The following is a 57,671-nucleotide window of genomic DNA, read 5'->3' on the forward strand; positions in this document are numbered from 1 at the left end:
ACTTCTTCTACACACATTCTATTGGTTACACCACTGATCTTTTTGATGTCTAAAGAATATGAATTGAGGAAATACGGAAAACTGGAGGTGCACGATGTACAACATTAAGAGAATAACAGTTTTGTTGCTGTTGCTGCCTTTTTATGTAGGCGCACAGGAAACACCAGTATTGTCGCTGGATACTGTTTTGCAAAGAATAGACAAAAATAATCTATTGCTACAATCCTATGGTTTAAAAGCAGAGAGTTATAAGCATACGGCGAAAGCTGCTACAGCATGGATGGCACCCATGATAGGTGTAGGGACGTTTATGACACCTTATCCCGGACAGATGATTATGGATGAGGGGGACAAAGGTGCAGTGATGGTACAGTTGGAGCAGGATTTTCCTAATCCCACTAAGTTGAATGCCAATAAGCGTTACATCGAATCAAAGGGGAAAGTAGAGCATGAAACCCGTGGTGTTACGCTAAATGAATATAAAGCACAGGCTAAGCGCCTGTATTTCGGTTGGCTGGTTGCACAACAGAAGATTAATGTGCTACAAAAGAACGAGAAGATTATGGAAACCATGAAGAAGATTGAAGAGATCAGGTATCCATATAATCAGTCGAAATTAGGTAGTGTATATAAAACTGCGGCTAAGTTGGAAGAGAACAAAAATATGATCAGGATGCAGGAAGGCGATATCGCCCGTGGTCGTGCCTGGTTAAACAGTTTGATGAACATGAAAGGAAACACGAGCTTTTCCATAGACACTACGTATCAACCTGTTTTTGTCCCTGCTGCTGCCATTGATACTGCAAGTCTTGCTTTGGCAAGAAATGATATTAAGAAAATGGATTATAGCATTCAATCTATGCAGTTAAACATTGAGGCGATGAAGAAACAAAGCAGGCCTGATTTTAAATTGAGGTTTGATCACATGTCGCCGCTAACCAAAATGATGCCTAAGGCTTATAGTATTATGGGGATGGTGAGTATTCCAATTGCTCCATGGTCTTCAAAGATGTACAAGTCGGAAGTAAAAGGGATGGAGTATGAAGTACAAGCTATGGGTAAAGAGAAAGCAGCCATGCTGCAGGAAACCCAGGGCATGTTGTACGGCATGCAATTCGAAATTCAATCCATGCAAAAGAGGATTGAAGCTATGGAAAATAAGATCATTCCAAGTCTGCAAAAGACACTGGATGTGAATTTTCTAAGTTATCGTGAGAACAAGATGGAATTACCAGAGGTAATTGATTCCTGGGAAGCACTGACGATGATGCAGACCAATGTATTGGATGAAAAATTAAAACTTTATTTAATGATTGCCGATTATGAAAAAGAATTATATCGTTAATAGTGTTAAGCTACGCGCTTATGGCCTTGTAGCGATATTGATGATCGGCGTACTGGTCATCAGTTCCTGTAATGGTAAAAAAGGCAATAATAATGCCGGACATGATGACCCTGGCGCGTTAAATATAGACAGCAATCTTGCGCACTTACTTAAACCATCCAATGAACAGGTCGTATCAAAATTGCCCTTAATTAAGGCGGAATATGGCACTAAAATATTGATGGAGGAAGCTCAGGGGATTATTAGTTATGATACGCGTAACCAGGTTAGTATAGCCAGCAGGGTTAGTGGCCGGGTAGAGCGACTCTTGATCAAGTATAACTATCAGCCTGTTCGTAAAGGGCAGCTGATTATGGAGATTTATTCGCCTGATCTCGCTGCAGCACAACAGGAATTGTTGTTTTTGAAAAGTTCGGAAACAGATCAGATGTTATTGCAAAAAGCAAAACAACGTTTAATGTTGTTAGGCATGACAGCAGATGCGGTTAATCGTGTACTTAAAACAGGCAAGGTAAACTATCGTATTCCTGTATATAGCAATGCTGATGGGTACATTCTTGAGCAATCCGTAGCAAGTTCAGCGACTGCAGCGCCAACTGCGGCTGCACCGGCAGCATCGGGTGGCGATGGAATGAGTGGTATGGGTGGGGCATCTGCTTCACCTTCTGCTGCTGCGCCAGCTGCCGCTCCGGTAAGTTCACCGGTTATGTTACGTGAAGGACAATATGTGAGTGCAGGGCAGTCGCTTTTTACCATTTATAATGCGGACAGGTTAATTGCTGAGTTTTCTTTTAAACCAGCGCTGGCTATGCAAATAAAAAAGGGAGATAAGTTTGTGTTCTATAAAACAGCTGATAAAAGTACGATGCAGAGTGCAACAATTGGAATGATACAGCCTGTGTTTAAAGACGGCGTAAATTTTACCATTGCCAGGGTGTATTTGAGCAAACCAAACTTTAGAGTCGGTGAATTATTAACCGCCAGAATTCCTGTTTTGCTATCGGCTTCATGGTGGTTACCTGAATCTGCCTTGGTTTCATTGGGTAACCAGACTGTTCTTTTTAAAAAAGAAGGTAATGTGGTGATCCCAAAATCAGTAAAGACCGGGGTTATTCTTGGTGGAATGGTTCAGGTTAAAGAAGATATTAGTAACTGGGAAGTGAGTGGGAATGCAGCTTACCTGGTAGACAGTGAGAGTTTTATCAGAGAACGTTTTAAAAACTAAGACTATGGAACGGAAATTATTTATAAAAGGAATAGCTCTTATGGCGCTTGCTCCATCTGTGTTTGTAGCTGCATGTAGTAGCGACAAAAAAACGGAAGTCGGAGCGGCAAAGACAAAACAGCAGACTTTTACTTGTCCGATGCACCCACAGGTAATCAAGAACGAGATGGGTACATGTCCGATTTGTGGGATGGATCTTGTACCATTTGAAAAAAACAGTAATGATATGGCGCTGAAAGTAGACGAAAAACGTCAGGCTTTGGCTAACATTACTACAGTGATCATTGGTGGAAATACTTTGTCTGGCACGAAACAATTAAATGGAAGGCTCACCGTTAATCCAGAGCAGAGTAGCTATATTTCCAGTCGGATTGCAGGCCGGATAGAACAGTTGTATATACGGGAAACTGGAGTAAAGGTAAACAAAGGTCAGCCTTTGTATAAGCTGTATTCTGAGCAGCTTGCTACTTTACAGCAAGAGTATCTAATGGCTGTTGCACAGGAGAAACAGTTTCAGGGCGATAAAATAGAGCGACAGATTGTAGCTGCTGCCAGGCAAAAGCTATTGTTATATGGACAATCGGAAAGTCAGGTGCAGCAGTTGTTGAAAAGCCAGAAGAAAGATCCTTTCATCATGTTTTACGCACCTGAGAATGGCGTAGTGGCTGAGTTATCAGTAACGCAGGGACAATATGTAACTGAAGGAAGCCCGATATTACGATTAGAAGGTTATGGACAGTTATGGGTAGAAGCTGATGTTTATCCGAATGAAGCTTCTAAAATCAAAATGGGGCAAAAGGTGAAGGTTGTTGTTACTGGTTGGGAAGATCAGCCACAGGAAATGGTAATCAGCTTCATTACTCCCTCACTGCAGTCGGGTACGCAGCTTACACAGGTTCGTGGCAGTATTCCTAATCCCGGCAACCAATGGCAACCAGGCTTACAAGTCAATGTTTTTCTTCCTTCAGTAAATAAAGGTGATGTACTAACGCTGCCGGTCGATGCTGTAATCAGAGATGGAAAAGGTATGCATGTTTGGGTAAAAACGGCGAAGGATAGCTTTGAACCAAGACTTGTAAAGACCGGAACAGAGAACGATAGTCAGGTAGAAATTTCCGAAGGTTTAAAAAATGGGGATCAGGTTGTGGTATCCGGAGCCTATCTTTTGTATAGTGAGTACATCCTTAAAAAGGGGAAAAATCCTGCAGAAGGACTTGAAATCAAATCATAATTATTAATTATAAAAAAAGAAAAAATGAAAACAATAACTGGTTTAGTACTTACTTTAGGAGTAGTCACTTTATTTGCCGCATGTGGAAACACACAGAAATCAGCCGGGACGGACCCTCATGAAGGTCATAATCATGCGGCAACCGAAGGGCATAATCCGGCAGTAGAAACAACAGTAGCAGGAGTAAGTATAAAAGATGATAAATTAAATGCAGTTTATCAACATTATATTCATTTAAAAACAGCACTTGTTGGTAGCGATCTGGCTGAAGCAAAAGTAGCTGCAACGGCAATAGAACTGGGGACAAAAGAACTGACGAATGGTGCTGGGTTGACTGCTTTGGCAGCAAAAATTGGAGCAGCTACAGATATCGAAGTACAAAGAACTTTGTTCTCTGATCTGAGTAATGATTTTATCGCAAGAGTAAAACAATCAGGCTTAACCTCCGGAGAAATATATGTTGAATATTGTCCTATGGCTTTAAACGATAAAGGGGCGTCATGGTTAAGTAATCAAAAAGACATAAAAAATCCTTATTTCGGGGATAGTATGTTAACCTGCGGGGAGGTAAAAGAAACGATTAAATAGTTTTTGTAGATTATATGCTTCATTTAGTATCTTTAGATAAATACTAAATATATCTATGAAACATTTAACTTTTATGTTGCTGTTTACAGCAATTTCTTTTGCGGGCTTTGCCCAGAATAAAGATGCTATTGTAGGTAAATGGCTTAATGCATCTGGAGAAGCACATGTTGAAATTACTAAGAGAGGTGATAAATACTTCGGTAAAATCGTTTGGCTAAAAGATCCGAAGGATGAAAAAGGAACTGTCAAAACCGATATAAAGAATCCTGACGAAAGTTTAAGATCTAAACCAATTTTAGGCCTTGAAATTTTGAAGAACTTCGTTTTTGATGATGGCAAATGGACAGATGGCAAGATCTATGATCCGAAATCGGGTAAAACTTATAGCTGTAACATGACCCTGAAGGGAAATGATATCCTGAATATGAGAGGTTATGTTGGTATCTCATTGATTGGTAGATCGGAAACCTGGAAAAGAGTTAAATAGATGAAGCATTTACTTTGTTGGCTGTTTTTATGGCCTGTTATCGGTTTTACACAAACTTACAATCTCGTTCCTTTGTCAAAAGGACCAAATACCAGTATCAGGGGGATGTCTGTCGTTTCCAATGAGCTGGCATGGGTAAGTGGAAGTAACGGATATATTGGTAAAACAACTGATGGAGGTAAGACCTGGAAATGGGTACAGCCCGCAGGGTATGAAAAATTAGATTTTAGAGATATTGAAGCCTTTGATGCCCAAAAAGCCATTATTGTAAATGCAGGTTCGCCTGCCTATGTTTTGTTGACGACTAACGGAGGAGAAACATGGACGGAGCATTATAAAAACCTGGATTCAGCTATCTTTTTAGATGGAATGGATTTTTGGGACACAAAAAATGGGATCATCTTTGGTGATCCCATTTTACATAAAATGCAAGTACTCCGGACAAAAGATGGGGGAATGACCTGGATTGACATTTCTGCAAATCTAAAGTTAGACATGACTGTAGGGGAAGCCGGGTTTGCTGCTAGTGGTACCACAATAAGAACTTTACCCGGAGGTAAAACCTGGATAGCCACGGGCGGTGCTGTAGCGAATGTTTATTTTTCACCTGATTATGGCGAGAGCTGGAAACGTTTTAACTGTCCGATTATACAAGGAGAATCGAGCACAGGTACTTTTTCAATGGCTTTTAATGATAAAAAGAAAGGGATAGTAGTAGGCGGCAATTATTTAAAGGATAAAGACAACTCGAATAATGTTTTATTAACATCTGATGGTGGGAAAAGCTGGACAAAACCAGTTAAACCCGTTGCTGGTTATCGTTCGGGGGTAACTTATATCAATGCCAATGTTTTAGTGGCTACCGGAAGTTCCGGTACAGATATTTCAGAGGATGGAGGTCGTACCTGGAATAATATTTCTACTGAGGGCTTTAATGTTATTCAGAGAGCTAAAAAAGGAAAATTGGTATTACTCGCAGGTAGTAGAGGGGCAATTTATCAATTGATTTTTTAATATAACAGACAAAAATAATAATAGCCCCGGATCATCCCCGGGGTTATTAAGTTATTCCATAGAAAAAAGGCCAAACGGATTACCTTCAGTATCTACACATATGGAGATAAATCCGAACTCGCCAATAGAGAATTTTGACCTGCTAACCTGTCCTCCGGCACTAGCTATGCGACTTTCCTCGATACTGCAATCCTGACACGGAAAATAAACCATAGTATTTACACATCCGCTGTCACCTTCTTTGGTTCCGGCCATTTCAACCAGCGCTCCTGAAACACCCTGGTTTTCCGGATCAGAGAAGAAAGCCATTTTCATATCCCCGGATTCCTCAGTTGGATCAGCAATGTTCCTGAATTCTGTTCCCAATACGGCATTGTAAAATTTTTTAGCCCGTTCCATGTTCTTAACATAGATCTCAAACCAACAGATAATATTCTGATTCATAATTTATGATTTTTAAGTTGTTTGTTTTCAAACTTAGATAAAAAACATAAAATACACGCGTGTGTTTACGCCAAATTTGAGGTGCGTTTGCGACAAGAAAAATGTGGGTTGTTTATAGGAAGTTGTACTTTTGTAGTATGATAAACAAGGTTCACCATATTGCCATTATTTGTAGTGATTATGAGATCTCTAAAACTTTTTATACCGAAGTGTTGGGATTTACCATTCTTAGAGAAGTTTATAGAACCGAAAGACAATCATATAAACTGGATCTGGCGGTAAATGGAATCTACGCTATTGAATTGTTTTCTTTTCCTGAGCAGGTAAAAAGACCATCCAGGCCAGAAGCTACAGGTTTAAGACATCTGGCGTTTGAAGTAGATCAGCTGGATGAAGTTGTTGATACGCTTTTAAACAAAGGAGTAGAGGCAGAGCCCATCAGGATAGATGAGTTTACAGGAAAACGCTTTACTTTTATAGCCGATCCAGATCAGCTTCCAATAGAGTTTTACGAAAAATAAAAAGCCAGGTCATCCAACCTGGCTTTCAAACAAAACTTAGATCTAACCAAACATCTAAATGCAGTCAATATAGAAATTGTACTGGACGTCAAGGGCGGATTCGAACCGCCGTCGAAGGTTTTGCAGACCCTTACCTAACCACTCGGCCACATGACTTTATGTTCATCGTTTAAACGATTACTAATGCAAATATATATAAAGTCTATAAAATTAATAGATTTTATTGAAAATAAAAACAGAATTCATGTTAATTGATTGTTTTACAGTATGTTTATTTTGTTTTTTTTATCAATTTGTTCCTTTTAAGACTCCCTATAGTGAAATTTGAACATCTTAATATGCCGTAATTGCCCCCTTTAATTGTCGCGTTGCAGCTATCTTTTTTATAGTCAGAATACTTAACTTTAATACTATGCAGGTGCGTGAGGTTTGTGTCTTATGCCTGGCTATTATTTATGTTAAATTTTAAACTAAAAAACTATGGAAACCAAAGCGACGAGAGCTGAAGGGCTACTTACTTTATTTGATATGCAGACTACATTCTTTGAACGGGCAATTGAGGGGATAAGTGTAGCGGATATGCATAACCGTTTAAATACTAAAGCGAATCATATGGCCTGGCTTACCGGTTCGTTAGTGCAGCAGCGTTATTGGATGACAACAGAGATTCATCCAGGGCTTAAGCAAACGGGAGAAGAGTTATTTAAAGATTATAAAGGTATTCAGGATGATGCGGTTTATCCAACTAATGCGGAGTATATAAATGATTGGAAGAAATTTACGCCCATTGCAAGGGAAGCTTTAGTGACGATCTCGGACACCAAATTGGATAGCGAACTAGATATGGAAGGAATGAAGATGACTTACTATGAAATGATCTCTTTCACTATTTATCGGGAAGCAAGCATTATCGGGCAACTGGCCTTGTGGCGTAGGTTGTTAGGTTATCCGGCATTGAAATATGATGACTAGGTGCTATCCAATTGATAAATAAAAAATTATCTTTGTGGCGACTCCACGGATTAAATATTTTATCAGTTTGAAGAAGGTTTTAAAAATTACAGGAATAAGTCTCGGCACATTATTCCTTTTGTTGTTTATTGGTCCATATTTGTTTCCGGACACCATTAATAAAGAAGTACAGAAGGCGATTAATAAAAATATAAAAGGAGAGGTTAAATTTGAAAGTACAAGCCTCTCTTTTTTTAAACATTTTCCTTCTTTAACGTTAAGTTTAAACGAATTCATGCTCAAGGGAGCTGCTCCTTTTGAAAAGGATACGCTTTTGTATTGTAAAGAGTTGTCTTTTGGTGTAAACCTGAGTACTATATTTTCTTCGCAGATCAGGATAGATGAAATATTTCTGGATGAATCTGTCATCAATATTAAAGTTGATGAAAAAGGAAATGCGAATTATAATGTTTATCAAAGCGAGGCTAAACCTACTGAAAAGACTGATGCAACTTCAACAGCGATAAAGATTGAAGGTATATTTATCAATAAAAGTAACCTGAGTTATGAGGATCAGTCTGTACCTATGCTGATCAGTGCCAAAGGATTAAAATATTCCGGGAAAGGTGATTTAAGTCAGGCTATTTTTGATCTGACAAGTAAAGCGGAGATCGAGGCTTTGGACGTTTATTATGATAAAGAACCTTATTTAGTGAACAAGAAAATTAATGCCAGGCTCGTTACTAAGATTAATACAAATTCATTGGATTTAATGTTTGATGAAAATGACTTAAAAATCAATTCACTTCCTATACATTTTGTTGGCAGGTTTTCTTTTATTGAGGATGGCTATGATATTAATTTTAGAACGAAGATGAAGGAAACCGATTTACATAATATTTTTACGGCCATGCCACCGGCAATTGCGGAGCGTATGGAACGTACAAATATGAAGGGGTATGCCGAGATTAAGGCTTCTTTAATTGGAAAATACCTTGCCGGTAAAAAGATAATGCCAACATTGTCGTTCAATCTAAAAATTCGCGAGGGTGAAATCTCTAATCCAAAGGCTCCTGAACGGCTCAGCAAATTGTATTTGAACTTACAAACTAAATTGCCATCGTTGGATATGGATAGTTTGTACATCAACATGGATAGTTTGTATTTTAATATTGGCAAAGACTATGTAGGTGCAATGGTGAATTTAAGAGGACTAAAAACACCTGAAGTTTATATCCAGAGTCGTGCAAACATAGATCTGGAGAAATGGGGGAAGATTTTTGAAGTAGATCAATTGAAAGGAAGATTTCTGATGAATTTTAATGCGCAGGGTACCTATACAAAAAAGGTTGTGCGTAGTGGGGTAAGAAAGGTAGATACGGTGATTGCAACCATTCCGACATTTAAACTGACGACTTCGCTAAACGGGGGCTACTTTAAACACCATGCGGTACCTTCAGCCATTGATAAGATCAGTTTTAACATCAACGGAAAGAATACTGATGGAGAATATAAGCACACGGAATTTGAGGTTACGAATTTGAATATCCAGGCACTTTCTAACTATATCAGAGGATTTGCTAAGTTTAAAACAGGAGGAAACAGCCCAATAGATGTACAATTGAACGGCTTGTTAAATTTAGCAGAGATTAAGGATTTTTATCCGCTAAAGGACCTTGAACTAACTGGTAAGTTGAACCTGAATGTGAAAAGTAAAGGGGGATATAACAAAGCAAAAAAACAATTTCCTGTAACTGAACTTGCCATTTTGTTGAATGATGGAAGAATAAAAACGGCACATTTTGATCAGGCACTGGAGCGTATCTCTGTTGATGGTATGCTGACCAATAGAGATGGGACTTTAAAGAATACTGTGATGAACATTAAGCCTATATCTTTTGAAATGGGCGGGCAGCCATTTGAATTGAAAGCTGCTGTTCAGAACCTGGAGAACGTAAAATATAATATTACTTCTAAGGGGAGTATTGACATCGGTAAAATGTATAAGCTGTTTGCGGTTAAGGGGTATGATGTAAAGGGATCTATTATTACTGATGTTTCATTTAAAGGCTTACAGAGTGATGCAATGGCCGGAAGATACAGCAGGCTTGATAATAGAGGGAAGGTGATTGTTAAAGAGATGACATTGAATTCTGACCTGTTTCCGAAATCGTTTCTGGTTAACAATGGCGTGTTCTCCTTTAAGCAGGATAAAATGAAGTTTGAACAGTTCAAAGGAAACTATGGCCAATCTGATTTTAGTATGGAAGGTTTTCTGGGTAATGTTGTCAATTATGTGTTGGTAGATAAGGCAAAGCTTACAGGTAATTTCAAATTGAAAAGCGGGAAGTTGTTTGCTGATGAATTCATGGCTTTTAATGATGGTGCTGCGAAAGGGGCGGAGACGGCAAGTCCTGCTGCCAGTGGGGTGATCATCATTCCTGATAATTTAAACGTATCGGTTACTGCAGATGCGGGAAGGGTATATTATAACGGCCTGGAAGTAAAGAATGCAAAAGGAACATTGGTATTGAATGATGGAACGATGAGCTTAAACCAGGCTGCTTTTAATTTAGTGGATGCTGTGGTAACGATGGACGCGAAGTATAAGAGTTTAACTCCGTTGTCGGCAACTTTTGATTATCATATCCTTGCTAAAGAATTTGATATTGCAAAAGCCTATAAGGAGATTAAGTTGTTTAGAGATCTGGCAACCTCAGCGTCGAAGGTGAAAGGGGTAGTTGGTCTTGATTACCAGTTGTCGGGTAAACTGAACGCTGATATGATGCCTGTTTATCCTACTTTAAAAGGTGGAGGCGTACTTTCTGTTAAAAAAGTAAGTTTGATGGGTTTTAAGTTAATGAATGCGGTGAGTAAGGCTACAGACAGAGATAGTTTAAGTAATCCTGATGTTTCTGAAGTGCAGATTAAAACCACTATCGCCAATAACCTCATCAACATTGAACGGTTTAAAATGCGGGTTGCTGGTTTCAGGCCACGTTTTGAAGGGCAGGTTAGTTTTGACGGTCGTTTAAATCTGAAAGGAAGATTAGGTTTACCACCATTTGGACTGTTTGGAATTCCATTAAGTGTTACAGGAACTCAGGAAAACCCTAAGGTTGCGTTAAAACGTAATAAAGAAGGGAAACTGGAAGAGACTGCTGGAGAGTAAAAATAAACCATAGTGGAGGAGACAGAGAAAAAAAAGATCAAACTGGATAAAAAGACAGCCTTAGCGAAGGCGGAGCATTACTGTGCCTACCAGGAGCGGTCACAACAGGAGATCCGTGATAAGTTATATGAGTGGGGGCTATGGACGGATGATGTTGAAGAATTGATTTCTGAACTGATCCAAACTAATTTTTTAAATGAGGAGCGGTTTACGCAAGCTTACGTTTCCGGGAAGTTTAATATTAAACATTGGGGAAAGATTAAGATTAAGCAGGGGCTGAAGTTAAAAAGGATACCAGATAAAATGATTCAGCGGGCATTGAATGGAATTAATTATGACGAATATTTAAAAGCTATTTTATCAGCTGCGCAGAAAAAAGCTCCTTTAATTAAAGAAAAAGATCCTTTTAAGCGCCAGTATAAGCTGGTCAGCTACCTAATGGGGAAAGGATTTGAAAAAGACTTAATAATTCTAGTTCTGAAGGCCAATGAGTTAGCGTAGACGCTGCTTTTTTTATTAAAAATAACTTGACGTTAATATAAAAGTATTTATATTTGCAATCCCAAACGGAAACAAGGTATGAAAATTACCAAGTATCAGAGGGAGAGACATCGGATGATGTCAGGCACATAATGCGAAAGTAGCTCAGTTGGTAGAGCACGACCTTGCCAAGGTCGGGGTCGCGAGTTCGAATCTCGTCTTTCGCTCTAAACATTTTCAATACCAGGAAGATGTTTAAAAAATTAATCCTGTTGACGGTTGTTGACAACGATTATGCTCAGATGGTGGAACTGGTAGACACGCAGGACTTAAAATCCTGTGACCTTAAAAGTCGTGCGGGTTCGATTCCCGCTCTGAGTACAAAATACTACATTATAAATAATGTAGCAACACAATACCAATGCGAAAGTAGCTCAGTTGGTAGAGCACGACCTTGCCAAGGTCGGGGTCGCGAGTTCGAATCTCGTCTTTCGCTCTAAAGCCTTCTTAAACGAAGGCTTTTATTTTTAAACAATACTTTCTCACGGACGTAGAGAAATGCTCAGATGGTGGAACTGGTAGACACGCAGGACTTAAAATCCTGTGACCTTAAAAGTCGTGCGGGTTCGATTCCCGCTCTGAGTACATAAAAAAGCTTCTAGTGAAAACTAGGAGCTTTTTGCATTTTAGCCCAGATTCAATTTTGGCATTTTTTTAATTCCTGTTCCATAACTTTTGAGATTGCTTCGTTTTTCTTCTGTTTAACGTGGGAGCTATTCCGTGAAGTAAATCTTACATTTCTCTGTTTGTACTCTTTTGTATAAACAAGCAAAAGAGGGTATCTTTGTGTTATGTTATAATATTAATCTTTCAAAATCAACATACCATGAAAGAAAAGCAGGAAACACTGGAACAGGCTGTATTGAATGAATACAAATATGGTTTTGTGACAGATATAGATACAGATACAATTCCCAAAGGGCTTAATGAAGAAGTGATCAAACTCATTTCAAATAAAAAGAATGAGCCGGAATGGATGCTGGATTGGAGGCTCAAAGCTTATAACCATTGGTTAAAGCTGGAAGAGCCAACCTGGCCTAATGTGAAATATCCAAAAATTAATTACCAGGATATTATCTACTATGCCGCTCCAAAGCCCAAAAAACAATTAAATAGTCTTGACGAGGTTGATCCCGAATTGCTGAGTACATTTGAGAAACTTGGTATTTCTATCAGCGAGCAAAAGCGCCTTACGGGGGTGGCTGTAGATGTGGTGATGGACAGCGTTTCGATTGCTACTTCCTTTAAAAAACAGCTGTCCGAAATCGGAGTGATCTTTTGCTCCATTACAGAGGCGATACAGGAGCATTCCGAACTGGTGAAAAAATATATGGGATCTGTGGTTCCTATGACTGACAATTATTTTGCAGCATTGAATTCCGCAGTCTTTACTGATGGGTCTTTCTGTTATATCCCTAAAGGAGTAAGATGTCCGATGGAGCTTTCCACATATTTCCGTATCAATGCTGAAAATAGCGGACAGTTTGAAAGAACGCTGATTATAGCTGAAGATGAAAGTTACGTCAGTTACCTTGAGGGGTGTACCGCGCCTATGCGTGATGAAAACCAGTTGCATGCAGCTGTTGTAGAACTGGTAGCTATGGAAAAAGCTGAAATAAAATACTCTACCGTCCAAAACTGGTATCCGGGCGATAAGGAAGGTAAAGGTGGTATCTACAATTTTGTAACGAAAAGAGGAATCTGTAAAGGAAATCATTCAAAGATATCCTGGACCCAGGTAGAAACCGGATCTTCCATTACCTGGAAATACCCGAGTGTGATTTTAAAAGGTGATTATTCTATTGGTGAGTTTTACTCAGTTGCCTTTACCAATAATCATCAGCAGGCCGATACAGGCACAAAAATGCTTCATCTTGGTAAAAATACGACCAGTAGAATTGTAGCAAAAGGAATTTCAGCCGGACATAGTCAAAATAGTTACCGCGGATTGGTTAGGGCAAGTAAACAGGCTTTAAATGCAAGGAATTATTCCCAATGTGACTCTCTGCTACTTGGAGATAAATGTGGTGCGCATACTTTTCCATATATAGAGGTTAAACATAAATCAGCTATTGTAGAACATGAGGCTACAACATCTAAAATTGGCGAGGATCAGCTTTTTTATTGTAGGCAAAGGGGGATAGATCCTGAAGCTGCAGTTGCTTTAATCGTAAATGGTTTTGCTAAGGAAGTGATGAACCAATTGCCTATGGAGTTTGCGATAGAAGCACAAAAGCTGCTAACGATTAGTATGGAAGGTAGTGTCGGTTAATTAAAAAAAGAAGAATATGTTATCAATTAAAAATATACACGCAAACGTCGAAGGTAAAGAGATATTAAAAGGTATCAATCTTGAAATAAAAGCAGGAGAGGTACACGCTATAATGGGGCCGAATGGTTCAGGGAAAAGTACATTGGCTTCCGTATTGGCTGGCAGAGAAGAATATGAAGTAACAGAAGGAGAAGTTAGTTTCTTAGATAAGGATTTATTGGAATTATCGCCGGAAGACAGGGCCAGGGAAGGTCTTTTCCTTGCCTTTCAGTATCCTGTTGAAATACCTGGGGTGAGTACAACCAATTTTATCAAAGCAGCTGTAAACGAAAGACGAAAATATCATGGTTTGGAAGCGCTGGATGCAGTCGCTTTTTTAAAGATCATGAAAGAAAAAATGAAATTGGTTGAAATAGACCAGTCATTGTTAAGTCGTTCCATAAATGAAGGTTTTTCGGGAGGAGAAAAGAAGCGTAATGAAATTTTTCAGATGGCGATGCTGGAACCTAAACTTGCGATTTTAGATGAAACGGATTCAGGTTTAGATATTGATGCGCTTCGTATTGTAGCGAACGGGATTAATAAATTGCACAGCCCGGATAGAGCTGTACTGGTCATTACCCATTACCAACGCCTGCTGGATTATATTCAGCCCGACTTTGTTCATGTTTTGTACAATGGTCGTATCGTTAAATCTGGCACTAAAGAACTCGCACTTGAACTAGAGCAAAAAGGCTATGATTTTATTACAGACGAAGTTGATTTGGCTGCGGAGTAGTTTTTATTAAAACCATGTGAAATGATTGATTTAACTTATTTTAGAACTCAATTTGACCAATTACAGCAGGAAGATCCGGAAGGAAGTATTGCTGTAATTCGTCAAGAAAGTTTCGATACTTTTAATAAAACAGGTCTGCCTACTTATAAGACCGAAGAGTGGAAATATACGGGAGTGAGCAGTCTGTTTGAACCTGCTTATCAACCCGCTACCCATACGTTAACTGTAGCAGATATTGATGCTTTACGCATGCCCGGACATCATAAAGCCAATGAATTGGTTTTTGTAAATGGTCTTTTTGATGCCGAATTATCCAGTATCCTTTCTGATAGTGATGAATTAACGGTGTTGCCTTTAAAGGAGGCTTTGGATAGCGAATACAAGGATTTAATAATTCGACAGCTCAATAAAAGTGCTGAGTACATTAAAGATGGTATCCATGCGCTAAACGGTGCTTTTATTGAAGAAGGGGTATTTGTCCATGTACATAAAGGCAAGGTGCCACAACATCCTTTGTATATTTATCATATTTCAGATGCAAATCAAGGGGCTGTATTGGCTCAGCCACGCAGTTTAATATATGTAGCTGAAAATAGTAAGCTGCAAATGACAGAGACGTATGCTACCCTGGGAAGCGCTGATAGTTTTTGTAATGAAGTGTTGGAAATGGTGGTAGCACAAAATGCATTTGTGGAGTATTATAAAATACAAAATGATGTAACAGCCGCCAGCCAGGTTAACACTACGCACATTACCCAGATTGGACAAAGTTACGTGCATGCGGTAACCATTACTTTAAAAGGCTGTATTGTTCGCAACAACCTGAATGTGATATTGGATGCTCCAGGTAACGAAGCGCATTTGTATGGGTTGTACCTTTTGAAAGGAAAAACCCATGCTGATAACCATACACTTATCGACAATAGAATGCCAAATTGTTTTAGTAATCAATTGTATAAGGGGATTGCCGATGATTCGTCAACAGCTGTCTTTAATGGTAGAATTATGGTTCAGCCGGATGCGCAAAAAACGAATTCTTTTCAGTCCAATAAAAATATCCTTCTTTCTGATAATGCAACTATAAATACCAAACCTCAACTGGAAATATTTGCTGATGATGTAAAATGCTCGCACGGATGTACGGTTGGACAGCTGGATGATGAGGCTTTGTTTTATTTAAGAGCAAGAGGGATTCCGAAAGAACAGGCGGAAGTATTGTTATTACAAGCTTATGCCGCTGATATCCTGGCACAGATTAAACCTTTGGCTATAAGGGCTTATGTAGAAAAATTGGTTTACGAACACTTATCAATAGTTTAAAATGAGAGTAGCAGAGTTAAGACAGCAGTTTCCTATTTTGGGAAGAACAGTGAAAGACAAACCGTTGGTTTACTTTGATAACGCTGCTACATCCCAAAAACCACAGTGTGTAATAGATGCGTTGACCCATTATTATTCGCATTATAATGCGAATATTCACAGAGGGATACATACACTCGCAGAAGAGGCTACCATGGCCTACGAGGCAACGCGGTCTGCTGTGCAGGACTTTATAGGTGCTGCTTCAGCAGAAGAAATTATTTTCACCCGGGGAACTACTGAAGCAATTAATCTGGTTGCCCATACCTGGGGTAGAGAAAATGTTGGTGCTGGTGATGAAATCATCATATCTGGTATGGAACATCATTCTAATATTGTGCCCTGGCAAATCATCTGTGAAGAGAAAAATGCTATTTTAAAGGTGATTCCTGTATTGGATAATGGTGAGCTGGATATGGATGCCTTTAAACAATTGCTAAGTAATAAAGTAAAATTGGTGGCTATTGTTCAGGTGTCAAATTCCCTGGGGACTGTAAACCCTGTAAAGGAAATTATTGCAGCCGCACATCAGGTAGGTGCTAAGGTACTTGTCGACGGTGCACAATCTGCTGTTCATCTGGATATAAATGTGCAGGATTTAGATTGTGATTTTTTTGCTTTTTCCGGGCATAAGGTATACGGGCCAACAGGTATTGGTGCATTGTATGGAAAGAAAATGTTGTTAGATACGATGCCTGTGTTTCAGGGCGGAGGGGAGATGATCAAAGAGGTGACTTTTGAAAAGACTACCTATAACGATTTGCCTTATAAGTATGAAGCGGGAACGCCTAATATTGCCGATACGATCGCTTTAAAAACAGCACTGGATTTTATCGCTAAAATTGGGAAAAATCAGATCAGGAAACACGAAGATGAATTGTTGGCTTATGCTACAGTGCAATTGCAGGCCATCCCAGGTTTAACGATTATAGGTCAGGCTAAAAATAAGGTGGGCCTGGTTTCTTTTGTTATTGATAACGTTCATCCTCAGGATATAGGTGTGTTACTAGATAATATGGGCATAGCTGTAAGGACCGGGCACCACTGTACGCAGCCATTGATGAAGCGTTTTGGTATTCCGGGAACCGTGAGGGCTTCTTTTGCATTGTACAATCAAAAGGAAGAAATTGATGTACTGATTGCAGGCTTACACAAAACGATAAAAATGTTAGCATAATGGAATTGAAGGCAATAAAAGAAATAGAAGAAGAGATTATCGAAGATTTTGCGCTGTTTGACAGTTGGGAAGATAAATACGAGTACATCATTGATTTGGGAAAAAAGCTGGATGTACTTGATGATGAATATAAAACTGAGGAGAATAAAATTAAAGGATGTCAGTCTACTGTTTGGCTCACAGCTTCGTACATAGATGGAAAGGTGATCTTTAAAGCTGATAGTGATGCCGTGATTGTAAAAGGATTAATCAGTATGTTGATTAAAGTGCTTTCGGGACATACACCAGAGGAGATTTTAGCTGCTCAAATGAATTTTATTGCTGAAATAGGGATGATGACTCATTTGGCCCAAACCAGATCTAACGGTTTGCTGGCCATGATCAAACAAATGAAAAATTATGCGCTTGCTTATAAAATGATGCAGGAAACAAAAAACTAACAGGTCATGGATAAAGAAGAATTAAAACAGAAGGTTATTGATTGTTTGCAAACCATATATGATCCTGAAATACCGGTTAGCATATATGAACTGGGATTGATTTATGAAACGGAAATCTTACCGCCTTTAAATAATGTACAGATAGTAATGACACTTACTGCTCCGGGGTGCCCGGCTGCGCAGATCATTCCACAGGAAGTAGAGCAGAAGGTAAAAGAGATTGAGGGCGTAAATGAAGTTTCTGTTATTGTTACCTGGGATCCGCCTTGGAATAGGGATATGATGTCCGAAACGGCGCGACTGGAACTGGGGATGATGTAAATAATGATTTAAAGAGATGAAGATTACCGCACAAGAAGAATACGGGTTAAGGATTTTACTGCGTATTGCCAGGCATGATCAGAAGGAAGGAATTAGTATACCGGCAATAAGTGAATCGGAGGGCTTATCTACAGCTTATGTGGCTAAACTTACCCGTGTTTTACGCATTGCCGGCTATATCAATAGTACACCGGGATATAAAGGGGGCTATGTATTAGCTCAACCTGCAGATCAGGTTAATATTAATCAAGTGATGAAAGTGCTTGGTGGTGCACTTTTTAGTAAAAAATTCTGCGAAGATTATCCTGGTGCATTGAAACTTTGCACAAATTCTATTGACTGTTCAATACGTTCTTTATGGCAAATGATCCAGTTTACTGTTGATCAGTTATTGGATAAAGTTACTTTGCAGGATCTCATTAGTCCCGAACACGAGTCAAGTGCTTTACTGGAATCCATTTTGCAACAGGATCCTGCAAAGGCAATTGTATAATTTGTTGGAAGATGCCCCAGATAAAATGAAATCTGATGTTCAATTATACACCACATAAGCTTAATTTTGCCGGATGAACAATACCTATTATACCATCAGTGATATCGCAGAAATACTAAATCCTATATCTTTTAAAAAAGAAAATGATTCAGTGATCAGAAAACTGGTAATTGATAGCAGAACGGTAATAGACCCGGATGGGTCTTTGTTTTTTGCATTAAGTGGGAAAAGAGATGGTCATGGATACCTGGCTGATGCGTATCATAATGGTTTGCGTAATTTTGTAATTAGTGATGCATCATATCTGGATCAATATCCGGATGCAAATGTGCTATTGGTAAGTGATGTATTGTTGTCCTTACAGTTACTTGCAAAATATAATCGTGAACAGCATCATTTAAAGGTGATTGGAATAACTGGAAGTAATGGTAAAACCATTGTTAAAGAATGGTTGTACCAGTTGCTGGCTTCTGAATTTAATATTATACGAAGTCCAAAAAGCTTCAACTCTCAGATAGGGGTGCCACTTTCTGTTTGGGAAATAGATGCAGATCATACACTTGGCATTTTTGAAGCAGGGATATCAAAAGGTGAAGAAATGGAATCTCTGGGTGATATGATACAACCCTCCATAGGGATACTCACTAATTTAGGAGAAGCTCATGCAGAAGGTTTTTCCTCTCAAAAGGAAAAACTGGATGAAAAGTTAAAGCTTTTTAAAGATGCTGAACTGTTCATTTATGCTCCTGAATATACATTAGGGATGCCAAAAAATGATTTGCCGGGACAAGTGAAGTTCTCCTGGAGCCTTAAAGAACAGGCAGATCTTCAAATCTTGTTTATAGAACCTATTGATGGAAGAAATTATATCAGGGCTAAATTTAAAGGTGCCGAAATTGAATGCCTGATTCCTTTTAGTGATAAGGCTTCTGTAGAGAACGGCATTATTTGTTGGGCAACGTTGCTGGCGTTGGGTTATACACCTGAACAGGCAGATGAACGTTTGGAAAAGCTAACCCGGGTAAGTATGCGCCTGGAGTTGAAAAATGGTATCAATCAGTGTTCTATCATTGATGATTCTTATAGTGCAGACATTTCTTCATTGGCTATTGCACTAGATTTTTTGAACCTTCAGAATCAACACCCTAAAAGAACACTCATTTTATCTGATATCTTTGAAACGGGAAAAAGTAATGAAGTGCTTTACCTGGAAATAGCTGCACTTTTAAAGCAAAAAGAAGTAAATAGATTGATAGGTGTTGGACCGAACATTACTGCTTCCGCATCGTTATTTAATCTTGAAACTACCTTTTTCGATAGTACACAAGCCTTTGTCGAAAGTTTTCCCGCATTACATTTTAGTAATGAAACTATTCTGGTAAAGGGAGCAAGGAAGTTTGAGTTTGAGCGGATCAGTAAGCTGATTGCTCAAAAAGTACACGATACCGTGATGGAGGTGGACCTCAATGCTTTAGCTGGTAATTTACAGTTTTATCGTGCCAAGCTACAGCCTGGTGTTAAAATAATGGCTATGGTTAAAGCCTTCTCCTATGGTAGTGGTAGTTTTGAAATCGCTAATTTATTGCAATACCATAAAGTAGATTACCTGGCTGTAGCTTATACAGATGAAGGTATTGCCTTGAGGAAAGCCGGTATAAAAATGCCAATTATGGTTATGAGTCCGGAGCCTTCAGCTTTTGATGCAATTGTGCGTTTCAAACTGGAACCTGAAATCTATAATTTAGAAATTTTGAGGAGCTTTATCAGCTTCATACAAGAAGTGAATTATCCTGTGCATTTAAAAATAGATACAGGTATGCATCGGTTGGGATTTGAAGAGCCCGACTTAACAGAACTTTTAAATACATTAGCCGAGACCGATAAAGTAAAAGTTGCTTCTGTGTTTTCTCATCTGGTTGGTAGTGAGGAAGGAGCGCATGATGAGTTTACAAAATATCAGGTTCACCGGTTTACAGATATGGCAGATATCATTAGTAAAGGGTTGAATTATAAGTTTATAAGACATATTTCTAATACTTCCGCAATTTCACGTCATCCTGATGCACAGCTCGATATGGTTAGAATCGGCATTGGATTGTATGGGTTTGATGCGGGATTAAAAGCGAATAAAGGATTGCAAACAGTAGCCGTTTTAAAAACGACCATTACCCAGGTTAAGGACATTAAACCTAATGAAACTGTAGGTTATGGCCGAAGAGGTTTATTGCCTGAAGGTGGAACTATTGCTACTGTAAAGATAGGTTATGCTGATGGTTATAGCCGTGCTTTTGGTAATGGGGTAGGAAGGATGCTGATCAAAGGGAAGATGGTGCCTACAGTTGGTGTAATTTGCATGGATATGTGTATGTTGGATGTGACCGGTTTGGATGTAAAAACCGGAGATGAGGTTGTTGTATTCAACAGTGAACTCACCATCGCAACATTAGCGGAGCAGATTGGAACAATTCCTTACGAAATATTAACCAACGTTTCTCAACGTGTAAAGCGGGTTTATTTTTATGAATAAATCCATTACAAAAATATCTAAGTTTGCATTATGAATAGAATTGGCAGGGCGCTACTAAATTATTTGATCAAAGGATTATTAATTGTACTCCCTATTGCATTGAGCATTTTTATTGTCATCTGGGCGGTTACTACAGTAGATAGCTGGTTGAACGTAAACAATATCCTTGGGGTTGATCCTAATACCGGAGCTAGCAGGAATATTCCTGGTCTCGGACTCGCATTGGTGGTTTCGCTTATACTGCTTGCAGGTATTTTTGTAACTTACTTTGTTACTGAGCCGATGTATAACTGGTTCCAGCGGTTACTGGATAAAATCCCGCTTTTGAAGTTTATCTATTCTTCTATAAAAGATCTTACCGAAGCTTTTGTTGGTGATGAAAAGAAATTTAACAACCCTGTATTGGTAGAAGTAGAAGGGGACCTGAAACGTATCGGGTTTCTTACACAGCATGATTTGAAGTCTATTAATCTGCCCGGTGAATCTATTGTGTACTTTCCTTTTTCCTATTCGTTTGCCGGACAGGTATATGTAGTGAAACACGACAAGATAAAGCCTTTAAATATGAGTGCTGCCGACGCCATGAAATTAGTGGTGTCAGGTGGGGTAAGCCATTTTGGGTAAAAATTATTAAATACTAATCGTCTCATAGTATTTAATAATTTTTTGAAATGACTAGCACACCCTGTGAGGGTTTTTTATAGTATTTACCACCACTTCATAGGAAATTCAATCTGATCAACTGAACTTACAATGAGATCGGGTTTAAAAGCATAATTTGTAAGGTCCTCCTTTTTAGCAATTCCCGAAAGCACCAATACCGTTTTATAACCCATTTGTACGCCACCTTGTATATCGGTTTCCATGGTGTCGCCTATTACTGTAGTTTCAGCTGTTTCCAAGCCCAGGTATTTACGGGCGGAGCGCATCATTACCGGACTGGGTTTGCCAATTACAAAAGCTTTACGCCCCGTAGCTTCTTCAATCATTGCGGTTGTTGCTGCAATGCCCAGATTGTTCCATCCTGGTTTTTTAGGTGAAGGGTCACGGTTCGTTGTAATGAATTTAGCACCGGCAAGGATCATGTCTACCGCACGTTGCACCATTTCCAGGGTGAAGTTCCTGCCTTCTCCCAATACCACAAATTCCGGATCGGTATTCACCAGGTTGATGCCATTTTCGTGTAAACTGGTTAAAAGGCCGCCTTCACCAAGTACATAAGCTGTTCCTTGTGTACCTTGGTCGCCTAGAAATTTTCCGGTAGCCATTGCACTGGTATAAATATGGTTTTCTGTAACTTCTATTCCCAGGTGTTTCAGCTTTCGTACAGAATCGAGCCTGGTACGTTGACTGTTATTGGTCATGAAGGTAAAGGGAATGTCGTTTTTTAGTAAGCTGGCAATAAATTTATCTGCTCCTTCTATTAAATTTTCGCCGCTATAGATGACACCATCCATGTCGATCAAAAGTCCGTGTTTCATATACAGTTATCTTATAAGTTTATAGTAAATACCTAGCTCGTTCATGGTATTACAAATATAGAATTCTGTATGTAAATTATTGGGACAGAGTTGTGTTAAAAAAAACACCCAGAAACACTAAAAGTCTTCCTGGGTGCACTTGGGTTCAATATGTAATTATTGAAATTAAGCAGCAGATGTCCAATGATTTGAAGCTTAAACACCTGCTTAACCAAGCGCTGCGAAGGTAAGGAAAAAAATGAATAAACGCTACTAAATTTAGAAATAGCAGATATTAGACTTATATTTAGGTAAATAACTTTAAAAATGTATGAAACACATCGCTATCATATCTGCCAGTGTAAGGAAAGGAAGAAATAGTCATAGGACAGCCTTATATTTTAAAGCGTTTATTGAATCAGTTAATCTGGCTACTGTCGAAATTTTGGATTTGAAAGCATATAATTTTCCTCTTTTTGAAGAGCGTTTACGTCTGTTTGACCATCCGACAGAAAAGATGCTTGAATTTGCAACAAAAGTAAAAGAGGCAGACGGGATAATTATTGTGACCCCGGAGTACAACGGTGGTTACCCAGCCAGTTTAAAGAACATAGTCGACTTACTTTATGATGAGTGGCGAAGGAAACCTGTAGCCATTTGCACCAATTCGGGTGGGCCTTTTGGCGGAACGCAAGTCATTACCTCTCTGCAATTCTCTTTGTGGAAAATAGGGGCCTGGACAGTGCCTGCAATGTTTCCGGTGCCAAAAGTACAGGAAGCATTTGATGAACACGGAGAGCCATCAGATAGAGCTGGGATGGATAAGCGTGCTCATGTATTTTTAAATGAGTTGCTGTGGTGTATAGAAGCTAAAAGCAAGATGAGTTAAACAGGCAGGCTTTTAACTAAGCCTGCTTTTTGTATTCGCTGGGCGTAACACCATATTTCGCTTTAAATACCGTTGAAAAGTAATTCGGTGATGCAAAGCCTACGCGATAAGTAATTTCTGCAATTGTACAATTTTCATTTATGAGCAGATAGCTGGCTTTCTTTAGTCTGCGGTTTAAAATGTAATCGGTGATGCTACAATCCAGTAGGGCCTTCACTTTACGGTAAAGTTGTACCCTCGAAATACCAATTGTTTTGCTGATCTCATCTACAGTGAAGTCTTCGTTACCTAGATTTTCTTCGACAATACCAGCGAAGTCATTGAGAAACTTCCTGTCCAGGCTTTTCGATACCTGAGGCTTTCCGGAAGAACCAATGTCGCTAATATAATGTGCCCGAAGTAATTCACGGCCCTTAAGTAGGTTTTTGGTATTAGCTAATAAATAATCGTAATTAAATGGCTTTGTAAGATAAGCGTCTGCCATGCTTTCAATACCGTGAATCTGTTGTTCGATACTTCCCTGAGCGGTAAGTAGAATAATTGGAATATGAGAGGTTCGGAAATCCGATTTTAGCTTTTCTGTTAACTCCCTCCCTGACATGCCAGGGAGTACCACATCAGAAATGATTAAATCAGGAACTTCCTGATAGGCTGCGTTGATTCCCTCTTCTGCGGAATTGGCTGTGAAAATTTCGTATTGCGTGCTTAGTTTACGTTTTAAATAGTTACGAAGATCTGTGTTGTCCTCAACAATCAGGACGGATTGTTCTCTCAGCGGACTGACTAAATCCGAACCGTTTGTTTCCTGCGGTTCATCTAAATCAGTGGTATATATTTTTGCCTGCTCATACAGCTCGTCTTTATCCCTTAAAATTTGGTTCTTTTCTTCTTCACTAAAGTGCCCATCACCAGGCAACAGATTTACGGTAAATTTAGTTCCTTTTCCTTTTATACTTTCTACAGTAATATCGCCATGGTGTAGTAGCATGAGTTCCTTAGATAAAGACAGACCAAGTCCTGAACCTTTAGCTGAACCGTTTTCCACCTGATAAAAATGTTCAAATATCCGCGAAATTTCATCATCGCTCATTCCAGGGCCATTGTCTTCTACTTCAATATGAATCCATCCATCCCCATTTTTAATGCTAACCCGGATCATTCCGTTTACCCCCGTAAATTTTAGGGCATTGGAAAGCAGATTAAAAATTACTTTATCGAGCTTATTGGGATCAAACCATGCGACTAATTCAGGCTGGACAGTACTAAACCTCAAATCGATATTATTTTTCCTTGCATTGTGCTGAAAACTATCTGAAATGTCTTTAATAAATTCAACCAGGTTGTTGGGAGAAGCATGGATATTCATCTTCCCGTGCTCGATTTTTCTGTATTCGATTAACTGATTAATTAACCTCAGTAAACGGAAAGCATTCTTATGGATCAGCTTCAAATTACTGCCGGCAGCAGTTTTTATCTTTTCGTTCTGTAACAAATCTTCCAGCGGCGAAAGTATGAGTGTGAGTGGCGTACGAAACTCATGCGATATATTGGTGAAGAAATTCAGCTTAGCTTCTGTAGCAAACTTTGCCTTTTCTGACATCTCGATCAGTTGATTACGTTGACTAAGAATTTCCTGATTATTGGCTGCAAGGTTTTTATTGATCTTCCTGTTTTCTACCAATGCATAAAAAGCTAGCCCACCTAAAACTACTGCTAAAACAAGGGTAATGATCGTGATGTTAAGTATAGTTTGCTGGTCTTTAAAAAGTATTTTTTGTTCATTTAACAGAGATTGCTGGCGCTCAATATCAGTTTGCTGGTTGCGTATTTTATCCCATTGTAATTTCATCAGCGCTACATTTGTATGATCAATAACCAATGAACCAAGGTTATTTTCTTTCGAAAAAGGGGCTTTGCTGAGAATTTTAAAAGCCAAACTAATTGCTTCTTTACCGCCAGTAGGGTACAATACACTTGCGTCCAGTATACCATTGCCGATCATTTCCAGTCCGGCTCCTTTGCCTGGTAACGCGTCCACTCCAATGATTTTTATAGCTTGATTAAGCTGAAGCTGATTTATAATTTTTCTTGCTCCTGAGGCCATTACATCATTGTGTGCAAAAATTACACTGGCGATTTTAAGCTGTGGCTGAATTTTTAACAATTCGGCCTCTGCATTTACTTTTAGCCAGTCCCCATAAACCTGGGTACGAATCTCAATACCTTTAAAATTTTTGATGCCGTCTGCAAATCCCCTTTGTCGCTCTATAGTTGGAGATGAACCAGGTAAGCCCATGATTTCAATAACCTGGCCACGGGCTTTTAAAGTGCTGCCAATGTATTCGCCGGCCATTTTTCCTATCTGGTAATTATCTGCCCCTACATATGCTGTATAGAGCTCAGATGATGTTTTTCTGTCTATAATAATAACAGGGATTCCTTTTTTATAGGCTTCTTCAACTATTGGTGTAAGCGGCTGGGCTTCATTAGGCGAAATCATGAGCAGGTCGATATGCTGTTCAAGCATTTGTTTAACCTGTTCAATCTGAGTTTTACTGTTCCCATCTGCGTCTTTATAAATAAGCCTGGCACCAGGTTGAAGAGAAAGTTCCATTCTCATCTCTTCCAGCATATTTTTACGCCATAAATCAGAACCAATACATTGCGAAAACCCAATCACGTATTCTTGTTTCACGCTTTTCTTCTTGCATGCGGACAAACAGGAGGCAAGCAGAAAGATAATCAGGATGGCTTTGTAAAGGGAAATATTTTTTTTGGTCACAGTTTGATAGATTATACTCGGCTTGCTGGTGTTGAAGTAGGTCAGAATAGTAAATGTAAATAAAAATGTACGCTAAGTCAAAACGGAGCGTGTTGCAGTGCTTCCCATATCATTTACCCATGTATCAAAACTGAACGTTTCTAGTAATAAAACTGAAGATTCTCCATTTTTATACTGTTTTGTTTTTTGTTAATGTGTTGTTTTATAGATGTTTGTTGTTTGTTTTAAATTTAAACACATTTGATACGATATTAATACCCGCTACTGCTCATTTACCCTAATTTGCGTTTCGTTAACCATAATATAAGATCAATCGTATGAGCAAACATTCCGTCCTGGCATGGTCCATGGTCGTAGCCTTAGGAGGCTTTTTATTCGGGTTTGATACCGCAGTAATTTCTGGGGCTGAAAAATCCATTCAACAATTCTGGGGCCTTTCTGTGTTTGAACACGGCCTGACCATTTCAATTGCATTAATAGGAACGGTAATAGGATCATTGATTGGTTCACAGCCTTCGGATCGTTTTGGTAGAAAAAATACACTGTATTTTGTTGCGGTAGCTTATCTGCTATCTTCACTAGGTACTGCGCTTGCAGATAATTGGCATGTGTTTTTGGTATATCGTCTATTAGGGGGGCTTGGCGTAGGTATTTCGTCGGTTGTGGCACCTATCTATATTTCTGAAGTGTCCCCTGCAAATAAACGTGGCCGACTGGTGGGACTATTCCAGTTTAATGTGGTATTGGGAATTTTAATTTCTTATTTATCTAATTACCTGATCAGTCAGGGAGGTGAATCTTCATGGCGTTGGATGCTTGGGGTGCAAGCCTTTCCTTCATTGGTATTTCTGATATTGATCTATTTTGTTCCTGAAAGTCCAAGATGGCTTATTCTTAAAAAAGGAGCCATGGAAAAAGCGCTGGAAATCCTACGCATCATTAATCCACTAAACTGTGAAGAGGAGTTGGCCGCTATCAAAAAGTCAGGAACAGTTGCCCTGGAAAACAAAGCGGAGAAGGAAAGTTTATTTTCTGCTCAATATAGAAAACCTGTTGTGCTGGCTATGCTTTTCGCATTTTTTAACCAGGTATCTGGCATCAATGCTATTATTTATTACGCACCCAGGATTTTTGAAATGGCGGGCTTAGGCGCACATTCATCTCTGTTGTCAACGGTGGGTATTGGACTGATTAATTTTATTTTCACCTTGATTGCTATTAATTTTATCGACAAGATTGGTCGTAGAATACTGATGCTGGCTGGCTCAATAGGCTTGATAGCCTCATTATTTTTAGTCGCCTATACTTTTTATTCAGAAAATTTTAGTGGTTTTGCTATCCCCGCTTATATGATGCTTTTTATCGCTTTTTTCGCATTTTCTCAGGGAGCGGTAATCTGGGTTTTCATCTCCGAAATATTTCCTAATTCAGTTAGGGCAAAAGGACAAACATTAGGCAGTTCCACACATTGGGTGATGGCAGCAATTGTTGCATTTTGTTTCCCTTACTTTGCTGAAAGCTTTGGAGGTGCCATAACTTTTTGCTTTTTTGGAAGCATGATGGTTCTTCAGTTGTTATTTGTATGGCGCTGGATGCCTGAAACGAAAGGGAAATCATTAGAGCAAATTGGCGACCATATTACTATGCATTAAAATACAGCAGACATGAAAAATTATTCTGATAAATCTGTGGTTTGTTTTGGAGAAGTCCTTTGGGACATATTACCCACAGGAAAAAAGCCGGGAGGTGCACCAATGAATGTGGCATATCACTTACATAAGCTGGGCATTAAGAGTACCATGATTAGCCGCGTGGGGAATGACCATGCCGGAGTTGAACTATTAGATTTTTTGAAGTCAATTGATATATCATGCAATTACATTCAGCATGATCATCTACATCATACCAGCGAAGTACATGCTAAGATCGGGGAGCATGATGAAGTGACTTACGACATCATTTACCCTGTGGCCTGGGACTTCATCGCATTTAATCCGGAACACGAAGCATTGATCCGAAATGCTGATGCATTTATTTTTGGTAGCCTTGGATCGAGGAATGACGTGTCCAGATCATCATTGATAAAAATGCTTGATTATGCGAAATACCGCGTGTTTGATGTCAACATCAGAGCTCCGCATTATTCACAGGAATTCATCACGCTATTGTTGGGGAAATGTGATATGGTAAAACTGAATGTCGCCGAGTTGGAAATGATTACCGATTGGTTTGATGCCAGCTGTACTAATGAAATTGAACGAATTGAGCTGCTTTTTAAACGTTTCGATTTCCGGGAGGTAATTATTACTAAAGGGAGTAAAGGCGCAACCTATTACACTGAAGCTATCCGTTACGACTACCCTTCTTACCCGGTCACTGTTCAGGATACGGTAGGTAGCGGTGATTCTTTTCTGGCAGCTTTTCTGGCGATGAAATTGAGTAACGAACCTTTAGAAGATATGCTGGATTATGCGGTAGCAATGGGTGCGTTTATAACCTCGAAATCAGGTGCCTGTCCGAGTTATTCAAAGTTCGATCTGGATAGATTTATCTGGCAGCGGAACCTTAGCAACAGTATATTTTAGCCGTTGTTATACCTGATAAATAAACTAACCAATATAAACCTAATTCTATTAATCTATTTTTTAAGGAATTCTCAAAAGTCAAAATGTATGAAGAAAGTTAAGCTAATATTTGTTGCATTTATCCTAGTGGCCTGTTTCATAAATAAAATACAGGCCCAGGTTCAAGGTGCCGAATCCTATCGTCCGCAATTTCATTTTTCACCTAAAAAAGGCTGGATGAATGATCCCAACGGAATGATCTTTTTAAATGGTAAATATCACCTTTTTTTTCAACATAACCCGAATGCGACTACATGGGGTCCAATGCATTGGGGCCATGCTATAAGTACCGATCTGGTGAACTGGCAGGAACAGAAAATTGCACTTTATCCAGATAGCCTGGGTACTATTTTTTCAGGTAGTGCAGTGATCGATAAAAATAATACTGCTGGCTTTGGTAAAAATGCCCTGGTAGCAGTATTTACACATCATGATCATAAAGTTGAAGAATCTAAGTCCGGTCTCCCTGCGCAGCATCAGAGTTTAGCCTATAGTATGGATGAAGGAAAAACCTGGACTAAGTATTCAGGTAATCCGGTATTGCGAAGCCCTGGGCTTCAGGCTTTCAGAGATCCTAAAGTGATGTGGTATGAGGCAGATAAACAATGGATCATGACTTTAGCAACCGGTGGATCGGCTACATTTTATGCATCGAAAGACTTAAAGTCCTGGAATAAGGTGGGCGAGTTTGGCGTAGGTTTTGGTTCGCCTGAAGGGACCTGGGAGTGCCCGGATTTGTTTAGTCTTCCTGTTAACGGTGGACAGAAATGGGTGTTATTGTCTAGTCTTAGTTCGGGCGCACCAAATGGAGGTTCCGGAACGCAGTATTTCGTCGGACAGTTTGATGGGAACACATTTACGCCTGATCATAAAGATGTGCGTTGGATAGACTATGGCACAGATAACTATGCAGGTATTACCTGGTCTAACACCGGTGAGCGGAAAATATTTATCGGATGGATGAATAACTGGACTTATGCAAATGTAATCCCGGAGCAGGGTTGGAGAGGTGCCGCAACCATTGCCCGTGATTTGAACCTTAAGCAGGTTGGCAACGAATTTTATCTAACTTCTTTACCTGTTAAGGAATTAAACGGAATGACTGGTAAAACGAATGTGATCAAAAATATTCAAGTAAAAGGTGATTATGATCTCTCCGCTAAAATCGCAGCTTTTAATGGGAAGTTTCAGCTTGAATTAGCGACAGTCGTGGATGAAAGCTTTTCTTTGCAGCTCGGAAACAGGAAGGGAGAAATGTTGATTATTGGTTATGATAAGGCCAATAACAATTTCTACATGGATCGTTCAAAATCAGGATTGGTAAGTATTCCAAATAACTTTGCTAAAAATATTATTGCTCCAAGGATTGCCAAGGGTAGTCCGGTTTCCTTAAAATTATTATTAGATGCAAGCTCTGCGGAATTGTTTGCTGACGAAGGTTTAACTGTAATGACCAATACGTTTTTTAACAGTGAACCTTTTAATCAGTTATATATTAAAACAAACAAGCCTGTTACCATTCAAAAGTTAAAGTACTCGGGAATTAAAAATTGAGCGATATCATATTAAACAGAGAACTAACAAAAAACGGGCTGTATTACAGCCCGTTTTTTGTTTAAAGTTGGTTTTCAACCGATACATTATATAATTCGTACCAGTCCTGATGATCTAATTCTATCTTAAAGGCATTGGCTGCATTCCTGATTCTTTGTTCATTTGTGGTACCGATCAATGGTAATGCGCCTAATTTAACCAACCACGCTACTGCAAGTGATTCAATATTAGCATTATACTTTACGCTCAGTTCTTCTAGTTTCTCGCGAACTTTTAATGCCTGTTTATCAGTACCTGCAGCAATTCTACCTTCGGCAAGCGGAGCGTAGGCCAATGGGCGCATGTAACGTTGTTTGATATAGTCAATCTGGCCATTGTCCAATGCCTGTGTGCTTAATAAGTTCAACTCAATGTGGTTCGTCACTATTGGTTTGGTTAAGTAAGAAGCCAGAAGCTGGTGTTGAAACACAGAGAAATTGGCTACGCCGATACTTTTAATTTTTCCGGAATCTTTTAACTTTTCCAAGGTCAAAGCAGTTTCTTCAAGATTTGAAATCGGATCCAGTTTATCCAGTAAAAAAATGTCTAAATAATCTGTGCCTAGTTTCTTTAATGACGACTCTACACTTTTTGTAATGTGTGCTGCGGAAGTGTCATAGTGTTTAACCCGGATGTCAGGATTAAGGGAATGAGGCATTCTCAATCCACATTTACTAAAAAGGATTACATCCTGGCGTTTTATTTCACCCTGTTTAAGTAAATCACCAAATAGTTCTTCGCATTTATAATTGCCATAACTATCGCCATGTTCAAAAGTATTAATACCTAGTTCAAGACACAGTTGCACCGTTTTTTTCAAAACATCAGCAGCGTCTTTTACATCATCCCACCTATAAAAACCGTATACCGCAGGAGAAACTTTGGGACCTGCATCCCCCATATATATCTTTTGCATATGCTTATCTATTCTAACTTGGCTCAATGTCGGTTTTTTAGCTAATATATCAAAAGCAGGCAGCCTATTATTTTAATAAAAAAACAATTTTAGCGTGTATTTCAGGTTCATGGATGCATTTTATTGCGTATAATTGCAATACGAAAGTATCATTGAAATACATCAAAATAGCGCAAAGCAATAACCTCTATGATTTGTTTTGTAATTATAAAGATCTTCACTGTTGTGTGTGTTGATTTTTGCATGCCCGGCTTTGGTATTTTATACTTGTCGCCGGGCAGCAAAAAATTAAAATAAAATCTGAAGACTGATTTCTTAAATTAATCACATAGCTCAGGCGTTTCGCTTTACAACTTACATGCGTAGGTTGAAAGCTTTCAGGACTATACACTTCGGCCTTACATAAAGGTTTGGTGCACATTTCGAGCACCTTTCTTCGGAAAAAGGTACCCGTTTTCCGAAGAAAACCTTAACCAATCTACAATCAACCCTATTTCAGTGCAACACTGTATGTTTACAATTTGTAGCTAATTGCACTTACTTCTTGTCAGTAACGGTGATTTGTATATCTTTGTAATTCATCTGATGATATGATGAATTACGTATGAGTATTATAGTCAAAAAGAAATCTCTTGCTGATGAAGTTGCTGCCAGATTGCAGGAGCAGATTTCATTAGGGAAATATAAGATCAACGAAAAGTTACCGATTGAGCCCGAGTTGATGAAAAGTTTTGGGGTTGGTCGTTCTACTATTAGGGAGGCCATTAAAATTCTGTCCAATTCTGGCTTGCTGCGGGTGCAGCAGGGGATAGGCACTTTTGTTGAATTGCCTATTGGAAGTAAGGAGCCGATGGAACAACGGTTGAAACGCGCTAATGTTCAGGACCTGGATGAGGTAAGACAGCTACTAGAAATGAAAATTGCGGAGAAAGCAGCCCTTAACCGCACCGATTCAGATATTATTGCGATCAGGGCACATTTGTCGGACCGAAAAACAGCTGCCAGTGCAGGCTTAATTGAAGCATGTATAGAGGCCGATGTGAAGTTTCACGTTGCAATTGCTGAAGCTTCTAAAAATGAAATTCTGGCCGACCTTTATAAATCTACATCTATCCATTTGAAAAACTGGTTTCTTCATATTTACCCGGACACCCGGGTATTTGAAGAAACCTATATGCTCCATGAGCAATTGCTAAAAAGCATCATTGCCGGCGATGCAAAAAAAGCATGGACTGTTGCCGCAAAAATAACAGGACACGTATCACAATAACAATATGAAAGAAACAACTACCATCATTGACGCTAAACAGGTTGCCCAGCAAACTGTATTTCCAATACTTTTTGCCATTAGCTTTTCCCATTTACTGAATGATACCATACAATCTCTTGTTCCGGCTATTTACCCAGTGGTAAAAGACACTTATAACCTTAATTTCTCACAAATAGGTTTAATTACGCTTACTTTTCAAATGGCAGCCTCCTTGTTCCAGCCGTTTGTTGGTTCTTATACGGATAAAAAGCCACAACCTTATTCGCTGGCTATTGGTATGGGCTTTACATTAATTGGTTTAATTACTTTATCTATCTCGTCAGGCTTTTATTTTATGCTGTTGTCGGTAGCGCTTATCGGTACAGGTTCATCAATATTTCATCCCGAAGCTTCGCGTATGGCGCATGCCGCATCGGGAGGCAGACGCGGATTGGCGCAATCCATTTTTCAGTTGGGAGGGAATGCCGGTAGTTCTATTGGACCTTTGTTAGCTGCCTGGATTATTGTGCCCTACGGACAATTTAGCGTTATCTGGTTTTCAATCATTGCATTATTGGCTATTGTAATCTTAAGCTGGGTTGGCAATTGGTACAAAGGTTATATGGTTAATTTAAAAGCGAAACACGGTAGTAAGTTGGCTGTGGTGTCCAATAATTTTTCAAGGAATAAAGTGATTGGTGCAATTGTTATTTTGCTGGTGCTGATCTTCTCGAAGTATTTTTACATGGCTAGTTTAACCAGTTATTTTACTTTCTATTTAATAGATAAGTTCAATGTATCGGTACAGACTTCGCAGATCTATCTGTTTATTTTCCTTTTCTCTGTTGCTGCGGGAACATTGATTGGTGGTCCTGTAGGAGATAGATTTGGTCGCAAGTATGTAATCTGGTTTTCGATTTTAGGAACAGCTCCTTTTGCATTGCTATTGCCTTATGCCAATTTATTTTGGACTGGTGTATTGATCGTTCCAATAGGAATGATCCTTGCTTCTGCCTTTTCTGCTATTCTGGTTTATGCTCAGGAATTGATTCCCGGTAAAGTTGGGTTAGTTGCCGGGTTATTTTTTGGATTTGCCTTCGGTATGGGAGGGATAGGTTCTGCCTTATTGGGCAAACTAGCTGATAGTACAAGTATTGATTATGTGTTCCACATTTGTGCATTTCTTCCTTTGATTGGAATCATTACAGGTTTCTTACCTAATATTGAAGGCAAGAAGAAAAGCTAGTTAAATTTAATATCCTTTTGAATTGTAATATTTATAGCGCCTCATTTAATGGGGCGCTTTTTGTTTAAAGTTCTTCGATTTTCTCAGCGGAAAGTTTTGTGGCTGCCACAATTTCTTCAGTGGTAGATCCTTTTTCTTTCATTTCACGGGCTAATTTTAACAGCTCTTCCAGCTTGTTTTTTTCAGTGAAAAAATTGAGCGTCTTTTCATCGGCCGATTTGTTTTTTAAACTGGTGTTGTACATAGCACTTATCCTCCTTTTCTATTGTGTTTGCAATTTAATTAGTTTTTCTGGCAATGACAATGCCTTTGTTTTAGTTCCTGCCAGACAAGGCCTGAACAGCATGTCTGTCTAGTAAACAAGCTGTTACTTGTTAAAAAAAAATAACAAGAATGCAGACAAGAAGAAATTATTTTTCTATTTTTAGATCACACACATTTAAAGCTTAAAAATACAATGAAAACGGAAGATTTAAATTCAACAGATCGAAGATCCTTTTTAAAGAAGTCGGGTATAGTAATGTTGGGCAGTACACTGGCTTATCAAACAGGTTTTGCTACTCCTTTATTCTCTACTTCTGCAAAGTCGACCATTAAAGTTGGTTTGATCGGTTGCGGTGGTCGCGGTACCGGTGCAGCTGCGCAGGCACTTCAGGCAGATCCGGATGTAGTTATCACAGCTCTTGGAGATATTTTTGAAGACAGACTTGAAACAGCGTTCAATGCACTTACTACTATGGATCCGAAAAGGGTTAAGGTAGATAAAAAGAAAAAATTCATAGGCTTCGATGCTTATCAAAAAGTAATAGATTCGGGGGTAGATGTTGTTTTGTTAACAACTCCGCCGGCTTTCAGACCAGATCAACTAACTGCTGCAATTAATGCTGGTAAACATGTTTTTTGTGAAAAACCAGTAGCGGTCGATGCACCTGGAATCCGAAAGGTATTAGATGCTGCTAAAAAAGCGAGAGAAAAGAACCTTGCATTGGTTTCAGGATTTTGCTTTAGGTATGACTTACCAAGCAGGGGTGTATTTACCCGTGTTTTAAATGGTGATGTAGGTGATATCAGAACGGTTACTACCTTCAGAAATGGCTCAGGAAACTGGTCAAACCCTCGTCAGCCAGGTTGGAATGACCTAACTTATAAAATGCGTAACTGGCACTATCACAACTGGCTTTCAGGAGATTTTATCGTGGAACAGGCCGTGCATAGTCTGGATATGATGTCATGGGTGATGGGCGATAAAATGCCATTAAGAGCTACGGGTACTGGCGGTCGACAGGTTCGTGTAGATGAAATCTATGGTAATATTTATGACCATTTTGCAATTGAGTTTGAATACGAGAACGGAGCTAAAGGCTATCATTTCTGCAGACAACAAGAGGGGACTTCACATCGCAATACTGTTGATGTATTGGGGACTGATGGAAATGCTTTTGTAAATGTGGGTACGCGGTATGAGATTTCGGGTAAAACGAACTGGAAGTACGAAGGTGGTAAGAAAAACATGTACCAGGTACAACATGATGAACTGTTTGCTTCTATCCGCAATGGAAATCCGATAAACAATGGTGAATGGATGGCGCACAGTACTTTGCTGGCTATCTGGTCGCGCATGGCTGCTTATACTGGTCAAACCGTTAGTTTCGAGCAGGCTTTGAATTCAAATGTGGTATTAGGTCCAAAAATTGACGAGTATAACTGGGACCTTAAATGGGAAAATCCACCGGTTGCTTTGCCAGGATCAACTAAAATAATTTAATCGGAAAAAGTTAATTCCGTTATCTATGGAAAAGCCTTTTCATTGGGTCAATTTGATCTGATGAAAAGGCTTTTCCCGTTAAAAAAAATGATAATGTAGAAGCTGACCATTTATATGAATGCCGTTAAAAATGCTTTTCGAGTAGTTGATATTTGTTTTGTAAACGTCTCTATGTAAACCAAACTTAAAGCTATGAATGAATTAGTAACCCGATTATTTACAATGATATTGCTTGTCGGCTTTTTTAAAGTATCGGCACAACAACGGTCTATTCCATATACCGTGGCTAAGCATCCCTGGACTGAAACCCTGGGTAGTCAGCGCGCAGTTGTTGATGTTGAAAATGCGAGCGATGCTGTTCGGGTTAAGATTTTGTGGCGGAGAAGGGATCTGGATGCTAGTCAGAAACGTCTGATTATTACTGATGTTAAAGGAAAAGAAGTCAGAAATATTTTACGTGTGGATATAAATAGGGAAGAAGGTGAACTTATATTCCAACCTAATAGTGGTGCGGGTACCTACTATATTTATTATTTGCCCTGGAAAGGAGAGAAAGGAAACGGTTCTTTTAGCGGAGACTATTTAAAACCCGAAAAAGCGCCTGAAAAGAATTGGGTTGTAAATCGTAAACAGCTTTCTGTAACTAAGGTAAAGTGTATAGAAAGCCGTACGGGTTTTGATAGTTTTTATCCTATGGAGGTGATTGCTACAGCAAGCGAAATAGCTATGCTCGGAAGGAAATATCCACACGCTTTGCTTTTATTCCCTGAGGATAGAAAAAATCCGATCCGTATGCGTCGGGATATTCCTTCCAAATGGATTGACAAAGTGCCTTCAGCTTTGTTCCTGGGTAATGCGGAGCGAAATGAGTATTACACATTTCAAATCGGGGCCTTTGCGCTAAAGCAGGATGTTAAAAATCTAAAAATAGCTTATTCGAAGATGCCTTTTAAAATCACTTGTTTTAATATAGAAGGGAATGATTCACGCGGTAAATACTTTACAAAAAAAATAAATGTTGCAAAGGGCGAAGTTCAGTCGCTATGGTTTGGAGTTGATATCCCTCAAAATACGAAACCGGGAAAATACAGTTTTGATGTCATTGTTTCAGGAGAAGGGATAGCAAAGCAGACAGTTCCGGTTAGACTAACGGTATCAGGTAAGGTGATTGCAGAGCGGGGGGATTATGACTTATGGCGTCATTCGCGCTTACGCTGGCTTAACTCATCATTAGGTATCAGTGATGAAAGTATTGCGCCTTTTACACCATTGGAAGTTAAGGGACATACCATTAAAGCAAAAACCGCTGCAATAAAACTAAATGATCGGGGGCTGCCAATGTCCATAAAGGCAAATGAAAATGAGTTGCTGGATAAACCATTATTGTTTACAATAGAAACTTCTGAAGGACCGGAAAAATTAAATGCTGCTATAACTAGTTTTAAAAAAAAGGCGACAGGAGTTGTAGAATGGATAACACAGTCTGAAAATGAAAAGCTAAAGTTGATCTGCGAAGGTACGATGGAATCAGATGGGCATTTGGACTATAAAATTACGGTAGTTCCTAAAAAAGACCTTTTGGTGAAAGATATCAGGCTGGAATTGCTTGTCAGGGAGTCGATAGTGGAGTATTTTATGGGGATGGGATTACCCGGGATGAATTGTCCTTCTGAATATAACTGGAAATGGAAGGGACCGCAGGACTCTTTCTGGATAGGAAATACAAAAGCTGGAATTCACGTCGAATTAAAAGGCGCAAGCTACAGTGGACCACTGCTCAATCTTTATCGGCCTTTGCCTCCACCTTCATGGTTTAATGAAAATAATGGCGGTTTTAGTATAGGTAAAGATGGAAGTTCTGTATTGAATAGAATATATAGTGGTGCTCGTCAACTGAAAGCAGGTGTAACTGTTAATTTTGAATTTACATTATTGATTACCCCTGTAAAAGATCTGGATACAAAAAGTCAATTTGTAAACCGTTATTATCATAACGGGAGTGATCCGCTTCCAAAAGATCAGGATATCAAAACAGGTATAAAGATTTTTAATGTTCACCATGCAAATGCTATAAATCCTTATATAAATTATCCGTTTACTACCATGGATACGATTAAATCGGTGGCGAAAAGCTGGCATGAAAAGGGCTTAAAAGTTAAGCTTTATTATACCACCAGAGAACTTACTAACCAGGTGTCTGAATTGTGGGCGCTAAGGAGTCTGGGTACTGAGGTGCTCGCAGATGGTAATGGCGGGGGCTATATGTGGCTGCGTGAACATCTTGTTGACGGCTATAATGCACAGTGGTTTACCACAGTTAGTGGCTATGAACGGTCGGACGCTGCACTACTTACAAGTGGTGATAGCCGCTGGTATAATTATTATATTGAAGGGTTACGCTGGTTAATTAAACAAACAGATATTGATGGCCTTTACCTTGACGATGTATCTTACGATAGGCATATGCTGAAAAGAATGAGAAGGGTAATGGATGCGGTAAAACCTGGCTGTATTTTAGATCTGCATTCTAATACAGGTTTTTCCAGAGGACCGGCCACACAATACACGGAGTTTTTTCCTTATTTAAATAAACTGTGGTTTGGCGAGAGTTTTCAGTATGATAAAATGTCGCCTGCAAACTGGCTGGTTGAAGTTTCTGGTATTCCCTTTGGTCATATGGGGGACATGCTTCATGGTGGAGGCAATCCCTGGCGTGGAATGGTTTACGGTATGACGGTTAGGTATCCATGGTTTACAGAAGGAGTGAATTGTGATCCCCGGGATATCTGGAAAATCTGGGATGATTTTGGGATCGATAAAGCAAAAATGATTGGGTATTGGGACGAGAAGAAAGTAGTTACAACTGATCATCCGGATGTTTTAGCTACTGTATACGTTAAACAGGATAAATTACTGATTTCGGTTGCCAGCTGGGCAAAAGATGCCGCGAAAATAAAACTTAAGATAGACTGGGATAAAATTGGCTGGAAGCCTAAAACGGATAGCCTTATAGCCAGAAAAATCAATGGTTTTCAGGAAGGTATTGTGTTTGGGCTAACTGATGAGATTCAAATTCAACCGGCAAAAGGATGGCTTCTTGAGGTTAATTAAAAAAAAATACTTTTCGAGTAGTTGATATTTGGTTTATAAACGTCTTTATGTAAACCAAACTTAAAACTGTGAACCAATTTGTGATTAAAGTCAGAACTCCTCATGCTTATTTGTCCGAAATTTTGACAGATTATAATAGGAATTAGGATTCTTATGCGCTAATGTGGCACCAATACATCCAGTTTTTAGATAATGATTCTGAATTATAAACTAAATGAACCGCCCATGGATATAAGCTAACAAACGAAAAAAATATGACCGGGCATGAGCCAACACCCCCGGTCAATATTAGGATTAAGAAATCGAATACTACAAACCTAACCCAACAAAAGTATGAATTTAAAAATTCAATACAAGTTATTGTATTGCCTTATCCGATGTATTTATAACAGTATAAAAGTACATCACCATTCGATCCTGATTATGAAGTTAACTGTGGTTTTTATTATGATATTTAGCTTTTCCGTTTCCGGAAAGGTTTTTTCACAGAAAGTCAGTTTAAACCTTAAAGAAGTTTCATTAAAAACAGTTCTCAAAGAAATAAAAAAGCAGAGTGGTTACGACGTGTTTTATAATGTCGAACTCCTGGAAGGTTTGCCACTAATGAGTGTGCAGTTTCGCGATCTCGGTGTGAAAACCGCTATGGAATCCATCCTTAGAAGTTATGGATTGGATTTTAATCTGGATAAAGGGACTATTATTATTTTTCCTAAAGATGAAAACGTTCTTGCACAGAAGATTATTAAAGGAAAGGTAGTTAGTGAGGAGGGAGAAGCACTGATCGGTGCCTCTGTTTTGGAAAAAGGAACAAAAAATGGCTCTTCTACTAATAAAGATGGATTATTTGAACTGAAAAGTGAAAAAGATGCAGTTATCCTGACAGTGAGGATGGTTGGGTATGTTACACAGGAAGTTAATGTGAAATCTCCGTTTACCGAGGTCGTAATGGTCAAAGACATTTCTGCGCTCGACGAAGTTATGGTTGTTGCTTATGGTACTCAGAAAAAGGAAAGTGTAATAGGCGCGATCTCATCTATCAAACCTTCGGATTTAAGAAGGCCTACGAGTAACCTGACGACGAGTTTGGCCGGACAGGTAGCTGGTCTTATTGCATATCAGAGAAGTGGTGAGCCGGGCCGGGACAACGCTGACTTTTTTATAAGGGGGGTAACTTCTTTCGGTTATAGTAAGTCTCCTTTGATTCTGGTTGATGGTATTGAAATGTCGTCCAGAGACCTGGCTATTTTACAGCCCGACGATATTGCGAGTTTCTCCATCATGAAAGACGCCACCTCAACCGCAGTATATGGTGCAAGAGGTGCGAATGGTGTGATTCTGATTACCACTAAAAAAGGTGTTGAAGGAAGCCCCATAATCAATGTGAGAGTAGAAAATTCTGTTTCTTCTTCGATTAAAGATGTTGAAGTTGCTGATCCGATAACTTTTATGAAAAGTCATAATGAAGCTGTGAAAATGCGTAATCCTTTGGATCCATTACCCTATAGCATGTCTCAAATTGATAATGTCGTCTTTGGGGGAAATCCATACGTTTATCCGGCAGTGAATTGGCATGATATGTTATTTAAAGATTATACAACTAGTCAAAGGATGAATTTTAACCTCTCTGGTGGTGGTAAGGTGGCTAGGTACTATGTGGCAGCTACTTACAATAAGGACGATGGGATTCTGAATGTAGACAAGCGTAATAATTTTAATTCCAATATCAGGGCCAATACCACACAGATCCGTTCAAATATTGATATAACGCTAACCAATACAACCGAGCTAGGATTGAAGATGTTTGGAACATTTGATGATTACAATGGTCCTTTAAATGGAGGATCGGCGATGTATCAGATGGCTATGCGGGCAAACCCTGTTCTTTTTCCGGCATTTTTTCCTAAAGATGAAGCAAATGCTTTTACTAAACACACTTTGTTTGGTAATGCCAAGGATGGAAATTACCTCAATCCATATGCAGAACAGGTAAAAGGGTATCAGGAAAGTAGCAACACCATGCTGATGGCCCAATTGGAGCTTTACCAAAAGTTAGGTGGACTTGTGGAAGGTTTGAAAGGAAGGTTGCTTGTAAATACAACCCGTAATTCTGCTTTTGCGTTAACCAGGTCTTATGTGCCTTATTATTATATGGTTGAAGACTATGACAAAGTTACCGACAAATACCAGTTGAAAAATATTAACCCCGACACGGGAGAGGAGTTCCTGAGTTTTAATCCCGGGAACAAAAATATTTCTACAAGCTTATATCTGGAATCTGCTTTGAATTATGACAGGGGATTCGGTAAACATAACGTATCAGGTATGCTGGTTTATATCTTAAGATCAACGCTGGATGCCAATAAAACAACGCTGCTTGAGTCGTTACCGTATCGAAATCTTGGATTGTCAGGTAAGTTTACCTATAACTATGATTCCAGGTATTTTCTGGAGGGCAATTTTGGTTATAACGGTTCTGAGCGGTTCGCAGCTAAAAACAGGTTCGGATTTTTTCCTTCTATAGGTGCAGCCTGGATAGTTTCCAACGAATCTTTTATGAAAGATATTTCATGGCTTAAGACCTTAAAGCTTAAAGCAACCATCGGTTTGATAGGAAATGATGCGATAGGAAGCGGAGCTGAAAGATTCTTTTACCTTTCTAACGTCAATCTTAAATCAGGAGGAGGACCAGGCTTCGGTTTAGATTACAATTTTCCAGAATTCAGACAGTTGACCTCAATTTTGAGATATGCCAATGATGATATTACATGGGAGAAATCTTTAAAACAAAACCTGGGATTGGAACTGTCACTGCGAAATGGACTAAATTTCCAGGTAGATGTATTTAAGGAGGATAGAAGTAATATCCTGATGGCACGTAGTTCTATTACCCCTGAGATGGGCCTGGAAGCTGCCATTAGCGCAAATGTTGGTAAGGCGTCCAGTCAGGGAGTTGACGCCTCTATGGACTATCAGTATGCTTTCAACTCTGATTTCGTACTTACAGGACGTGCCAATTTTACTTATGCAGTTGGCAAATATAAGACTTTCGAAGAGCCCAATTACACTGATGCCCCCTGGTTGTCTAAAGTAAATCAACCTATTAGTCAGACATGGGGATATATTGCTGAACGTCTTTTTATTGACAATCAGGACATCAATAACTCACCTAAACAATTGGGGCAATACATGCCGGGAGATATTAAGTATGCAGACATCAACAAAGATGGTTTAATTGACTTCAGGGACCAGGTTCCTATCGGTCATCCGACTGTTCCGGAGATTGTCTATGGATTTGGTTTATCCGCAACCTATAAGAATTTCGATGCTTCTGCATTTTTCCAGGGGGCTGCCCGACAATCATTCTGGATAGATGTGAATTCAACTGCTCCTTTTATAGATAGTGATGGTGGGTCAATTAGTAATAATGCATTTTTAAAGGCTTACGAAAACAGCCATTGGTCTGAAACCAATCAGGATATTTATGCTGTTTGGCCAAGATTATCTGCTGCACCAATTGAGAATAACAATCAGACCAGTACCTGGTTTATGCGTTCTGCCGACTTTTTAAGGTTGAAAAATTTAGAACTGGGGTATTCCTTCTCTCCTAAACTTCTTGAAAAGATCCGTATGAGCCGGGCTCGCTTCTATCTGAATGGTTCCAATTTGCTTACGCTCAGTAAGTTTAAGCTATGGGATCCGGAGATGGCAGGAAATGGTTTAGGTTATCCTATACAACGAGTTTATAATATTGGTGTTCAAGTGACTTTTAAATAAAGATGATGAAAAGACTTTTTTCCATAACACTCATGACCATTTGTTTACTCAATTTGTCATGTAAAAAATTTCTGGATGTGATACCAGACAACGTTGCTACTTTGGATCATGCGTTTAGTGACAAAACGACTACAGAACGTTATTTAATTACCTGTTACGCTGGATTACCAATAGTAGCCAGTCCATCAGCTAATCCTGCTTTTTTGGGAGGGGAAGAATTCTGGACCTGGAATATATTGACCTATCCGGAAGCTACAGACCTGATCGCTCCCTTCCGTATTGCAAGAGGTGAGCAAAATGCCAATAATCCATTCCTGAATTATTATGAAGGACGATCATTTCAGACCATCCGTAAATGCAATACTTTCCTGGAAAAAGTAGACCAGGTTCCGGATATTGATGAAAAAACAAAAGCGCAATGGAAAGCTGAAGTGAAAGTGATAAAAGCCTATACAATGCTTTACCTCATTAAAATGTATGGCCCAATTCCTATCATCAAAGAAAATCTTCCGATTTCTGCCAGTCCGGAAGAAGTAAGGTACAAACGCGCACCTTTTGATGAGTGTATCGCATATATTGTATCCTTAATTGATGAATCCAGTGAATCTCTGTTGCCAAAAGTAATAAACCGTCAGGAGGATTTAGGTAAAATTACCAAGCTGGCTGCTTTAACGATTAAATCAGATGCACTTATTCTTGCAGCAAGTCCACAGTTTAACGGCAATCCCTATTATCAAAACTGGGGCAACAAAGATGGTCAGAAGTTATTTAGCGCTGCGAATCCTGAAAAATGGAAAGTCGCTGCTGATGCTTGTAAGGCAGCGATCGATTACGCGGAGTTGGCGGGCAATAAACTTTACGAATACAGCAATACTGTTGAAAATTTGAGCGATGACGAGCGGTTTGAATACACTGTAAGGGGGACGGTTACAGATGAATTATGGAACAGTGAAATGATTTGGACAGATATTAATGCGAGCACAACAGGGATACAGAGTAATGCCATGCCTTATCTGGATGGGCGCATCACAGGAGGTGGACATATGCACCTGGTTTTGGCTGTAAATATGAAAGTGGCGAATGAGTTTTATTCAGCTAATGGTGTGCCGATTGATGAAGACAAGACCTGGCAGGGTAAGTCACTTAATACTTTGAGAACAGCTGTCCCAGCCGAAAATGGGAAAATAAAAGGTCAGACTGCAATGGTCAATTTTGATAGGGAAGGTCGCTTTTATGGCTCTGTTGGTTTCGACAGGGGAGTATGGTATGGCAATGGGAAAGGGAATGACCAATCAGGACTGAATCCCTGGATTCTTTTGGGATTAAAAGGACAGGCCGCTAATAAAAACGGAACAGGTGAACGATCAAATATTACCGGGTATTTTGCGAAGAAGCTTATTAATGTGCAAACGAGTATGAGGGCACCTTCAACATTTACGGCCAAAAGATATCCCTTTCCGGTGTATAGACTGGCTGATCTGTTCCTGATGTATGCAGAAGCTTTAAACGAGTTTGAAGGTCCTTCTGCTACAGTTTATGAATTTGTAGATAAAGTTAGGACCAGGGCGAAATTAAAAGGTGTTGTAGAAAGCTGGGGAACTTATTCTTCAAAGCCGACAAAGTTCAATTCTAAAGATGGTATGAGAGAAATTATACAGCGTGAAAGAATGATTGAATTGTCTTTCGAAGGAAAACGTTTCTGGGATTTAAGGCGGTGGTTGCTGGCTGAGAAGTTTGAAAACCAGTCTGTTACTGGGTGGAATGTGAATGGTGAAAGTAGTGAGGCTTATTACAATATTCAAAATATTTTTAATCCATCTTTCACACCGAGAGATTACTTATGGCCTATACGTCAATACATTCTTACAGTGAATACAAACCTTGTTCAAGCACCTGGATGGTAAATCTAATAACAAAAAGATGAAAAGAATTTATATTGTATTGTACCTGCTCATGGTACTGGTGTCCTGTAAAGAAGACGACATCTCTTCCTCACTGAAAACCGATGATGTTGCCCCGGGACAACTAAAAAAAGTTGATATTGAGAATATTCCTGGAGGAGCAAAAATCAGGTACGAACTTCCGGACGACAAGGATATTTTGTTTGTAGAAGCAAATTATAAACTGGCAGATGGAATTGCAAAAAATGTGAAGAGCTCATTTAATTCGAAAGAACTTCTTGTAGAGGGTTTTTCTGAAATAAAGGAATATAACGTTCAGCTTTATGTAGTGGATAAATCGGGGAATAAATCAGCGGTAACCCAGGCTACTATCGCACCGCTTACCCCTCCAATACAACTGATCGAAAGCTCATTGGTGATGCAGCCGGATTTTGGAGGAGTAAAATTTAACTGGTCCAACGAATTGAAAACACCTGTCGCATTGTTGATATATGGAAAGAATAACAAAGATGAGGAAATATTAATCGACACTTATTATTCAGATGCAAAGGAGGGTGGTTTTGTCCTCCGTGGTCAGGAGTCTGTTGAACGCAATTTTACCGTAGTTATCCGTGATAAATGGAATAATCTCTCCGGAAGAATAACCAAGCTTTTAAAGCCTATATTCGAAACGAAGTTAGATCCAACTAAGTTTGCAGATTTAGGCACAAGCTTCAGGCAAAATGTTCAAAGTTCTTCCATCACAGCGCACTGGGATGGAAAAAAGGAAGATAATGCATTAGGTGAAGCTGTAATCCCCTGGAATGTATCTTTTAGTTTAGGGACAGAGGCCAAAATAAGTAGAATAAAAATCTGGCAGTATAGTTGGTCATTTAACAATTACGGACACTACTATGCTGGAGGTAACGCCAGGATTATTAATATATATGGCTCTCTAAATCCTAATCCTTCTGGCGCTTTGGATGGATCATGGACACTACTTAAAACTTGTGAGATCATCAAACAATCAGGCCTTCCCATTGGAATTGGGCGGACAATGATGTCGGATGAAGACTTCGATATGGCAAAAAACAGAGGCCATGAATTTATTGTGCCTTTGGAAGCACAGAATGTGAAATATATACGTATCGAAGTGATTAAGGGCTGGGAAACTACACTCGGTGCTTTCAGTGAGTTAGAACTTTTTGGTGCACCTATTAATTAGAGAAAACAATGAAAACATATCTATATCTTTTGCTTGTACTTCTGGTTACAGGGTGTACAAAGAAGGACGACTATAAGAAGTATATCGACGGAGAAGAGCGGGTTTACAGGGCAAAGCCAAGCCATTTGAAAATTTTATCAGGTTATAACAGGGCATTGGTGACCTTTAAACTATATAATCCAATTCATGTAAATAAATATGAAATATATGCTGACAAAGTGAAAATTGCTGAAGGATTGGTTGAATATGCTGATTCTGTTTTTGTAGAAAAATGGGTAGAGGACCTGGAGGAAAAAACCTATCAGATAGACGTTGTTACCATTGATGATGATGGGCAGCAATCGGTAAAGGCATCCGGATTTCTCAATGTTTCTGGCCCGAGGTTGCAGAGATCTTTAAATCAGAGAGTCATTAGTAAAGCACTTTCGACTGCCCCGGGAGAACTTTCGCTCAGTTTTGCTGAGGCTGCATCAAATGTAGTCAGAACCAAGCTGGTGTACACAAATTATAGGAATGTGGTCAAAACTGTTTATGTAGATAAAAAAACAAAAGATACACTGCTAAATGATATTGGTCAGACCGGAACGCTGGATTATTCAACTTTTATTCTGCCAACATCTCAAAGTATTGATACCATATTTAGCACTACAGAACATATAGATCTATCTACTGTTTCCTCACAGTGGTTTTCTTCCGAAGAAAAAACAGGGGAAGGTGTAAATAACGGAAGAGTTGCTCATATGTTCGACAATAATATCAGTACTTTTTGGCACACACAATATGTAGGTGCAACTTTTGCGTATCCCCATTGGTTCATTATGGATCTTGGTACTGATAAGGCAATTTCTTCAGTTTTTGTGACGAGAAGGAATGGAAGTAATACACTTCCGACTAAAATTCGGGTCGAAACGAAAAATATAGGAGGAAATTGGGTAAGCCTGGGAGAATATTCATTACAAAATAAAGATGGAGAACAACAGGTCAATGTTTCAGGTACAGTCTCTGGACGGTATCTAAAGATTACGGCTCTTCAAGGGCCAGCTGCACATACGTGTATTGCAGAGTTCAGGGTTTTATAAATCACTGTATCATCCGGATGTACATATCCGGATGATACAGAATTTTTATTTAACCGATTTTTCATTTTGCGCTGTATATTTAACTACGGCAATTTCATAGATTATGACAAAACAATCCGATATAGAAAATTTATTCCAGAAATATTTAGCCAATGCGTGTGACGAACAAGAAACCCGTAGGCTGTTAAAATATTTTGAAGACGAAAGTAATGCGTCTTATTTAAAGGAATGCATTTCCGAATATCTTCCGGAGCATTATGATATGGACGATGAATTTCGAAAGGAAATGGGTAAATCATTTATTCAGACCGATGAATTCATCTCAAATCTAGTTTCTGCAGATATTCAATCAAAGCCCCGATCTGCAATTTTCAGGTTCGGTAGGTATATCGTTGCAGCCTGTTTTGTATTATTTATGGCATTCGGTTTTTATACTTATATGAACCGGATTCCTGGTAATCCAAAAACTAATTCACACGTTTCATTATTGGTACTCCCTTCGGGACAGATCGATTCATTGGAAAGTAAATATGTTAATGAGCGGGTTCTCATTGAAAAAAATGGACTGGCACTTATTCAGGAAAAGGAAAACTTTTTGAAGATTGTGCGGACTGCAAACGAAAGTAAGCCTGTCGATCCGGAAATGTATTCAATTCGTGCTGCGAAAGGGAGGCAGCTCAGATTAAAATTAATAGACGGAAGTGTTGTTGCTTTAAATTCACTCTCTGAGTTAAGTTTTACATTAGATTTTTCAAGCGATAAACGATGGCTTGAATTAAAGGGCGAGGGGTATTTTGATATTGTTTCTAACCCGAACCTTCCTCTGTTTGTAAAAACACCAGACCAGTTGATCCAGGTGTATGGCACCAAATTTAATGTGCGGAATTACTCGGATGACGAAGAAGTTAAAACCACTTTATTTCATGGGAAGGTATCTGTGAAAAAAGTGAAAGGAGTTTCTGGCTCAGAACATATTTTGAAACCCGGTGAACAGGTTGTTCTTAAAAAGAATGATGATAATGTCACACAAAAGAAAATTGACAATGAAGTAGAGGTATTGGCCTGGACATCTAATAAATTTGTCTATGAAGGAACTTCTCTTAAAGAAATTATGAAGGATTTTTCGCGATGGTATGATGTTGAGGTAGATTGGAATACGATACCTGAATTTAGATATGAAGGAACAATCCCTCATGAATATTCGCTGGAAGAAGCATTAAAACTTTTAGAGAAAACAGGCAATATCAAAATCAATCTCCATAACAATCGGATCACATTTTAAATATTGGTTTTAATAGGTTTATATTCATTTTATTATTATTTCAAGTATGAGCATTTATGGATAAAATTGTCGGATGTGATTTTTCGAAAGAGGAACGGTTGCTTCAGGAGTTGTCGGAAGGAAATCCAAAGGCCTTTGAAAGCTTATATTTACAATATAGAACGATAATTTATGGATCTGTATTTAAACTCGTCAAGTCTCATGAGTTTACACAGGACATAGTTCAGGATGTTTTATTGAAAATCTGGCAAAACAGGAATAAGTTAGCCAGTCTCAAGAATTTTAAGTCTTACTTATTTACAATTACTCAGAATACAGTTTATGATCACTTCAGAAAAGTTGCTTCAAATCAGAATAAAATAGAAAAAGTGCTGGAAATTATTGCTGAACAATCGGCAAATGATATTGAGGAAACAATTTTTTATCATGAACTGCAGAATCAATTGGGTGAAATATTAGCAATTATGCCTGAGAAATGTAGACAAGTTTTTATTTTGTGCAAATTAGAAGGTAAAAGTTATAACGAGGTGGCACAACTTCTTAATATCTCGAATGCGACCATTAACAATCATATCGTGAAAGCAACTCGAATTATAAAAGAGAACTGGAGTTCTACAGAATACCATATGTGCTCTTTGCGCACCTGAATTTTAGGCGGCGTCTATTTTTTGTTCCTTATTTTACACTTGTAAAGTGTTACTTTATACTATATTAGGGTTAACAAAAACTAAACACACAAATGAATAAATTATTGAAAACGGTTGGAATGTGCCTTATTATGGTCGCGATTGGTACTCTGACATCATTAGCTCAAAAAGTAACGCTGCAGTTTGGAAAAGAAATCAGTTCTGATGAGAAAGGACGTACAAAAGAAAAAGCGATTAACTGGATCAATGTAAATACTGATCCAGACACCTGGAAAAGAGAAAAAGAGATGTTGATTTGTACAGGAAAACCAATAGGAGTAATGCGTTCTGAAAAAGTATACGAGAATTTTATTTTGGAGGTGGAGTGGAAACATATGGAAGCAGGAGGAAACTCAGGTGTATTTGTATGGAGCGACGCCAAACCTGGTGAACATAATCGTTTGCCGGGAGGAGTAGAAGTTCAGATGCTGGAACTGGACTGGGTGAATATAAATGCAAAGGATGGCGTACAACAGCCAATTGCTTACGTGCATGGTGAACTTTTTGGCGTAGGTGGTGTAACCACTGTTCCTGATAATCCCAGAGGTGAACGAAGTAAATCAGTAGAGAACCGGTGTAAAGGCAAAGGAGAATGGAATAGTTATAAAGTAGTTTGTGTAGACGGTACCATCAAGTTATCTGTGAACGGTAAATTTGTGAATGGTATCAGTAAATCAACAATAAAAAAAGGCTATTTATGCCTGGAATCTGAAGGTGCTGAAATTCATTTCAGAAATTTTAAGCTGACTGAGCTTTAAATATTGATCAATACCTGGTTAAACTTGTATCTCCCATATCTATCGGCTCAAAATTGTTTTGCCTGTTAATTGGCTGAAATGAAAAAAAGACAGTCGGCCTTGTAAAAAGCATGAGCCGACTGAAATAAAATGCTATTTATTGTATTTTTTCTGAAAAATTTTCGGAAATAAGACCAGGCGTTGTTATTATAACTTGCGTTATGGAATTTTACCGAAAATTATTTATTAGAAAAAATGTTAGTTGAAACCAAAGAGCAGGCTTGTTTAACTGCCGACCTTACCAATAAATTTGAACACCTATGGCACCTTGTTGGCAATACGCCCATGCTGGAATTACAGTATGTATACAAAGGAAAGCCGGGGAAAGTTTATGTGAAGTGCGAGCATTATAACCTGACAGGAAGTGTGAAGGATAGGATGGCTTTGAATATCATGTACGAAGCTTATAAATCATGTGCAATTAAACCTGGTGATACCATTATCGAAGCAACAAGCGGTAATACAGGTATTGCATTTGCTGCTATAGGCAGGGCTTTAGGGCACCCGGTAAAAATCATTATGCCAAACTGGTTAAGTAAAGAGCGTATTGATATCATCAGAAGTATGGGGGCAGAAGTAATCCTGATCAGTAAAGAAGAAGGTGGATTTTTGGGTAGTATCAAACTATGTGAAGAATTAGCAGCTGCCGGTGGTGTATTTTTGCCAAGACAGTTTGAAAATCAATATAACGAGGAAGCCCATGAGAAAACCACTGGTATGGAAATCTGGGAACAATTGAAATTAAGCGGTTTAAAGCCTGATGCATTTGTGGCAGGTGTTGGAACTGGTGGTACCGTTATGGGTGTTGGAAAAGGATTGAAATCGCGTAACCCGGAAATTAAAATCCACCCACTTGAACCGGCAGAAAGTCCGACTTTAACCACCGGATATAAAGTAGGTAGTCACCGTATACAGGGGATCTCTGACGAGTTTATTCCTGAAATTGTAAAATTAGATGAATTGGATGAGGTAATCCAGGCAAATGATGGTGATGCGATCATTATGGCACAGAAGTTGGCTAAAGAGCTTGGTCTGGCTGTAGGTATTTCATCTGGTGCAAATGTGATCGGTGCGATCAAGCTAAGAGAACAAATGGGGGATGATGCTGTGATAGTTACGATATTAAGCGATAGTAATAAGAAATACCTGAGTACTGACCTGGTAAAAGAGGAAGCAATCAAGGAATCTTTTGTATCTACAGATACTGTATTTACAGGATATCAACCAATCTGCCGATTAAAATAATTTAAAAAAGAACTGTAAATGAAACTAAACCACCACATGTTTATGCGTATACGTCTACTTATCCTTGGACTTTTTATTTTCCTTGGAACAGCGACAAGCGTACTTGCACAAGATGCAGATACAACAATTTCTGATCTGGAGTTTACCGAGATGGGTGCTGAAACAGCTCCTGTAGATACGGTTGCTGCAGCTCCGACTAGCACAGAAGTAAAAGCAACGAAAGACTCAACCGCTACTGCTGTTACTGCCGTAACCGAAGAAAAAGCAGAAGATCAATCGTTGATCGGAATATTCATTACCGGCTTTATCGGAGGTCTTGCCGCCCTTTTAATGCCGTGTATTTTCCCAATGCTTCCTTTAACCGTAAGTTTCTTCACCAAAGGAAGTCAGAGTAAAGGTACTGCAGTAAGCCGGGCTATGTTTTATGGCTTGTCTATCATTGTAATTTATGTGGTTTTAGGCCTGTTGGTTACTGTAATCTTTGGTGCCGATGCTTTAAATAGCTTGTCTACCAATGGTGTATTTAACTTCCTGTTCTTTGTATTGCTGATGATCTTTGCGATCTCTTTCCTGGGGGCTTTCGAAATTACTTTACCTTCATCATGGGTAAATAAAATGGATGCCAACTCAGATAAGGGTGGTTTAGCAGGTCTGTTCTTTATGGCAGGTACACTTGCATTGGTATCTTTCTCTTGTACAGGTCCAATCATTGGTACGCTGCTGGTACAGGCTGCTACAAGTGGTGCTTTATTAGGTCCGGCAATTGGTATGTTCGGATTCTCTTTTGCACTGGCAATTCCATTTGCTTTGTTTGCGATGTTCCCTTCCTGGTTAAGTGCTTTACCAAAATCAGGCGGCTGGTTAAACAGCGTAAAAGTTGTTTTAGGCTTTTTAGAACTGGCTTTAGCTATGAAATTCTTAAGCAACGTAGATTTAGCATATCACTGGAACTGGTTCGACAGAGAAATCTTCTTAGTATTATGGATTGTGATCTTCGGACTAATGGGTTTATACCTTTTAGGTAAGTTAAAATTCTCGCACGATAGTCCTGTGAACTTCATTTCGATTCCGAGGTTAATGATCTCTATCGTAGTGTTGTCCTTTACGGTCTATATGATCCCGGGTTTATGGGGAGCACCTTTGAAATCTATTTCAGCCTTCCTTCCACCTCAGGGTACACAGGATTTTGATTTATATACACCTACTTTAACCGGAGGTAACGGCGGTACTGCAGCTGCTTCAAACCATAGTGAGGGCAAACATAAATATGCAGATATTTTCCATGCGCCATTAAACCTGAATGTATTCTTTGATTACGATGAAGGTATGGCTTATGCTAAAAAAGTGGGTAAACCGGTTATGGTAGATTTTACCGGGCATGCCTGTGTAAATTGTCGGGAAATGGAAGCCAATGTATGGTCGGATAAAGCGGTTTATAGCAAGCTTAACAATGATTATGTGATTATTTCATTATATGTTGATGATAAGACCGAGCTGGAAGAAAGTGAAAAATACAAATCGACTTTTAGTGGCAAGGATGTCAAAACTATAGGCAACAAATGGAGTGATGTTCAGGCATCAAAATTCAACTCCAATTCGCAGCCGTACTATGTATTGCTTGGTCATGATGAACAACCACTGGTAAAACCATCTGGTGCAAATAGAAATATTACTGAATATCTTCAATTCCTGGAAAGCGGTTTAACTGCCTTCAAGAAGAAGTAAACGATACTATCCATAAAAAACTGAAATTTGGTAGTTAATAATTAAGCAAGGGCCGGCATCCACCGGCCTTGTTTACGTTTTAAGGTTTTTTGTATCTGTAAATAATTGTTAATCTGCTTGTAATCAGGGGTGAAGAGATAAGCTTTGAACAGATAATAGCATTAGTGGTGAAAAACATCTATTTTTGGCTCGGGAAAGTGTTCGCGGAGTTATAAATAATAAGATAAATTGTTCAAAACAGCCATTGTTTTGATATAAAGTAACAAGTAAATATGAAAAGAGTAGTAGTGACAGGTTTAGGTGCTGTAACCCCGGTGGGAAATACAGTAAAAGAATTTTGGGATAACATTGTTGCCGGAAAAAGCGGTGTTGGTGCGATTACAAAATTTGACACTTCAAAATTCAAAACTAATTTCGCTGCCGAGGTTAAAGATTTTGATGCTGAGGTTTATGTCGACAAAAAGGAACTGAAAAAATACGATCTATATACTCAGTATGCTATTGCTGCCAGCGATCAGGCGATTAAAGATTCAGGTTTGGATTTTGAAACGATGCCTGAGGTGGAAAGGTACGAAGTTGGTGTAATATGGGCTTCAGGTAATGGAGGTATCAGTACATTTGAGCAGCAATTGAAAGAATACCACCTTGGAGATGGTACGCCAAGATTTAGTCCTTATTTTATTCCTAAAATGATTGTTGATATCGCTGCGGGGGTAATTTCGATCAGGAATAAACTACATGGTCCAAATTATGCTACGGTTTCGGCCTGTGCGTCATCTAATACAGCAATCATCAGTGCTTTTGATACGATCCGTTTAGGTAAAGCGACAATTATGGTTGCCGGTGGGTCGGAAGCTGCTATTACTGAGTCATCTGTAGGTGGATTTAACTCCGCGCATGCTTTATCGAAAAGGAATGATGATCACGCTACAGCATCACGTCCGTTTGATATTGACAGAGATGGTTTTGTGATTGGTGAAGGCGCCGGAGCTTTAATCCTGGAAGAATACGAACACGCTGTTGCACGTGGTGCAAATATTTATGCCGAGATGGTAGGTGGTGGTATGGCAGCTGATGCTTACCATTTAACTGGTACTCCTCCGGATGGTTTAGGTGCTTCATTGGGTATCGCAAGCGCGTTGAAAGATGCAGGTATCTCCGCAGATAAAATTGATTATATCAATGCGCATGCTACGTCAACCGGATTGGGTGATGTGGGTGAACTCAATGGAATCAAAAAAATATTTGGTGATTTACCTGTAGCCATCAGTGCTACAAAATCTATGACCGGACACCTTTTAGGTGGGGCTGGTGCTATTGAAAGTATCATCAGCATTATGTCGGTAAAAGATGATATCATTCCAGGTACAATTAATACAAAGGAACTTGATCCTGCAATTCCTCAGGGACTGAATATAATTTTAGGTGAATCGGTTAAACAACCAGTTAATTATGTGCTGAACAATACCTTTGGTTTTGGCGGACATACTGCAACTTCAATATTTAAGAAATATACAGGTAAGTAGTTCTCAGGCTGTCTTACGAGAAAAAAGGATGTATCATCAATAAAAAGATGATCATCCTTTTTTTTGTGTATAACTATCCAAAAAATGGTATCATAAATGGATTGGCAGGTGATAAAATGTCTGACAATGCCGCCAAAATAGCTTAATAGATTGCCGAAGATGCAAAATTTATAACAGTTCAAATTAACGTTATTTGGCACTAACCAAATGTAACCAAGTAATGATCAGAAAACTACAACCGCACACAAAAACCATATTTAGAGGGTTTTTATTTGTATTTAGTTTAGGCTTGATTTTGTTTTTTACAATTCAAGGAACCTTACCCAATGCAAATACGATTAAAATTAAAAAAGGATCACGTATTGTCTTAATCGGCAACAACCTGGCTTCAAGAATGATGAATTTTGGTCATTTTGAAACGGAAATGCATTTGCGTTATCCTGATAGCTTGCTTTTCATCCGTAATATGGCTGATGGAGGGAATACGCCGGGATTCAGGCCTCATCCATCGCGTAATTCTCCCTGGGCATTTCCCGGTGCTGAAAAATTTCAGACCGAATTGGCGACCAATTCTGGTAGTGAAGGACATTTTCCGACAGAAGACGAATGGCTTGTCATGCTGAAACCTGATGTTATTCTTGCTTTTTTTGGATATAGTGAATCTTTTCAAGGGGCTGAAGGTCTTGAAAATTATAAAGCTGAACTTGATGCTTTTATTAAACACACTTTGTCTCAAAAGTATAATGGTGTAGCGGTACCTGAGCTGGCTATTGTATCACCAATTGCTTTTGAAGATCTGTCTGATAAGAGAGACCTTCCAAATGGAAAGAAAGAAAATGTGAACCTTGAATTGTATGCTAAGGCGATGGAAGAAATAGCTTTAAAAAACAAGGTTTTATTTATAGATGCTTTTACCCCTACAAGTAAATGGTTTCAATCAAAAAGTGAAGATTTCACTATTGATGGGTCTCAGCTTAACGATGAGGGATATGCTAAATTTTCAGTAATGCTGGCAGATAAGGTTTTTGGGAACAAGTCAGCTAAAGATGAGTCTAATCGTGAACTGGTTCGTAAGGCAGTTCTTGAAAAGAACTGGATGTGGCATAATGACATTAAGATACCAAATGGTGTTCATGCTTATGGTCGCAGATATGATCCGTTCGGGCCAAAAAACTACCCTGCTGAGGTAGCCAAAATTCGTGAAATGACTGCGATAAGAGACCAGGCGATCTGGCAGGCCGCAAAAGGGAAACAGATGGATGTGGCAGGAGCTGATGCCAGGACGTCGGTACTTCCAGAAGTGGAAACAAATTATAAACCATCTGGAAAAAATGGAAATGCCGAATATTTATATGGTAAGGATGCCCTTGATAAATTTCATCTGGCACCAGGCTATAAAATAGAGCTTTTTGCTTCAGAGGTAGAATTTCCGGATTTGGCAAAACCTGTTCAGATGACGTTTGATACTAAAGGCCGGTTGTGGGTGTCCACCATGCCGACTTATCCACATTGGAAACCGGGTGATCCAAAGCCAAATGACAAGATTTTAATATTTGAGGACACCAATAATGATGGTAAAGCAGATAAACAAAAAGTTTTTGCAGATGGTTTACATCTTCCAATAGGCTTTTCTTTTGCTCCTGAAGGAGTTTACGTTTCTCAGGGAACTAATTTAATTCTTTTAACCGATACGGATGGTGACGATAAGGCTGATGTAAAGAAAATCATCATGAGTGGTTTTGATGATCATGATACCCATCATGCGCATAGTACTTATACCATGGATCCTTCAGGTGCTATTTATATGGGAGAAGGCGTTTTCCTACATTCCAATGTCGAAACCTCGTATGGACCAGTTCGTGCTACGAATGGTGGTTTTTTCCGTTATGCACCTCAACGTAATCATTTGGAACGTGTTGCTCAACTTTCTATTCCAAATCCATGGGGCATTGCTTTTGATGACTGGGGCCAAACCATATATGCAGAAACTTCTGGTCCCAGTGTACGCTGGATGTTACCGGGTACCATTAAACCAAGATATGGTGAGACTGTTAACAAAGGACTGGACTTAGTGGAAGAAAAGCATAAAGTACGGCCTACATCAGGTTTGGAGTTTGTATCTAGTCGCCATTTTCCGAATGAGGTACAGGGAGATTATCTGATTAACAATACAATTGGCTTTTTAGGTGCAAAACAACATATGTTAATTGATGATGGAACTGGTTTTAAAGGTAAACACCGTCAGGACCTTTTTTGGTCGGATGATAAGAATTTCAGGCCGGTAGATTTGGAATTTGCGCCTGATGGTTCTCTTTATCTGATTGACTGGCATAATGTTTTAATTGGACATATGCAGCATAATGCCCGTGATCCGCTTCGCGATCACTTGCATGGTCGTGTTTACCGCATTACTTACCCTTCTCGTCCATTGGTTAAACCGGCTAAGATCGCAGGGGCGAGTATTGATGTACTTCTGAATAACTTAAAACTTCCGGAATATGGAAGTAGGTACCGTACTCATATTGAACTTAGAGGACGTAAAGCATCTGATGTTTTGCCACGCATTAAAACATGGGTCGCTAAGCTTGATAAGAAGGATCCAAAATATGAACATCATGTACTTGAAGCACTTTGGGTAACCTGGGGACTTAATAAACTAGACCAGAATTTACTTAAAATGATGCTTAATGCAAAAGATTATCGTGCAAGAGCAGCTGCAGTTCAAGTTGTACGTTATATGGGGCATCAGTTGCCTGATCAATCTGATTTGCTTTTAAAAGCAGCTAAAGATGTGCATGGGCGTGTTCGTTTGGAAGCAATTACTGCCGCATCATGGTTGGATAAAGCAAAAGGTTTACCTATTGTAATGGAAGCAGGAAAGAAAGATCTTGATGAATGGATTGCGCCAGCATATGAAGCCGCGGTGGCCCATCTTAATGGGGTATCTGTAAAAGCTGTGAAACAAGTAGTTCAGAGTCAAACAGCCCTTAAAGGGAATGAGCAGGATCAGTATGTTAAAGGAAAGGCTATTTTTATGCGGGAAGGATTCTGTGTTACCTGTCACCAGGAGGATGGAAAAGGTTTGGGGTTAGCTGGGTTTCCGCCTCTAGCGAAAACCATGTGGGTAGAGGGGAGTATAGACCGGCTGATTAAGTTGACTTTAAAAGGTCTTCACGGACCAATTGAAGTACTTGGTAAAAAGTATCCCGGACAAGTTCCCATGACTCCTTTTGGGGGAATGCTTAATGATGATGAAGTGGCAGCTGTACTTACTTATGTACGGAATTCATTCGGAAACAACGCTTCTGCTGTTTCTCCGGCAAAGGTGAAGGAAATACGGGCGTCAATAGCAGGTAAAGATGATTTTTACACACCAGAGGCATTGCTTAAAGCATATCCGATGGAAAAAAAATAAAGCTGTTCCGTTGAGATGATTTTCAAAAAAAATATAGTTATGAAAAAGAATTTAATTTTGTTTTTGAGTTTAAGTGTAGTACTGTTACTATGTGCTATGCCATCAATAGCTGATGAGAATCAGGGTAGTAAAAAGGAGACTAATGACGATAAGGGAAGATATTGTGTAGTTTATAAAGGTGAAAAGGGAATAGCACCTGGGAAAAAGGTTGTTTTTATTGCAACTGATCATGAGTATCGCAGTGAAGAGGCTTTACCGGCCTTAGCTAAGATTCTTGCCAAACGGTATGGCATGACCTGCACTGTTGTATATGCATTGGATGAGCAGGGAAGCATTTTACCTGGTGGTTCTGACCTTAAGGGACTTGAAGTTTTGGAAGATGCAGATCTGATGGTTATTTTTACTCGTTTTGCTGATTTTAGTGATAAGGAGATGACCCATATTGATAACTATCTGAAGCGTGGCGGACCGGTTATTGGTTTAAGGACATCTACTCATGCCTTTAACAATAAAGGGA

Annotated in this window: 45 protein-coding genes and 5 tRNA genes (2 of these 50 only partly in view); 44 read left to right on the plus strand and 6 right to left on the minus strand. The window is 39.1% G+C overall.

The window, feature by feature from the left end; all coding sequences use genetic code 11:
* The 7 genes in view from R2Q84_RS20600 to R2Q84_RS20630 are tightly spaced (at most 55 nt apart) and all read left to right on the plus strand, a layout consistent with a single transcriptional unit that may run on beyond the window.
* Nucleotides 1-108 carry the 3' end of an efflux RND transporter permease subunit gene (locus tag R2Q84_RS20600; protein WP_316818490.1) on the plus strand. It extends 1,830 nt beyond the left edge of the window, so only the last 108 of its 1,938 coding nucleotides appear in the window; its start codon lies off the left edge, out of view; its stop codon occupies nt 106-108.
* Nucleotides 95-1,345 (plus strand): TolC family protein, encoded by a 1,251-nt coding sequence (locus tag R2Q84_RS20605; protein ID WP_316818491.1) that lies wholly within the window; start codon nt 95-97, stop codon nt 1,343-1,345. Before R2Q84_RS20600 ends, R2Q84_RS20605 begins: the two co-directional genes overlap by 14 nt.
* On the plus strand, nt 1,323-2,570 hold the full coding sequence (locus tag R2Q84_RS20610; protein ID WP_316818492.1) for an efflux RND transporter periplasmic adaptor subunit: 1,248 nt from the start codon (nt 1,323-1,325) through the stop codon (nt 2,568-2,570). The genes R2Q84_RS20605 and R2Q84_RS20610 overlap by 23 nt, the downstream gene beginning before the upstream one ends.
* 4 nt (nt 2,571-2,574) lie before the next feature.
* On the plus strand, nt 2,575-3,801 hold the full coding sequence (locus R2Q84_RS20615; protein WP_316818493.1) for an efflux RND transporter periplasmic adaptor subunit: 1,227 nt from the start codon (nt 2,575-2,577) through the stop codon (nt 3,799-3,801).
* A gap of 24 nt (nt 3,802-3,825) precedes the next feature.
* Entirely contained in the window at nt 3,826-4,389 is a 564-nt protein-coding gene (locus R2Q84_RS20620; protein WP_316818494.1) for a DUF3347 domain-containing protein, read from the plus strand.
* 55 nt (nt 4,390-4,444) lie between these two features.
* On the plus strand, nt 4,445-4,876 hold the full coding sequence (locus tag R2Q84_RS20625; RefSeq protein WP_316818495.1) for a DUF2147 domain-containing protein: 432 nt from the start codon (nt 4,445-4,447) through the stop codon (nt 4,874-4,876).
* Nucleotides 4,877-5,890, plus strand: coding sequence for a WD40/YVTN/BNR-like repeat-containing protein (locus tag R2Q84_RS20630; RefSeq protein ID WP_316818496.1), 1,014 nt, complete (start codon nt 4,877-4,879; stop codon nt 5,888-5,890).
* Between the two features lie 51 nt (nt 5,891-5,941).
* On the opposite strand, the gene R2Q84_RS20635 is transcribed toward R2Q84_RS20630, so the two are convergent.
* Nucleotides 5,942-6,334: a VOC family protein gene (locus R2Q84_RS20635; protein ID WP_316818497.1), complete on the minus strand. Its 393-nt coding sequence runs from the start codon at nt 6,332-6,334 to the stop codon at nt 5,942-5,944.
* Nucleotides 6,335-6,471: 137 nt separating this feature from the next.
* Between R2Q84_RS20635 and R2Q84_RS20640 the strand changes: the two genes are divergently transcribed.
* Nucleotides 6,472-6,855: a VOC family protein gene (locus tag R2Q84_RS20640; protein WP_316818498.1), complete on the plus strand. Its 384-nt coding sequence runs from the start codon at nt 6,472-6,474 to the stop codon at nt 6,853-6,855.
* 82 nt (nt 6,856-6,937) lie between these two features.
* On the opposite strand, the gene R2Q84_RS20645 is transcribed toward R2Q84_RS20640, so the two are convergent.
* Nucleotides 6,938-7,011 (minus strand) — tRNA-Cys (locus R2Q84_RS20645).
* A 324-nt stretch (nt 7,012-7,335) separates the two neighbouring features.
* Between R2Q84_RS20645 and R2Q84_RS20650 the strand changes: the two genes are divergently transcribed.
* The 16 genes from R2Q84_RS20650 to R2Q84_RS20725 all read left to right on the plus strand — a co-directional run bounded on the left by R2Q84_RS20650 (nt 7,336) and on the right by R2Q84_RS20725 (nt 21,509).
* Nucleotides 7,336-7,827: a DinB family protein gene (locus R2Q84_RS20650; protein WP_316818499.1), complete on the plus strand. Its 492-nt coding sequence runs from the start codon at nt 7,336-7,338 to the stop codon at nt 7,825-7,827.
* A 67-nt stretch (nt 7,828-7,894) separates the two neighbouring features.
* Complete coding sequence (locus R2Q84_RS20655) at nt 7,895-10,978, plus strand: AsmA family protein (RefSeq protein WP_316818500.1); 3,084 nt, start codon at nt 7,895-7,897, stop codon at nt 10,976-10,978.
* Nucleotides 10,979-10,990: 12 nt separating this feature from the next.
* A complete protein-coding gene (locus R2Q84_RS20660) occupies nt 10,991-11,479 on the plus strand; it encodes a regulatory protein RecX (RefSeq protein ID WP_316818501.1) in 489 nt (162 codons plus the stop codon).
* Between the two features lie 133 nt (nt 11,480-11,612).
* Nucleotides 11,613-11,685: transfer RNA gene (locus R2Q84_RS20665), tRNA-Gly, on the plus strand.
* Between the two features lie 69 nt (nt 11,686-11,754).
* Nucleotides 11,755-11,839, plus strand: a tRNA-Leu gene (locus tag R2Q84_RS20670).
* 42 nt (nt 11,840-11,881) lie between these two features.
* Nucleotides 11,882-11,954 (plus strand) — tRNA-Gly (locus R2Q84_RS20675).
* 64 nt (nt 11,955-12,018) lie between these two features.
* Nucleotides 12,019-12,103 (plus strand) — tRNA-Leu (locus R2Q84_RS20680).
* A 241-nt stretch (nt 12,104-12,344) separates the two neighbouring features.
* Nucleotides 12,345-13,790, plus strand: coding sequence for a Fe-S cluster assembly protein SufB (gene sufB, locus R2Q84_RS20685; RefSeq protein WP_316818502.1), 1,446 nt, complete (start codon nt 12,345-12,347; stop codon nt 13,788-13,790).
* Between the two features lie 16 nt (nt 13,791-13,806).
* Nucleotides 13,807-14,568 carry a Fe-S cluster assembly ATPase SufC gene (gene sufC, locus R2Q84_RS20690; RefSeq protein ID WP_316818503.1) on the plus strand — a complete coding sequence of 254 codons (762 nt, stop codon included), beginning with the start codon at nt 13,807-13,809 and terminating at the stop codon, nt 14,566-14,568.
* A gap of 21 nt (nt 14,569-14,589) precedes the next feature.
* A complete protein-coding gene (sufD, locus tag R2Q84_RS20695; protein ID WP_316818504.1) occupies nt 14,590-15,888 on the plus strand; it encodes a Fe-S cluster assembly protein SufD in 1,299 nt (432 codons plus the stop codon).
* A gap of 1 nt (nt 15,889) precedes the next feature.
* Entirely contained in the window at nt 15,890-17,104 is a 1,215-nt protein-coding gene (locus R2Q84_RS20700) for a cysteine desulfurase (RefSeq protein ID WP_316818505.1), read from the plus strand.
* Entirely contained in the window at nt 17,104-17,544 is a 441-nt protein-coding gene (locus R2Q84_RS20705; protein ID WP_316818506.1) for a SufE family protein, read from the plus strand. The genes R2Q84_RS20700 and R2Q84_RS20705 overlap by 1 nt, the downstream gene beginning before the upstream one ends.
* A gap of 6 nt (nt 17,545-17,550) precedes the next feature.
* Nucleotides 17,551-17,865: an iron-sulfur cluster assembly protein gene (locus R2Q84_RS20710; RefSeq protein ID WP_316818507.1), complete on the plus strand. Its 315-nt coding sequence runs from the start codon at nt 17,551-17,553 to the stop codon at nt 17,863-17,865.
* A 16-nt stretch (nt 17,866-17,881) separates the two neighbouring features.
* Nucleotides 17,882-18,358 (plus strand): Rrf2 family transcriptional regulator, encoded by a 477-nt coding sequence (locus R2Q84_RS20715; RefSeq protein WP_316818508.1) that lies wholly within the window; start codon nt 17,882-17,884, stop codon nt 18,356-18,358.
* A gap of 73 nt (nt 18,359-18,431) precedes the next feature.
* On the plus strand, nt 18,432-20,885 hold the full coding sequence (locus R2Q84_RS20720; protein WP_316818509.1) for a bifunctional UDP-N-acetylmuramoyl-tripeptide:D-alanyl-D-alanine ligase/alanine racemase: 2,454 nt from the start codon (nt 18,432-18,434) through the stop codon (nt 20,883-20,885).
* 30 nt (nt 20,886-20,915) lie between these two features.
* Nucleotides 20,916-21,509: a DUF502 domain-containing protein gene (locus R2Q84_RS20725; RefSeq protein ID WP_316818510.1), complete on the plus strand. Its 594-nt coding sequence runs from the start codon at nt 20,916-20,918 to the stop codon at nt 21,507-21,509.
* An 83-nt stretch (nt 21,510-21,592) separates the two neighbouring features.
* On the opposite strand, the gene R2Q84_RS20730 is transcribed toward R2Q84_RS20725, so the two are convergent.
* Nucleotides 21,593-22,366: an HAD-IIA family hydrolase gene (locus R2Q84_RS20730; RefSeq protein ID WP_316818511.1), complete on the minus strand. Its 774-nt coding sequence runs from the start codon at nt 22,364-22,366 to the stop codon at nt 21,593-21,595.
* A gap of 310 nt (nt 22,367-22,676) precedes the next feature.
* Between R2Q84_RS20730 and R2Q84_RS20735 the strand changes: the two genes are divergently transcribed.
* Complete coding sequence (locus tag R2Q84_RS20735) at nt 22,677-23,234, plus strand: NAD(P)H-dependent oxidoreductase (RefSeq protein WP_316818512.1); 558 nt, start codon at nt 22,677-22,679, stop codon at nt 23,232-23,234.
* A 16-nt stretch (nt 23,235-23,250) separates the two neighbouring features.
* Here the strand turns inward: R2Q84_RS20735 and R2Q84_RS20740 are convergent, their stop codons facing one another.
* On the minus strand, nt 23,251-25,929 hold the full coding sequence (locus R2Q84_RS20740) for a substrate-binding domain-containing protein (protein WP_316818513.1): 2,679 nt from the start codon (nt 25,927-25,929) through the stop codon (nt 23,251-23,253).
* Nucleotides 25,930-26,333: 404 nt separating this feature from the next.
* Here R2Q84_RS20740 and R2Q84_RS20745 point away from each other — a divergent pair, with 404 nt between their 5' ends.
* From R2Q84_RS20745 to R2Q84_RS20755, 3 genes are all read left to right on the plus strand, one after another.
* Nucleotides 26,334-27,668, plus strand: coding sequence for a sugar porter family MFS transporter (locus R2Q84_RS20745; RefSeq protein WP_316818514.1), 1,335 nt, complete (start codon nt 26,334-26,336; stop codon nt 27,666-27,668).
* Between the two features lie 12 nt (nt 27,669-27,680).
* Nucleotides 27,681-28,601, plus strand: a complete 921-nt coding sequence (locus R2Q84_RS20750; RefSeq protein ID WP_316818515.1) for a carbohydrate kinase — start codon at nt 27,681-27,683, stop codon at nt 28,599-28,601.
* 87 nt (nt 28,602-28,688) lie between these two features.
* Nucleotides 28,689-30,194, plus strand: a complete 1,506-nt coding sequence (locus tag R2Q84_RS20755) for a glycoside hydrolase family 32 protein (protein ID WP_316818516.1) — start codon at nt 28,689-28,691, stop codon at nt 30,192-30,194.
* Between the two features lie 61 nt (nt 30,195-30,255).
* Here the strand turns inward: R2Q84_RS20755 and R2Q84_RS20760 are convergent, their stop codons facing one another.
* On the minus strand, nt 30,256-31,149 hold the full coding sequence (locus R2Q84_RS20760; RefSeq protein ID WP_316818517.1) for an aldo/keto reductase family oxidoreductase: 894 nt from the start codon (nt 31,147-31,149) through the stop codon (nt 30,256-30,258).
* A 604-nt stretch (nt 31,150-31,753) separates the two neighbouring features.
* Between R2Q84_RS20760 and R2Q84_RS20765 the strand changes: the two genes are divergently transcribed.
* Both R2Q84_RS20765 and R2Q84_RS20770 read left to right on the plus strand, forming a co-directional pair.
* Nucleotides 31,754-32,419 (plus strand): FadR/GntR family transcriptional regulator, encoded by a 666-nt coding sequence (locus R2Q84_RS20765; protein ID WP_316818518.1) that lies wholly within the window; start codon nt 31,754-31,756, stop codon nt 32,417-32,419.
* Between the two features lie 4 nt (nt 32,420-32,423).
* Nucleotides 32,424-33,644, plus strand: coding sequence for an MFS transporter (locus tag R2Q84_RS20770; RefSeq protein WP_316818519.1), 1,221 nt, complete (start codon nt 32,424-32,426; stop codon nt 33,642-33,644).
* Between the two features lie 64 nt (nt 33,645-33,708).
* Here R2Q84_RS20770 and R2Q84_RS20775 read toward each other — a convergent pair whose 3' ends face one another.
* Nucleotides 33,709-33,888 (minus strand): hypothetical protein, encoded by a 180-nt coding sequence (locus tag R2Q84_RS20775; protein ID WP_316818520.1) that lies wholly within the window; start codon nt 33,886-33,888, stop codon nt 33,709-33,711.
* Between the two features lie 213 nt (nt 33,889-34,101).
* Between R2Q84_RS20775 and R2Q84_RS20780 the strand changes: the two genes are divergently transcribed.
* The 14 genes from R2Q84_RS20780 to R2Q84_RS20845 form a co-directional block, all read left to right on the plus strand.
* Nucleotides 34,102-35,409, plus strand: coding sequence for a Gfo/Idh/MocA family oxidoreductase (locus tag R2Q84_RS20780; protein ID WP_316818521.1), 1,308 nt, complete (start codon nt 34,102-34,104; stop codon nt 35,407-35,409).
* 192 nt (nt 35,410-35,601) lie between these two features.
* A complete protein-coding gene (locus tag R2Q84_RS20785; RefSeq protein WP_316818522.1) occupies nt 35,602-38,520 on the plus strand; it encodes a glycoside hydrolase domain-containing protein in 2,919 nt (972 codons plus the stop codon).
* Nucleotides 38,521-38,967: 447 nt separating this feature from the next.
* Nucleotides 38,968-42,294: a TonB-dependent receptor gene (locus tag R2Q84_RS20790; protein ID WP_316818523.1), complete on the plus strand. Its 3,327-nt coding sequence runs from the start codon at nt 38,968-38,970 to the stop codon at nt 42,292-42,294.
* A 2-nt stretch (nt 42,295-42,296) separates the two neighbouring features.
* Nucleotides 42,297-44,198, plus strand: coding sequence for a RagB/SusD family nutrient uptake outer membrane protein (locus R2Q84_RS20795; protein ID WP_316818524.1), 1,902 nt, complete (start codon nt 42,297-42,299; stop codon nt 44,196-44,198).
* A gap of 16 nt (nt 44,199-44,214) precedes the next feature.
* Nucleotides 44,215-45,399: a DUF4959 domain-containing protein gene (locus tag R2Q84_RS20800; protein ID WP_316818525.1), complete on the plus strand. Its 1,185-nt coding sequence runs from the start codon at nt 44,215-44,217 to the stop codon at nt 45,397-45,399.
* Between the two features lie 8 nt (nt 45,400-45,407).
* A complete protein-coding gene (locus R2Q84_RS20805; RefSeq protein WP_316818526.1) occupies nt 45,408-46,478 on the plus strand; it encodes a DUF4998 domain-containing protein in 1,071 nt (356 codons plus the stop codon).
* A 103-nt stretch (nt 46,479-46,581) separates the two neighbouring features.
* Entirely contained in the window at nt 46,582-47,760 is a 1,179-nt protein-coding gene (locus tag R2Q84_RS20810) for a FecR family protein (protein WP_316818527.1), read from the plus strand.
* Nucleotides 47,761-47,816: 56 nt separating this feature from the next.
* On the plus strand, nt 47,817-48,407 hold the full coding sequence (locus R2Q84_RS20815; RefSeq protein ID WP_316818528.1) for an RNA polymerase sigma-70 factor: 591 nt from the start codon (nt 47,817-47,819) through the stop codon (nt 48,405-48,407).
* Between the two features lie 92 nt (nt 48,408-48,499).
* The gene (locus tag R2Q84_RS20820; protein ID WP_316818529.1) at nt 48,500-49,204 is read left to right on the plus strand and encodes a DUF1080 domain-containing protein; all 705 of its coding nucleotides are present in this window, start codon (nt 48,500-48,502) and stop codon (nt 49,202-49,204) included.
* Nucleotides 49,205-49,438: 234 nt separating this feature from the next.
* On the plus strand, nt 49,439-50,488 hold the full coding sequence (locus R2Q84_RS20825; protein ID WP_316818530.1) for a PLP-dependent cysteine synthase family protein: 1,050 nt from the start codon (nt 49,439-49,441) through the stop codon (nt 50,486-50,488).
* Nucleotides 50,489-50,506: 18 nt separating this feature from the next.
* Complete coding sequence (locus R2Q84_RS20830) at nt 50,507-52,213, plus strand: protein-disulfide reductase DsbD family protein (RefSeq protein ID WP_316818531.1); 1,707 nt, start codon at nt 50,507-50,509, stop codon at nt 52,211-52,213.
* Between the two features lie 272 nt (nt 52,214-52,485).
* On the plus strand, nt 52,486-53,739 hold the full coding sequence (gene fabF, locus R2Q84_RS20835) for a beta-ketoacyl-ACP synthase II (protein WP_316818532.1): 1,254 nt from the start codon (nt 52,486-52,488) through the stop codon (nt 53,737-53,739).
* Between the two features lie 220 nt (nt 53,740-53,959).
* Complete coding sequence (locus R2Q84_RS20840; protein WP_316818533.1) at nt 53,960-57,154, plus strand: PVC-type heme-binding CxxCH protein; 3,195 nt, start codon at nt 53,960-53,962, stop codon at nt 57,152-57,154.
* 39 nt (nt 57,155-57,193) lie between these two features.
* A protein-coding gene (locus R2Q84_RS20845; protein ID WP_316818534.1) for a ThuA domain-containing protein crosses the window boundary here: on the plus strand, nt 57,194-57,671 show its 5' portion. It continues 605 nt past the right edge of the window; the window shows 478 of its 1,083 coding nt (coding positions 1-478); the start codon lies at nt 57,194-57,196; the stop codon falls past the right edge of the window.

It is taken from the genome of Pedobacter nyackensis (assembly GCF_032678475.1).
Taxonomy (GTDB): Bacteria; Bacteroidota; Bacteroidia; order Sphingobacteriales; family Sphingobacteriaceae; genus Pedobacter; species Pedobacter nyackensis_A.

What these genes read in the sequence shown, in the direction of transcription:
- R2Q84_RS20625 (WP_316818495.1), top strand. Translation starts at nt 4,445, where the DNA reads ATGAAACATTTAACTTTTATGTTGCTGTTTACAGCAATTTCTTTTGCG.
- R2Q84_RS20840 (WP_316818533.1), top strand. Translation starts at nt 53,960, where the DNA reads ATGATCAGAAAACTACAACCGCACACAAAAACCATATTTAGAGGGTTT.
- R2Q84_RS20700 (WP_316818505.1), top strand. Translation starts at nt 15,890, where the DNA reads ATGAGAGTAGCAGAGTTAAGACAGCAGTTTCCTATTTTGGGAAGAACA.
- R2Q84_RS20815 (WP_316818528.1), top strand. Translation starts at nt 47,817, where the DNA reads ATGGATAAAATTGTCGGATGTGATTTTTCGAAAGAGGAACGGTTGCTT.
- R2Q84_RS20825 (WP_316818530.1), top strand. Translation starts at nt 49,439, where the DNA reads ATGTTAGTTGAAACCAAAGAGCAGGCTTGTTTAACTGCCGACCTTACC.
- R2Q84_RS20810 (WP_316818527.1), top strand. Translation starts at nt 46,582, where the DNA reads ATGACAAAACAATCCGATATAGAAAATTTATTCCAGAAATATTTAGCC.
- R2Q84_RS20765 (WP_316818518.1), top strand. Translation starts at nt 31,754, where the DNA reads ATGAGTATTATAGTCAAAAAGAAATCTCTTGCTGATGAAGTTGCTGCC.
- R2Q84_RS20620 (WP_316818494.1), top strand. Translation starts at nt 3,826, where the DNA reads ATGAAAACAATAACTGGTTTAGTACTTACTTTAGGAGTAGTCACTTTA.
- R2Q84_RS20720 (WP_316818509.1), top strand. Translation starts at nt 18,432, where the DNA reads ATGAACAATACCTATTATACCATCAGTGATATCGCAGAAATACTAAAT.
- R2Q84_RS20745 (WP_316818514.1), top strand. Translation starts at nt 26,334, where the DNA reads ATGAGCAAACATTCCGTCCTGGCATGGTCCATGGTCGTAGCCTTAGGA.
- R2Q84_RS20750 (WP_316818515.1), top strand. Translation starts at nt 27,681, where the DNA reads ATGAAAAATTATTCTGATAAATCTGTGGTTTGTTTTGGAGAAGTCCTT.
- R2Q84_RS20790 (WP_316818523.1), top strand. Translation starts at nt 38,968, where the DNA reads ATGATATTTAGCTTTTCCGTTTCCGGAAAGGTTTTTTCACAGAAAGTC.
- R2Q84_RS20725 (WP_316818510.1), top strand. Translation starts at nt 20,916, where the DNA reads ATGAATAGAATTGGCAGGGCGCTACTAAATTATTTGATCAAAGGATTA.
- R2Q84_RS20650 (WP_316818499.1), top strand. Translation starts at nt 7,336, where the DNA reads ATGGAAACCAAAGCGACGAGAGCTGAAGGGCTACTTACTTTATTTGAT.
- R2Q84_RS20630 (WP_316818496.1), top strand. Translation starts at nt 4,877, where the DNA reads ATGAAGCATTTACTTTGTTGGCTGTTTTTATGGCCTGTTATCGGTTTT.
- sufC (WP_316818503.1), top strand. Translation starts at nt 13,807, where the DNA reads ATGTTATCAATTAAAAATATACACGCAAACGTCGAAGGTAAAGAGATA.
- R2Q84_RS20755 (WP_316818516.1), top strand. Translation starts at nt 28,689, where the DNA reads ATGAAGAAAGTTAAGCTAATATTTGTTGCATTTATCCTAGTGGCCTGT.
- R2Q84_RS20730 (WP_316818511.1), bottom strand. Translation starts at nt 22,366, where the DNA reads ATGAAACACGGACTTTTGATCGACATGGATGGTGTCATCTATAGCGGC.
- R2Q84_RS20830 (WP_316818531.1), top strand. Translation starts at nt 50,507, where the DNA reads ATGAAACTAAACCACCACATGTTTATGCGTATACGTCTACTTATCCTT.
- R2Q84_RS20800 (WP_316818525.1), top strand. Translation starts at nt 44,215, where the DNA reads ATGAAAAGAATTTATATTGTATTGTACCTGCTCATGGTACTGGTGTCC.
- R2Q84_RS20710 (WP_316818507.1), top strand. Translation starts at nt 17,551, where the DNA reads ATGGATAAAGAAGAATTAAAACAGAAGGTTATTGATTGTTTGCAAACC.
- R2Q84_RS20770 (WP_316818519.1), top strand. Translation starts at nt 32,424, where the DNA reads ATGAAAGAAACAACTACCATCATTGACGCTAAACAGGTTGCCCAGCAA.
- R2Q84_RS20735 (WP_316818512.1), top strand. Translation starts at nt 22,677, where the DNA reads ATGAAACACATCGCTATCATATCTGCCAGTGTAAGGAAAGGAAGAAAT.
- sufB (WP_316818502.1), top strand. Translation starts at nt 12,345, where the DNA reads ATGAAAGAAAAGCAGGAAACACTGGAACAGGCTGTATTGAATGAATAC.
- R2Q84_RS20610 (WP_316818492.1), top strand. Translation starts at nt 1,323, where the DNA reads ATGAAAAAGAATTATATCGTTAATAGTGTTAAGCTACGCGCTTATGGC.
- fabF (WP_316818532.1), top strand. Translation starts at nt 52,486, where the DNA reads ATGAAAAGAGTAGTAGTGACAGGTTTAGGTGCTGTAACCCCGGTGGGA.
- R2Q84_RS20605 (WP_316818491.1), top strand. Translation starts at nt 95, where the DNA reads ATGTACAACATTAAGAGAATAACAGTTTTGTTGCTGTTGCTGCCTTTT.
- R2Q84_RS20640 (WP_316818498.1), top strand. Translation starts at nt 6,472, where the DNA reads ATGATAAACAAGGTTCACCATATTGCCATTATTTGTAGTGATTATGAG.
- R2Q84_RS20705 (WP_316818506.1), top strand. Translation starts at nt 17,104, where the DNA reads ATGGAATTGAAGGCAATAAAAGAAATAGAAGAAGAGATTATCGAAGAT.
- R2Q84_RS20780 (WP_316818521.1), top strand. Translation starts at nt 34,102, where the DNA reads ATGAAAACGGAAGATTTAAATTCAACAGATCGAAGATCCTTTTTAAAG.
- R2Q84_RS20775 (WP_316818520.1), bottom strand. Translation starts at nt 33,888, where the DNA reads ATGTACAACACCAGTTTAAAAAACAAATCGGCCGATGAAAAGACGCTC.
- R2Q84_RS20635 (WP_316818497.1), bottom strand. Translation starts at nt 6,334, where the DNA reads ATGAATCAGAATATTATCTGTTGGTTTGAGATCTATGTTAAGAACATG.
- R2Q84_RS20760 (WP_316818517.1), bottom strand. Translation starts at nt 31,149, where the DNA reads ATGCAAAAGATATATATGGGGGATGCAGGTCCCAAAGTTTCTCCTGCG.
- R2Q84_RS20615 (WP_316818493.1), top strand. Translation starts at nt 2,575, where the DNA reads ATGGAACGGAAATTATTTATAAAAGGAATAGCTCTTATGGCGCTTGCT.
- R2Q84_RS20805 (WP_316818526.1), top strand. Translation starts at nt 45,408, where the DNA reads ATGAAAACATATCTATATCTTTTGCTTGTACTTCTGGTTACAGGGTGT.
- R2Q84_RS20785 (WP_316818522.1), top strand. Translation starts at nt 35,602, where the DNA reads ATGAATGAATTAGTAACCCGATTATTTACAATGATATTGCTTGTCGGC.
- R2Q84_RS20795 (WP_316818524.1), top strand. Translation starts at nt 42,297, where the DNA reads ATGATGAAAAGACTTTTTTCCATAACACTCATGACCATTTGTTTACTC.
- R2Q84_RS20715 (WP_316818508.1), top strand. Translation starts at nt 17,882, where the DNA reads ATGAAGATTACCGCACAAGAAGAATACGGGTTAAGGATTTTACTGCGT.
- sufD (WP_316818504.1), top strand. Translation starts at nt 14,590, where the DNA reads ATGATTGATTTAACTTATTTTAGAACTCAATTTGACCAATTACAGCAG.
- R2Q84_RS20820 (WP_316818529.1), top strand. Translation starts at nt 48,500, where the DNA reads ATGAATAAATTATTGAAAACGGTTGGAATGTGCCTTATTATGGTCGCG.